Source organism: Shinella sp. M31 (assembly GCF_049199205.1).
Lineage (GTDB): Bacteria > Pseudomonadota > Alphaproteobacteria > Rhizobiales > Rhizobiaceae > Shinella.
In genome coordinates, this window is sequence record NZ_JBLZPH010000008.1 from 1 (window position 1) to 55,239 (window position 55,239).

The following is a 55,239-nucleotide window of genomic DNA, read 5'->3' on the forward strand; positions in this document are numbered from 1 at the left end:
ATTTCACGGGCAAGCTTGGAGAACATTTTCGACCGCACGGAATCCTGTTTTCCCTTGCGGTGCATGATATTCTTGAACTGTGAATGGCCAGCCATGGCACCCCTGTCTCGATTTTGGCGCCCCATTGCGGGTCGCCGTTCACTTCATGGGGCCTGCGAGCGCGGGAACGCACCAGCCTGCTGCCCCGATTTTTGGAATGCCGCCTTATAATTTCATTGTCGCGCGGCGTCCAGCACCTTCAATCGGCGCGAATGCGGGCACGGCTGAGCAGGAAGGAATGGCCGTCGTCGCTCTCGCAGGTCAGCCCCGTGCGTTCCGAATGGCAGGTGAAGGGCCCGGCCGACCACGTCTCGCCATAGTCGACGGTCCGGTCGCCGCCGCAGCAGCCCTGGTCGCCGACATTGGACAGGATCACCGCCTTGCCGCTGCGCCCCAACGTCGCGCGAACATATTTCGGCTCCATGCGATCGCAGGAAAGTTCCGGCCCGCCGTCGGCCGGCTGGTAGACGGCGGTGCCGCCTTCCGGAATATAGATGCAGGCGATGTTGCCCGAGGGCATGACGAAGGTCTGCGCGACGCCGAGCGTGCGCACGGGCGCCTTTTCGACGGGCTGCGTTTCCGCCTGGCTCGGCTTTCCCTTGTCGGCACCGGGCCCGCCGGGCGTCGGCGCGCTGGCCGCGAAGGCGGCAGCGGCGGAAAGCAGGACGGCGCAGGCGGCAACGGAAAAACGCATCGAAATCTCCGGATCAGACATGCCGACAATAGAAACCGGCGACCACTTCGGCAAGGGACGAGGGACCGATGCAGCAGCGGTCACGACCGGTCGGGCGCTTTTGCTGGAACCTTGTTTGCGCCCTCACGTTCCCTGTCCTCAACTCCAACGCTTGAGAGGAATAGCCATGTCCAATCTCACCCGTGCCCGTGAAAATCCCAAGGAACAGCTTTTCGACGAGATCGACCGCATTCATGCCGGCATGCTCGGCATCGAGGGCAGCCACATGCATATGCAGCCGATGGCGCCGCAGCTCGACCGGCAGACCGCGACCATCTGGTTCTTCACCAAGACGGATGCCGATATCGTCGATGCCGTGGTGCCGGGCGCCCGCGCGCATTTCTGCGTCGTCGGAAAGGATCATGACTACCACGCCTGCATCGCCGGCCGCATCATGGTGCGCAAGGATCCCGCGAAGATCGACGAATACTGGAGCTCGGTCGTCGAGGCCTGGTTCGACCACGGCAAGGACGATCCGAAGCTGACCATGCTGGCGCTTGAGATCGAGGACGCCGAAATCTGGGCCTCGACCGGCAGCAAGCTGAAATTCGGTTGGGAGATCGCCAAGGCGAACTTCAACCCTGAAGAGGAACCGGATGTCGGCGTAAAGACGCATATCACCCTGAGCGGCGGCTCCGCCGATCATCTGCGTCATATGGTCTGATCTGGAAGACTAGCGCCAAAATTCCGGCAGGGCCTCCGCCAGACGCGGGCCGAGCCGGAGCGGCGCGACCTTCTCGGCAAGCCCCGTGCGGTCGGAAATCTCAACCGCAAGGCCGCAGATCGTCGCCGGACCGGAGGCCGCTTCGAAGCGGCCTTTCGGCATTTTCGAGATGAAGCGGTTGAGCGGCTCTTCCTTGTCCATGCCGAGCGAGGAATCGTAGTCGCCGCACATGCCGGCATCCGACATATAAGCCGTGCCGCCGTTCAGGATCTGGCAATCGGCGGTCGGAACATGGGTGTGCGTGCCGACGACGACACTGGCGCGGCCGTCGACGAAATGGCCAAAACACTGCTTCTCGCTCGTCGCCTCCGCATGGAAATCGAAGATCACGGCATCGGCCTGCTCGCCCAGTGGGCAGGAGGCGAGGATCGCCTCGCCGGCGGTGAAGGGATCGTCCAGTTCCGGATGCATGAAGACGCGGCCCATGATGTTGGCGACGAGCACGCGCGCTCCGTTCTTCGCGATGAAGAGATTGGCGCCGCGGCCGGGCGTGCCGGCGGGATAGTTGGCAGGACGCAGGAACTGATCATGCCGGCCGGCGAAGCCGACAGCCTCCTTCTGGTCCCAGACATGGTTGCCCGTCGTCACGACGTCCGCGCCGGCATTGACCGTCTGCAGGAAAATATCTTCGGTGATGCCGAAACCGCCGGCCGCGTTCTCCCCGTTGACGACGACGAAATCCAGCTTGAAATCGCTGATCAGCCCCGGCAGGCGCTCCCAGACGGCCGTCCGTCCGGTCTTGCCCACCATGTCGCCCAGAAAAAGAAACCGCATCGAACTGCCTTAGGAAACCGGTTGGAACAAACGGAAGCCGCTCTCGGTGAGGATCGCGTCCAGCGCGACGTCATGCGGTTCCGCGGGTACTGATGCCACTTCCTGGCAGTCGAAGGCAATGCCGATGAGTTTCGGCCTATGGCCTCTGGCCCTCAGGCGGTCGATGGCGCGGTCGTAGTGCCCGGCGCCATAGCCGATGCGATGCCCTGCCCGGTCGAAGGCCGAGAGCGGCACGAGCAGGATATCCGGATCGAGCACGGCGGCCTCCTCTCCCGGTCCCGTCGTGCCGAAACCCGTCTTGACGACCGGCGCGCCGACGACCAGCTCGCGAAAGATGATCGTTTCGCGATCGAGTACCACCGGCAGGCAGAGCCGTGCACCGCGGGTCCGGAAATGCGCCATCAGCGGACGGATGTCGGCCTCCGAACGGATTGGCCAGAAGCCCGAGATGATCGTGCCGGGGTCGAATTCCAGCCGGTCGCCGGCGTGCTCCACCATGGCAAGGCTGCCCTCGATGCGCGCCTGCGGCGTCATCGCGTCGCGCAGCGCCAGCCGCTCGTTGCGGATATCAGCCTTCTCTACCCTCGATGTCACTGTCGTCTCCGGCCTGTTTTGCGTGCCTTACCAGCTAGCAGGCACGGAAAGCAAATCCCCCTTCTTTTGCGACACGGACGGACCTGCTCCGCAATGGCACAAAGAGGCAAAAAGCCGCCAGCTCTCGTTAAGCATTGAAACAGCTTGCACTTTGCGGTGGCGGACCGAGCCCCTAAGCGGGGCGCATGTCCTCGGAAAATGATCTTTCCCGCCTGCCGGAACTGACCGAAATCGAAAGACGCTGTCTTTCCCTTGCCGCCCACGGCAGGACGCCGGCCGAAATCGTGCTTGAAACGGACCTGACGATGCCGCGCGTGGCCGAAGCTATGCGCAACGCCATCGACAAGCTCGACGCCCGCAATGTGACCGGCGCCATCACCCGCGCCATCCGTCTCGACCTGCTCTGATGCGTGTCACGCGGCGGCTGAAGCCTCCGCAAGCCGCAGCATCGCCAATGCGGCCCCCTCGTCGGTAATCAGCGTGTTGCAGCCGATGCGCCGGATGGTGGCGCGGATGGCCGGTGCCCGGTGTGCGCCGCCCGAGACGAGCACGATATGCCGCGCCTTCTTCACCGTATCCAGATCGATCGACATGACGCGATGGCGGATCGGGTGGTCGATCGTGTGGCCTTCGGCATCGAGGAAATTGCACATCGTATCGCAGACGCAGCCCGCCGCGATCAACTCCTCCAGCTCGTGCCGGGCGATGAAATCGCGCGAGAGCGAGCTGGCGCGCGGGCCGATATCGCCGCAGCTGACGACGGCGATATCCATGTTCTCGGCCAGGTCAAACAAGGTCCTGAGGCCGCATTTCTCGATAAGGCTGCGCTTGGTCTCGCGCGAATCGACGAGCAGCGGCGCGAGGAAGAGGTAACATTCCGCCCCGAGCTGGCTTGCCAGCCGCCAGGTATATTCGATTGGGTTGATATGATGCGCCTCGACCACGCCGCCGAGCAGCGAGACGACCTTCACCCGCTCCCGCCGCGCCGGGCGGAAACTGGCGAGCGAGGCCGTGAGCGTGCGGCCCCAGCCGACGCCGACGGTGCAATCGTCGGGAATGGCTTCCGTCAGGAACTGGCCGAGTGCCAGGCCGACGCCTTTGGCCGTCGCCTCCGCGCTCTCGGCGGCCGGCACCACCACGGCCTCGTCCAGGCCATAGGCCTTTTCCAGCCGCACGGCGAGCTCGACGCAATCGCCGACGCCTTCATTGATCCAGATTTGCACCTCGGAGCGCTTCAGCGCCTCGTCGAGCATGCGGATGACGGTGGTGCGGCTGACGCCGATCTTTTCCGCCACGTCCTTCTGGGTGAGGCCCTGGTTGTAATAGAGCCACGCGGCGCGAAGCCGCAAAGCCGCCGATTCCGAATAGGCCGTATGGGTATCGCGCCGGAGTCTGGCCACGTCGCCTCCATCTGTCTGCATGCGTTCTGGCGGCAGCTTAGCACAGTGGATGGGAAATGCGACATATGTTCACGGGATTAAGCAAAAGTGCTTGACTTTTCGCCCCGGAAGCGATGATAGTCCGCATCGGATCAACTGGCGGAATTCTGCCGGAAGATTGGATATGCCAGCACGCACGGCGACTGAAACAGGAAGCACGGTCGCCGGGTGCGCTTTCACAGGGAACATGGAGGAGGGCCTGGCGTTTCCGATGGAAAACGGCCCCGCAACAACCATTCGGGATTTCGGATATGACGTCCAAGCTTGAACAACTTCGCGCGATGACGACCGTCGTGGCTGACACCGGCGATATCGAAGCCGTGCGCCGCCTGAAGCCGGTCGATTGCACCACCAACCCCACGATCGTTCTCAAGGCGCTCGGCACGCCGATGTTTGCCGACACGGTGGCGGAAGCCGTCCGCTGGGGCCAGTCGCAGGGCGGCAACCGCGAGGGCGTCGTTTCGGCCGTTGCCGACCGCCTCGCCATCTCCGTGGGTGCTGCGCTCTCCGAACTCGTGCCCGGCCGCGTATCGACGGAAGTCGATGCCGACCTGTCCTTCGACACGGAAGCCTCCATTGCCAAGGGCCGCGAGATCATCAAGGCCTATGAAGCGCGCGGCATTTCCCGCGACCGCATCCTCATCAAGCTTGCGTCCACCTGGGAAGGCATCCGCGCCGCCGAAGTCCTCCAGAAGGACGGCATCGACTGCAATCTGACGCTGCTCTTCAACAAGGCCCAGGCGATTGCCTGCGCCGATGCCGGCGCCTTCCTGATCTCGCCCTTCGTCGGCCGCATCCTCGACTGGCACGTCAAGGCATCGGGCAAGACCTTCACGGCGGAAGACGATCCGGGCGTATTGTCGGTCCGCGCAATCTACGACTACTACAAGTCCAACGGCATCAACACGATCGTCATGGGCGCCTCCTTCCGCAACACCGGCGAGATCGAAGCGCTGGCCGGCTGCGACCGCCTGACGATCAGCCCTGCCTTGCTGGAAGAACTCGATGCGGCCACCGGCACGCTGGAGCGCAAGCTCTCGCCGGAAAAGGCCGCAAAGGTCTCGCCGATCAAGATCGACGAAAAGACCTTCCGCTGGATGCTCAATGAAGACGCCATGGCCACCGAAAAGCTGTCCGAAGGCATCCGCGCCTTCGCCAAGGATCTCGGCAGCCTTCGCGCCATGATCGACAAGGAACTGAAGGCAGCCGCCTAAGGATTGGCTGACAATACTGGAAATACGAAGGCCGCCTTTGAGGCGGCCTTTTCTTTGCCCATGTCGTGATCGTAAAACCGGCGACAACCATTGGAGCACATCAGTCAGGTACCAACTGGCAATTCGGGCCGACCCACTTGTTCTGCATAGTATCGAGTTCGTTTTCCATCATCCCGGCGCTGCAAACCGGATAACGATCATCCCCCTGGCGCTCCCGGCTCAACTTTCCGTATCGCTCAACAAGCGTCGCGTGATCGGGATGCTCATCGCCTTTGTTTTTCAGGGTGAGTTGCAGCATGCAGTTCGCAAAACCGTCCGTGCCTTCTTGAAAGCCAAAATCGGCGCATTGCGATCTGTTTTTTTCCCGATGATTGGCAAAGGCTTCATTCGGGGTAACGAGCACAGATGCGGCCAAAAGCCCCATAACCACGACAAGACTAGATCGAGAATGCATTGAGGGCTCCGAAAACCAAGGCCGGACACCTCTGATCAGAAACGAATTGCAGAGCGCGCGCAAGTGCCGGCATTTCCATTGCATCATCGGAAAGCGCGGATGGTGTAGCAGGCTGTGTCAAAATACCCGGAAATCGAGGTGCCCACTTCAAAAAAGGACCCGGCTCCTTGCGAAACCGAGTCCCTTCGCTTCCGCCCCCGGATGGCTACCTTCTGCGGCTGTAGTGGGTCCGCGCAGAACATTCCACGATCTTACGGAACCGCTCTGATGTAATCGCGCTAATCGAATACGTGTCGATGAGATAGCGCGCGAATGATGACCGCGCCTCCTCGGTCTGGTCGAACCAGTCTTGCGCGACGATGTCGTCGTACACGGCTTTGACGGCTGTCAGTTCTTCAGGCTGAAAGGAACTGGAGTGCATGAAAGCCTCCTTCGTCACCGGCAAAACACAGCGCTATTTGTGGATGGGATGGAGCGCATAGAATGCTGCCGATCTCTGTATAGTAGGCCGGTATAGAAGCGGACGCTATTAACTAAGACGTACGGCGGCGCCGATACGCTTCGACGCTCACTTGCCCGCATATTCATCGCGCCGCCCGATAGCCGCACGGTATCGTCCAAACGAAGATCGGAAAAGAGCCGGCCAACGTCAACAACAATCGCGGGAAGCCCAAGACTGGGTCAATTTTGACACCGGTGTCAACGGCATCGTTCAGCTGAAATCATTGAAACAGCAGGGCAAAGTGCGATCCACGGCGACCGATGGAGATTTACGATCCTGGGTGCCTACAAACGTAGGTGGGCGCCATATGTCCAAGCCCACGGGCCTGGTCAGGGACAGCTCCCTTTGGATCGAGTATGGCCCCAGGGATTGTGGTTCCTGTCGGGAAGCGCAGACCGCAACCGAGATATAGGACGAAAGCCGGCGTTTCGCCAGTGGCAATCGTCGAAGCTGTCCGGCAAAAGTGTGAAACGGTCTTGCGTCCGGGAATGCGCCGGATCAGTTGGCCGTCGGCTTGCCGTTCAGTTTCGCGGCCATGCCCTGGATCTGGCTGGTGAGTTCGCCGAGCGCCTGGGCGATCGCCTCCTCGCTGCGGGAAACCTCGCCCATTACGCCTTCGCGGCCCTTGCGCAGGTCTTCGGCTTCCTTCTCGAGCTTGCCGAGCCGGCGCTTCACGTCGTTCAGCTCATCCATGACCATGATGCCGGCCATGACCGTCAGGCGTAGGTCGCCGATCTCGCCGAACTGGCTCTTCAGGTGCCCGACATATTGATCGAAGCCGGCGGCAAGCTCTTCGAGATGCGCCTCCTGCCCCTCTTCGCAGGCCATGCGATAGGCCTTGCCATCAATCTGTACGGTTACCTGTGCCATGCGAATTCTTTCTGATGATTAGCGGTCGAGCACGGCCCGGATCGTTTCCATGGCCGTAACGAGACGGCGGGAAACCTCACGGTTGACCTCCTCCAGCCGGTTGGCGCGGAATTCGGATTGGTCGAGCTCCTGGGCAAGCCGCGAGCGGTCGGTGTTGACCCGCCGCACTTCGCCCTCCACGTCGCCGCGATCACGCTCGCGCTCGAAGCGCATGTCGAGCGCATTGTCCAGACTGCTGAGCGCCTTGCGAAGCTCCTCGATTGCCGTCCGAACTGTTTCCCCGTTGGTCATAAAGCCTTCACCGGCACTCTCAAAAAACGCGAATCGCCGCCGCCAGCGCCGGTTCTCTCGCCTTGACAGTATTCAACTGCGGGCATGAGCGTCAACACCGCGACCGGCAACGCCGCAAACCCGCTGTGGATCAGCCGTTCGGCCGGTTGCAAAGAGTGCCTGCGACACCTTTTCGCAAAGGCTGAAAAAGGCGGCGGAAATGGCCCTCAAATGCCGGAAAAACCGCCGAATTCGTTGACTCCGACGATGCACCTGCTATGTGTCTCCCGCTTCCTAACCGCTGCCCCAGAAGGCATCGGGCCCAACACTCCGAAGAAGACGGAACAGTCATGATCTCTCGCGAAAAACACGACCGGATGGCGAACGCAATTCGCTTCCTTTCCATGGATGCCGTGGAAAAGGCGAACTCCGGTCACCCCGGCCTGCCCATGGGCGCAGCAGATATCGCAACGGTTCTTTTCACCCGCTTCCTGTCCTTCGATCCGAAGACCCCGTCCTGGCCGAACCGTGACCGTTTCGTGCTGTCGGCAGGCCACGGCTCGATGCTGCTCTACTCGCTGCTCTATCTGACGGGCTACGAAGACATCACGATCGACGAGATCAAGAATTTCCGCCAGCTCGGCGCCAAGACGGCTGGCCACCCGGAATACGGCCACGCCGCCGGCATCGAGACGACGACCGGTCCGCTCGGCCAGGGCATTGCCAATGCCGTCGGCATGGCGCTCGCCGAACGCAAGCTGCGCGACGAGTTCGGTTCCGACCTCATGGAACACTACACCTATGCGCTTGTCGGCGACGGCTGCCTCATGGAAGGCATCAGCCAGGAAGCCATCTCGCTTGCCGGCCACCTGAAGCTCAACAAGCTGATCGTCTTCTGGGACGACAACAACATCTCGATCGACGGCCCGATCTCGATTGCCGACTCGACCGACCAGCACGCCCGCTTCCGCGCCAGCCAGTGGAACACGATCGCCATCGACGGCCATGATCCGGATGCGATCGCCGCTGCCATCGAGGAAGCCCAGAAATCCGACAAGCCGACCATGATCGCCTGCAAGACGACCATCGGCTTCGGCGCGCCGAACAAGGCCGGCACGCACAAGGTGCACGGTTCGCCGCTCGGCGCCGAAGAAATCGCCGCCACCCGCAAGGCGTTGAATTGGGAATCGGAGGCCTTCGTCGTTCCTTCCGACGTGCTCGACGCCTGGCGCCTGGCCGGCCTTCGCTCCGCCAAGGCCCACAAGGAATGGGAAGCCCGCCTCGAGAAGACGGAGGCCGAAAAGAAGGCCCAGTTCGTCCGCCGCTTCGCCGGCGATCTCGAAAGCGGCCTCGACTCGGCCATCGCGACCTACAAGAAGAAGCTCGCCGAAACCAAGCCGAACCCGGCCACCCGCAAGGCTTCGGAAGACGCGCTTGAAGTCATCAACGGCGTTCTCCAGGAAACGCTCGGCGGCTCGGCCGACCTGACCGGCTCGAACAACACCAAGACGAGCCAGACCAAGTCGATCACGCCGACGGACTTCTCCGGCCGCTACGTCCATTACGGCGTGCGCGAGCACGGCATGGCCGCCGCCATGAACGGTATCGCCCTGCATGGCGGCCTGATCCCCTATTCCGGCGGCTTCCTGATCTTCTCGGACTATTGCCGTCCGTCGATCCGCCTTGCCGCGCTGATGGGCATCCGCGTCATCCACGTCCTGACGCACGATTCCATCGGTCTTGGCGAAGACGGCCCCACACACCAGCCGGTCGAGCACATGGCCGCACTGCGCGCCATCCCGAACCTGCTCGTCTTCCGCCCGGCCGATGCCACGGAAACGGCGGAATGCTGGCAGCTGGCGCTGGAAAGCCACAACCGCCCGTCGGCCATCGCGCTGACCCGCCAGAACCTGATGCCGGTCCGCCTGGAATATGAGGAAGAAAACCTTTGCGCCCGCGGTGCCTATGACCTCGTCTCGGCCAGCGATGCGCAGGTGACGATCTTCGCCTCCGGCTCGGAAATCGAAATCGCCGTAAAGGCCCAGCAGGCGCTGTCGGCCAAGGGCATTTCGACCCGCGTCGTCTCCGTGCCCTGCGTCGAGCTCTTTGCCGAGCAGCCGGAAGCCTACCAGAAGGCGGTCATCGGCAATTCGCCGGTCAAGATCGCCGTCGAAGCCGGCATCCGCCAGGGCTGGGATCACTTCATCGGCTCGGACGGCATCTTCGTCGGCATGTCCTCGTTCGGCGCATCCGGCCCGTACAAGGAACTCTACAAGCATTTCGGCATCACGCCGGAGGCTGTCGTCGCCGCTGCGGAAGCCAAACTCGGCTGATGCCTGATGGCGCGGCTTCGGCCGCGCCTCATACCGCCCAAAATTTATCCATAGGGCCCAGTTTATCCATAGGGAGAGACCCCACATGACTGTGAAAGTTGCCATCAACGGTTTTGGCCGCATCGGCCGCAACGTGCTGCGCGCGATCGTCGAATCCGGCCGCACCGATATCGAAGTCGTCGCCATCAACGACCTCGGCCCGGTCGAGACCAATGCGCACCTGCTTCGCTACGACTCGATCCACGGCCGCTTCCCGGCTGAAGTGAAGGTGGACGGCGATACGATCACCGTCGGCGGCGGCAAGCCGATCAAGGTCACCGCGATCAAGGATCCGGCAACCCTGCCGCATGGCGAGATGGGCGTCGACATCGCGATGGAATGCACGGGCATCTTCACTGCCCGCGACAAGGCCGCCGCCCACCTGACGGCCGGCGCCAAGCGCGTCATCGTCTCGGCTCCGGCCGACGGCGCCGACCTGACCGTCGTCTACGGCGTCAACGATGACCAGCTGACGAAGGATCACCTCGTCATCTCCAACGCCTCGTGCACGACGAACTGCCTCGTGCCCGTCGTGAAGGTCATCGACGACCTCGTCGGCATCGACCATGGCTTCATGACGACCATCCACTCCTACACCAACGACCAGCCGTCGCTCGACCAGATGCACAAGGATCTGTACCGCGCCCGCGCTGCCGCCCTTTCGATGATCCCGACATCTACGGGTGCTGCAAAGGCTGTCGGTCTCGTCCTGCCGCACCTCAAGGGCAAGCTCGACGGCACCTCGATCCGCGTTCCCACGCCGAACGTCTCCGTCGTCGATTTCAAGTTCGTCGCCAAGCGCGACACGACGGCCGCCGAGATCAACGAAGCCATCAAGGCTGCCTCCAACGGCAAGCTGAAGGGCATCCTCGGCTACACGGACGAACCGCTCGTCTCGAAGGACTTCAACCACGACAGCCACTCGTCGATCTTTGCGACCGACCAGACGAAGGTCCTCGAAGGCAAATTCGTGCGTATCCTCACCTGGTACGACAACGAGTGGGGCTTCTCGAACCGCATGTCCGATACGGCCGTTGCCTTCGCAAAGCTGATCTGAAAACCAAATCGAGACACCCGGGCAGCGATGCCCGGGTGTTTTTTCGTGACCTGACGGCAGAATATTCCAGGAGCGGCCTCCATGACCTTCAAGACCCTCGACAATCTCACCGACATCGCCGGCAAGCGCGTGCTCGTCCGCGTCGATCTCAACGTGCCCGTCAAGGACGGCAAGGTCACCGATGCGACCCGCATCGAGCGCGTCGCCCCCACCATTCGGGAACTGTCGGAGAAGGGCGCCAAGGTCATCCTGCTTGCCCATTTCGGCCGCCCGAAGGGTGAAGTCGTCGCCGACATGTCGCTGGAACAGATCCTGCCCGCGGTGAACGACGTTCTCGGCACGAAGGTGCATTTCGCCGCCGACTGCATTGGTGGGACGGCCGCTGCCGCCATCGCCGCCCTCGACAACGGCGGCATCCTGCTTCTCGAAAACACCCGTTTCCACAAGGGTGAAGAGAAGAACAACCCGGACTTCACCGCAGCGCTTGCCGCCAACGGCGACATCTATGTCAACGACGCCTTCTCGGCCGCGCATCGCGCGCATGCCTCGACCGAAGGCCTCGCCCACCTGCTGCCCGCCTATGCCGGCCGCACCATGCAGGCGGAGCTTGAAGCGCTCGAAAAGGGCCTCGGCAATCCGAACCGTCCGGTCGTCGCCATCGTCGGCGGCGCAAAGGTCTCCACCAAGATCGACCTCCTCATGAACCTCGTGAAGAAGGTCGATGCGCTGGTCATCGGCGGCGGCATGGCGAACACCTTCCTCGCCGCGCGCGGCACCAATGTCGGCAAGTCGCTCTGCGAGCATGACCTTGCCGATACCGCCAAGCAGATCATGATCGAGGCCGCGACCGCGACCTGCGCCATCGTTCTGCCGGAAGACGGCGTTGTCGCCCGCGAGTTCAAGGCCAATGCCGAAAACGAAGTGGTCGACGTCAATGCCATTCCGGCCGACGCCATGATGCTCGATGTCGGCCCGAAGACCATCGAGGCCGTCAATGCCTGGATTTCCCGCGCTTCGACGCTCGTCTGGAACGGCCCGCTCGGCGCCTTCGAAATCGCCCCCTTCGACACCGCGACGGTCGCTGCCGCCAAGCATGCAGCGGCTGAGACCAAGGCCCGCAAGCTCGTTTCCGTCGCCGGTGGCGGCGATACGGTCGCCGCCCTCAACCATGCCGGTGTCGCCGACGATTTCACCTATGTCTCGACCGCCGGCGGCGCGTTCCTGGAATGGATGGAAGGCAAGCCGCTGCCGGGCGTCGATATCCTGCGCCAGCAGAAATAACGGAAGCCCCTTGCGCTTGGCGTGGGATCGCCTACATTCTCTGTAACGTCAACAACGGAAAGGAAGGTGATCCAATGTCTAATGAGATTTCGGTCTTGGCTTCGGGCATGGGAATTGTGGTGAACGAAACGAGGCAGCCCTCGTTCTGATCCCGCCTTCCTTCGGGTCGCAAGACCCGGGTCCGCACCGGACCAAACCTCATGGGGGCCACCTTCGGGTGGCCCTTTTGCGTTTCGGGGAACAGGGAGCAGCCCGTCTCCTCTCCAACGGATCCTCGGGCTCAACCCGGGGATCCATAGCCGCAAGCGAAAGCATGCCGTGTGGATGGATGCTCGGGTCAGGCCCGAGCATGACGGAGGAGAGGTTCCTCCCCTACGGCCGGATCAGCACCGTCAGCATCATCAGCGCGATGGCGCCGACCGCGATCTTCCAGAAATCCGCGCGCCGCCGCAGCCCCGGCAGGCCGATGGGGCGGATGAGATGCAGCAGCATGGCGGCAAGCAGAAGGACGGGGAGGATTTTCGACATGGTGGCCTTTCCTGGCCCTTCCTGTCACACCCGGGACATTTTTCCAAGCGATCAGCGCAGGGGTTGAAAGTCCTGCGCCATGTCGCCTTTGCATCTGGCAATCGGCGCGCGGCGCGTTATTCCTATTGCATCGGCGAACCTGCGGAAATCACATGCGTAATAATCTCATATCCGTCTTCGCGCTGCTCATGGGCACGCTGTTCCTGTTCCTCGGGAACGGCCTGCACGGCCTGCTGCTTCCCATGCGCGGCGCCTTCGAAGGCTATGAGACGACGATGCTCGGCCTGCTCGGCACGTCCTGGGCCTCCGGCTTCGTGCTCGGCTGCCTGCTGGCGCCGACCATCGTCAAGCGCATCGGCCATGTGCGCGCCTTTTCCGGCTTCGCCTCGCTCATCGCCATCATCGCGCTTCTGACCGGCATCCTCGTCGATCCGTTCTGGTGGATCGCACTGCGCGCCGTCACGGGCTTCTCGATCGCCGGCACCTCGATGATCATCGAGAGCTGGCTGAACGAGCGCGCCACCAATGAAAGCCGCGGCCTGATCTTCTCGCTCTACATCGCCATCACCCTCATCGGCACCGTCGGCGGCCAGATGACGGTGGCGCTCGGCGACGTGACGACGCCGATCCTCTTCATGTTCGCCGGCATCCTCTACTGCTTCGCCATGCTGCCGACGACGCTGTCGACCGCCGCCTCGCCGCAGCCGCTGAAGCAGGTGCGCCTTGATATCCCCGCACTCTTCCGCACCTCGCCTATCGCCTGCGTCGGCATCGTGCTGATCGGCCTTGCCAATGGCGCCTTCGGCACGCTCGGCGCCGTCTTCGGTGCCCAGGTCGGGCTGCCCTCCGGCATGATCGCCACCATGATGAGCGTGGCCATCTTCGCCGGCGCCGTAATGCAGCTGCCGGCCGGGCGCATGTCCGACCGCATTGACCGACGCATCGTGCTTGCTTCGCTGTCGGCCATCGCCGCCGCCGCCGGCCTTGCCCTTTTCGTCTTCCAGCCGGCCAATGTCACCGTGCTGCTCGTGCTGACCGCCCTTTACGGCGCCATGGCGAATGCGCTCTACCCGATCGCCGTCTCGCACGCCAATGACTTCGCCAGCCCCGAAGACTTCGTGAAGGTTTCCGGCGGGCTGCTGCTACTCTACGGCATCGGCACGATCATCGGCCCGACGCTGGGTGGTCCGGTCATGTCCGCCGTCAACCCCTACGCATTGTTTCTCGTCACCAGCACGGCGCATATCCTGATCACCGCCTATGCGGTTTTCCGCAGCCGCCGCCGCGCCGCAAAGCCGGCCGAGATGCGCGACGCCTATACCACCATCAACCCCGGCACGCTGACGACGCCGGAAAGCCTTCAGCTTTCGCCGCGCGCCCTGCCCCATCCGCAGACCGCCGGCGACGAGCAACAACAGGAGGGTGAGACCGCATGAACCTGTTCGACGACGACCGCCCGCTCAAGAAGACCGCACATGAGATCGGCAGCGACCTTTCGCTGCTCTCGGTAGACGAGCTTTCCGCGCGAATCGAGCTTCTCAAGGCTGAAATCGCCCGCCTCGAATCAGAGAAGACGAAAAAGGCTGCCAGCCGCTCAGCGGCCGAAAGCCTGTTCCGCTAGACACGCGCTTTGCCGAAAAAGCACAGAAACAAGCAAACCGACAATAGAGTTAACCGGCCGTTAAGCCTTACACGTTATTACTGGCACATCCGGTCCTTCCGGGTTCAGACATTTTCTCCCTTCGGGGTATCGGTCTGATTTTTCTCCCTGTTTTACCTTGAGAGCCGCTTTCCGCGGCTCTTTTTTTATTTGCAGGGCCACGCGCCTGTGCACTGTCCCGAAAGAATTGTGGAGATTAACCCTTTCTTAAGAATGCCCTTGCGCGAATTAGGTTATGGGATCATCCTCCAGGCATCAAAAGGCGGCTCGGAACCGAACGAGCCAACCTTCCGTTACCTGCAAGTCGTGCGTTCAACAGGGATGAAACCATGTCCGAAAGAGGATTGAATACCGTCAGCTTCGCTGGCCACGTTGCGTCGTCGGCGCAGTTCAAGTCCCTATACGCCGAAGGCATGGGTCTCGTTGAGGAAACCGCAAGCTATCTCGACGGCGTCGGCCGCCAGGCCTCGAAGGTTCTGCCGCGTATGGCATCGGTGCTCTATGCAGCGGAATCGATGCGTCTTACCACCCGCCTGATGCAGATGGCCTCCTGGCTGCTGCTCCAGCGCGCCGTCAACAATGGCGAGATGAACCGCGACCAGGTGCTTTCGGAAAAGAACAAGGTCCGCCTCGACAGCTTCAACGTCGACAAGACCGCTCCGGGCTGGAACGATTTGCCGGAAGCCTTCCGCGATCTTATCGAACGCTCGCTGCGCCTGCAGAACCGCATCGCTTTGCTCGACCGCGAAATCTACCGCCCGCAGGATGTCCAGGCCTTCGCACCCGACAACCAGAACAGCGTTCAGGCCCAGATCAACCTGCTGCAGACCGCCTTCGGCAACAACTGAGCGGCACGCACGGCATGACGACACAAACCCGGCTACGGCCGGGTTTTTTGTTGCCTCATCGCAAGGGAAATCCAGACAATAAAAAACCCGGCCGAAGCCGGGTTCTTCAAAACTGTCTGCGAAATGCAGATTAGAGGCCGAGGCCTTCGAAGCGCTTCTTGAACTTCGAAACGCGGCCGCCACGGTCCAGCATCTGCTGGTTGCCGCCGGTCCAGGCCGGGTGCGACTTCGGATCGATTTCGAGGTTCATCGTTGCGCCTTCCGAACCCCAAGTCGAACGGGTTTCGTATTCGGTGCCGTCGGTCATGACGACCTTGATGACGTGGTAGTCGGGATGGATATCAGCCTTCATGACACTCTTCCTGCTTGTTCCGGGGGCCATTTGTCGCAACGCATTGCGGCAGCGAGGCCAAAGACGTAAATGAAGCCGCGGCCGGTCGGACCTGCGGCTTCCCAATTCGATGGCGAGCCTATACATGAAGGCCGTCTGGATAACAAGAGCCGAAAGACAATTCGTGCCGCAAGGCGCTGGGAATGGGGGTATGGTGTCCACAGTGACAGAGCACGCTGCGCAGGAAAAGCCCGCACGCAGAAACATTCGCCCGCTCGGAAGGCTCACGCCCTATATAAGCCGCTATCGCGGCCTCGTCTGCGGCGCGCTTATCGCGCTCGTCATGGCCGCCGTCACCACGCTGGTCCTGCCGGTCGCCGTGCGCCGCATGATCGACCACGGCTTTTCCGGTGCGGATGCCGGCTTCATCAACACCTATTTCACGATGCTCTTCGTGCTGGCCGGCCTGCTCGCGCTGGCGAGCGCCATGCGTTATTACTTCGTCATCACGCTCGGAGAGCGCATCGTCGCCGATCTCCGGCGCGAGGTCTTCGCGCATGTGACGCGGCTGTCGCCGGCCTTCTTCGACGTCAACCAGTCCGGCGAAATCGTCTCGCGGCTGACAGCCGATACGACGCAGATCAAGTCCGCTGTCGGCGCCACCGCCTCCGTCGCGCTGCGCAACCTCATCCTGTGTCTCGGGGCCATCGCCATGATGGTCTATACCAGTCCGAAACTCTCCAGCCTCGTCATCGGCGCCATCCCGATCATCGTCTTCCCGCTCGTCGCCTTCGGCCGTTCCGTGCGCCGCCGCTCGCGCGAGGCGCAGGATACGCTCGCGGCGGCCTCCGCCTATGCCGGCGAAGCGATCGGGGCTGCGCGCACCTTGCAGGCCTTCAATGCCGAGGAAGCCGCGCGCGCCCGCTTCTTCGGCGCGGTCGAAAGCGCCTATGAGGCCGCCCGCTCCGCCATCCGCGCCCGCTCGCTGCTGACCGGTTTCGCCATCGCCATGATCTTCGGCTCGGTCGTCGCCGTTCTCTGGTTCGGCGCGCAGGACGTGCTGTCGGGCACGATTTCGGCAGGCACGCTCGGCCAGTTCCTGCTCTATGCCGTCTTTGCCGCCGGCAGCCTCGGTGCGCTGTCCGAGGTCTGGGGCGAGCTCTCGCAGGCCGCCGGTGCCGCCGAGCGCCTCACCGAACTGCTGGCCGAAAAGCCGGCCATCGCGGCCCCAGCCAATCCGGTCGCTTTGCCCGTACCGTCGCGTGGCGAACTCGCCTTCGAGGATGTGCACTTCTCCTATCCCGCGCGCCCCGGCTATCGCAGCATCAACGGCCTGTCCTTTGCCGTGAAGCAGGGCGAGACCGTCGCCGTCGTCGGCCCGTCTGGCGCCGGCAAGAGCACGATCCTGTCGCTGGTCGAGCGCTTCTACGATCCCGATGCCGGCACCGTGCGGCTCGACGGGGTGGACCTGCGCACCGCCGACCCGGAAGAGCTGCGCCGCCGCATCGCGCTGGTGCCGCAGGATGTCACCATCTTCGCCGCGACGATCCGCGACAATATCGCCTTCGGCTTGGCCGATGTCAGCGACGAGGCGATCCGCACCGCCGCCCGCGCCGCCCAGGCAGAAGAGTTCATCGCGCGCCTCGACAAGGGCTACGACACCATGGTCGGCGAGCGCGGCGTGACGCTGTCCGGCGGCCAGCGTCAGCGCATCGCGATTGCCCGCGCCATCCTCAAGGATGCGCCGCTGCTCTTGCTCGACGAAGCGACCTCGGCGCTCGATGCCGAGAGCGAGACGCTGGTGCAGAAGGCGCTGGACGGCCAGATGGGCAAGCGTACGACGATCGTCATCGCCCACCGCCTTGCAACCGTGCTGAAGGCCGACCGCATTCTCGTCATGGACGTGGGCCGGATCGTCGAAGAGGGCACGCATCAATCGCTGATCCGGGAGGGCGGCCTTTATGCCCGCCTCGCGCGACTGCAGTTCGATCATGGCGGCCAGGCTTTCCTCGGCGAGGATCGCGCGGCGAGCTGACCGGCCTGCCCCTACCATGGTCGCCCTTGTCGCAGAGACCAAGTGCCCTATCCTGAGGTATCCGACTTAACGTCACCTTGGGAGGAGACCACCGTGGCATTTTCGACGATCACCCGCCGGACCCTGATGGCGCTCGGCGCCACTGCACTTGCAGCACTGACGCTGGGCACACCCGCCGCGGCCCAGCAATTTCCCGACCGCACCATCACGCTCGTCGTACCCTTCGCGGCCGGCGGCTCGACGGATGTGGTGGCCCGCATCATCGCGCAGAAGATGTCGGAAAATATCGGCCAGCAGATCATCGTCGAGAATGTCGGCGGCGCCGGCGGCAGCCTGGGGGCGGATCGCGTGGCGCGGGCGGAGCCGGACGGCTACACGATCCTGATGGCGACCGTTGCCACCCATGCGCTCAACCCGCTGATCCTGAAGACCAAACCCTATGATGCGGAGAAGGATTTCGCGCCCATTTCGCTGCTGGTGATCGTGCCGAACGTGCTGGTGGTCAATCCCGAACTGCCGGCCAAGAATGTCGAGGAATTGCTCGCCTTGCTGAAGGCCGATCCTGAGGGCTACAGCTACGCCTCTTCCGGCAATGGCACGCCGCTGCATCTCTCCGGCGAACTCTTCAAGTCGATGGCCGGCGTCAGCATGCAGCACGTGCCCTACAAGGGGTCCGGCCCGGCGCTGAACGACGTGATCGGCAACCAGATCCCCATCATGTTTGACAACCTGCCCTCCTCTTCCGGCCACATCAAGGCCGGCACGCTGCGCGCGCTGGCCGTGACCACAAAGGAACGCGCCGCCTCCTTCCCAGATGTTCCGACCATCGCCGAATCCGGCATTCCCGGCTACGAGACCTATACGTGGAACGCGCTCTTCGCGCCGGCCGGAACGCCGGCGGAGGTCGTCGCCAAGCTCAACGAAGCCGCCAACACCGCCTTGAAGGACCCCGCCGTCATCGAGCGCATGAAGGAATTCAGCGCCACCATCGTCGGCTCCACGCCGGAAGAGCTCGGCAAACACGTGACGGCCGAACTCGCCAAATGGAAGCCCGTCGTCGAAGGTGCAAAGATCCAGATGGACTGACCAGCGTCAGGCCGGCGCCTCAGGCGCCGACCGCCCGGCCCGCGACGCGGCCGGAAAACAGGCACCCGCCGAGGAACGTGCCCTCCAGCGCATTGTAGCCATGCAGACCGCCGCCGCCGAAACCGGCGGCCTCACCGGCCGCATAGAGGCCCGGCACCGGTTTGCCTGAAAGCTCCAGCACCCGGCCTGAAAGGTCCGTCTGGAGCCCGCCGAGCGTTTTGCGCGTGAGGATATTGAGGCGCACCGCGATCAGCGGCCCGGCCTTCGGATCGAGCAGGCGGTGCGGCCGCGCTGTGCGTATCAGCTTGTCGCCGAGATAGGCGCGTGCGCCGCGGATGGCCGTGACCTGCGCATCCTTCGAGAACGGATTGTCGATTTCCCGGTCACGCGCCTCCACCTCGGCGCGCACGCGCTCCATGTCGAGCAGCGGCGCATCGGTAAGCCCGTTCATGGCCGCGACGAGGTCGTCGAGCGTATCGCGGACGACGAAATCCGCCCCCTTGTCCATGAAAGCCTGCACCGGGCCGGGCGGATTCCTGCCGAGGCGCTTCAGCAGCAGCGGGATGTCCTTGCCGGTCAAATCCGGGTTCTGCTCTGAGCCGGACAGCGCGAATTCCTTCTTGATGATCGCCCGCGTCAGGATGAACCAGCTGTGGTCGTGGCCGGTTGCGCGGATGGCTTTCAGCGTCGCCAGCGTATCGAAACCCGGCATGGCCGGTGCGGGAAAGCGGCGGCCGTGCGCATCGAGCCAGAGCGTGGACGGCCCGGGCAGGATGCGGATGCCGTGGCCCGGCCAGATCGGATCCCAGTTCCGCAGGCCCTCGGTATAGTGCCACATGCGGTCGCCATTGATAACCGAGCCGCCGGCCTGCTGCGCGATAGCGAGCATGCGGCCGTCGACATGGGCGGGCACGCCGCTCACCATGAAGGCCGGCGGCTCACCAAGGCGGTCGCGCGGCCAGCTTTGGCGCACCAGGTCCTGATTGCCGCCGATGCCGCCGGACGACACCAGAACCGCCCCGGCGTGAAACCGGAAATCGCCCACGATCTCCCGCGACGTCGGCCGACCGCGCGCCGCATGATCCGGCGCCAGCACCGCACCATGGGCACCGACAACCGCACCGTTCTCGACGATCAGCCCATCCACCCGATGGCGGAAGCGGAAGGCAATCGCGCTTTCGGCACGTAGCTGCTCGGCGCGTCGCAGGAAGGGCGCGAGGACACCCGGGCCGGTGCCCCAGGTCACATGGAAGCGCGGCACGGAATTGCCATGCCCGGTCGCCAGCCCGCCGCCCCGCTCCGCCCAGCCGACGACCGGAAACCAGCGCATGCCCATGGCGTGCAGCCAGGCCCGCTTCTCACCGCTGGCAAAATCGAGATAGGCCTCCGCCCAGTAGCGCGGCCAATGATCCTCCGGCCGGTCGAAACCGGCGGAGCCCATCCAGTCCTGCCGCGCCAAGGCGAGGCTGTCACGGACGCGCATGCGGCGCTGTTCGGGACTATCGATGAAGAACAGCCCGCCCAGCGACCAGAAGGCCTGACCGCCCAGGCTCTGCTCCCCCTCCTGGTCGAGCACGATCACCCTGAGCCCGCGCCCGGCCGCCTCCGTCGCCGCGACGAGGCCGGCAAGACCCGCACCGATGACAAGAAGATCGCAATCCATCCCAACGCCTCCCGTCGCAAGTGGCAAAAACTTACGCTGACGTTCACGTCAGATCAAGAGAGTGGAAGAGCGGTGCGGTTGACATGGACCAGCACGATCGCGCCCCTGCCTACCCGCCGGAAATTATCGCTCGGTCAGCTTCAGCTCGATACGGCGGTTGGTCGCCTTTGCCGCGTCGTCATTGCCCTCGGCGATCGGCTGGAATTCACCGAATCCGGCTGCAACGAGCCGGTTGGCCGGCACGCCATTGGCGATGAGAAATTTCACCACCGACGTCGCGCGCGCGGAAGAAAGCTCCCAGTTGTCGCGGTAGCGGCCGGTGCCCGACAGCGGCACGTTGTCGGTATGACCGTCGACGCGCAGCACCCAGTTGATCTCGGCGGGAATTTCCTTGGCAAGATCGAGCAGGGCCGCAGCGAGCTTCTTCATCTCCGCTTGCCCGGCCTCGTTCAACTCATTGCCGCCGGAGGGGAAGAGCACTTCCGATTGGAAGACGAAGCGGTCGCCAACGATGCGGATGTTTTCGCGGTCGGAGAGGATTTCGCGCAGCCGGCCGAAGAAGTCGGATCGGTAGCGGTTCAACTCCTGCACGCGCTGCGCCAGCGCGACATTGAGGCGGCGGCCGAGATCGGCGATCTTCGTCTGCGAGGACTTGTCCTTGGCCTCGGAGGCCTGGAGCGCCTCTTCCACGGCGGCGATCTGGCTGCGCAGCGCGGCGATCTGCTGATTGAGCAGCTCGATCTGGCTTGCGGCCCGCGCGCTCACCTGCTTTTCCGAATCCAGTTCCCCTTCCAGCGTCGTCACGCGGGCATTGGCCGCGTCGGAGGCGCCGGAACCGCTGTCCAGCAGCTGTTGAAGGCGCGTGCGGTCGCTTTCGGACTGGGCGAGCGAGGCCTGGAGATTGGCGAGCGCGTCTTCCAGATCCTGCTTGCCGCTCTTTTCCAGCGCCAGAAGCTGGGTCAGCTCGTTGATCTGGCTGGTCAGCCGGTTCAGCACGTCGTCCTTGCCGGAGATTTCGCGGCTGAGAAAGAACTGCGCCAGCACGAAGACCGTGAGCAGGAACATGATGGCGAGCAGCAGCGTCGAGAGCGCATCGACGAAACCCGGCCAGTAATCGACCGTGCGCTGGCTGCGCCGGTTGCGGGCGAGCGCCATCTCTATTCGCCCCCGGTCCTGTGGGCTTTCTCGGCCGCGCGTTCGGGCAGTTTTTCGACAGAGCGTTCGCCGGAGCGCGCGGCGAGCCGGTCGAGCGTGCGGCGCAGCGCCTTCGCCTCTTCCTGCTGTGCCTCGATCCAGTCACGCAGCATCTGCTGCTCGCTGCGCATGTTCTTCACGAGGCCCTGAATGCCCTCGGCGAGGCTCGCCATGGCCGCCGTCGAGCGATGGCCGCCGCCGCCCTCCTGCTGCGCGAGCTTCAGGATCTGCTCGGCGAGCGCCTGCACATCGGTGGAGGCCGTGGCCGCAAATTCAGCCGACGGCTGAACCTCGGGTCCGACATCCGTCACGGATGACAGCCAGTTTTCCAGCTCCGTGTAGAAGCGGTTCTGCGCGCGGCCGGCCTGCAGGTCGAGGAAGCCGAGGATGAGCGAGGAGGACAGACCGAAAAGCGAGGTCGAGAAGGCCGTGCCCATGCCGTTCAGCGGCGCGGACAGGCCCTCCTTCAAGGCCGTCAGAATGTCGTTTGCCGTACCGCCGCCGGCATCCAGCGACTGTATGACCGTGCTAATCGAACCGATCGTGCCGAGCAGACCCCAGAAGGTGCCGAGCAGACCGAGAAAGACGAGGAGGCCGATCAGATAGCGGGACGTATCGCGTGATTCGTCCAGCCGCGTGGCGATGGAATCGAGGATCGAGCGCAGCGTGGCGGTCGACAGCGTCAGCGAGTGACGCCGGCCGATCAGGGCGCGCATCGGCGCCAGAAGCACGGGATCGCGCCCGACCTTTTCCGCACTGCCGGCCGCGCGGAACGAATTGAACCAGCGCACTTCCGGCCGCAGCGCCAGAACATGGTTGAAAACCAGCAGGATGCCGATCAGGAGCACGCCGAGGATCAGGCCGTTGAGGCCGGGATTGGAGAGGAACGCCGTCTGCGCCTGGCGGAAGAGGATGGCGGCCACGAAGCCGACGATGATGAGGAAGATCACCATCGTCCAGAAGAACGCCATGGGGCTCGAAAGTTTATGCGGGTAGTCGTCCCCGGTCTCGGACGACCCTCCCCAGCCCGACAGCGCCAGCTTAGCCATGTAGTCGCATCTCCGCTTTCTCGTCGGGGCGGAGACTAGAGGAAGATTGTGTGGAATTGAAGGGCTTAGCGGCAACAGCGGCGCTTTGGTACGCCGCCGTCCTCAAGCCCGCCTCAGCGCGTCGGCACCGGACGGTGCAGCACGTCGCGCAGCGCCTTGTGGATATATTCGTTGCCGGCAACCACCTCGCCGGCATTGAACATGTCGTTGCCGCCGTCAAAGTCGGTCGCGTAACCGCCGGCCTCGCGAATCAGCAGCACGCCGGTTGCCATGTCCCATTCCGCCAGATCACGCTCCCAGAAACCGTCGAAACGGCCGGCGGCGACATAGGCGAGATCGAGCGCCGTGGAGCCCAAGCGGCGCATGCCGGCGACTTCGCCCATCACATGGCGCAGCTCTATGAGGAACTTGCCGTGGTTGCCGCGACCGAGATGCGGCACGCTGCAGCCGATGACGGCATCCGACAGGGCCTTGCGGGCCGCCACGCGCAGACGGCGATCGTTGAGGAAAGCGCCGCCGCCGCGCTCGGCGGTGAAGAGTTCGTCCGTTGCCGCATTGAGAACGACGGCCGCGACGATCTCCCCGTTGCGCTCCAGCGCGACCGTGCTGGCAAAGAGCGGGATGCCATGCAGGAAGTTGGTCGTACCGTCGAGCGCGTTGACGATCCAGCGGTGCGCACCATCCGTGCCGATGATCTCCTCGGCATCGTCGGCCAGGAAACCATAGGTCGGGCGGGCCTTCATCAGCTCCTCGCGGATCAGCTTCTCGGCCTTTCGGTGCGCCTGCGCGACATATTCGGCCGGGCCCTTGAGCGAAACCTGCAGGTTCTGCACTTCGCCGAAATCACGCGAGAGCGACTTGCCGGCCTTGAAGGCGGCCTGAACCATAACGTTGAGAAGAGCTGAACGAGCCATGAAATGAATGTCCTTCGGGAATGTCCGGCGCATCGGGACGGCGAAAGCCGCGGCGCGCAAATGCACGGGGACCGGATGTGCGGGCTTCAAGACCACAAATTCCGCGAAGTTTCAAGCCTTCAGCCCCTGCATGGGCTGCAATGCAGGGTATGCGATCGTGCAACAGGGTAAATGCGGCGCGCCTTACGAGCCCGAGCGGTACTTGTTGGCCGCGGTGATCGCCGCCTTCTGCTGCTCGTCCGTCAGGCCGAGATAGAAGTCCTCGAGCGAGGGATCGTTCAGCCCGGCACGCCGCGCCAGCACGAACCACTTGCCTGCCTCGATCGGATCGGGGCGCGTGCCGATGGCGTGGATGTAAAGCTGCGCGAGCTTGCTCTGGGCCACGACATTGCCGCCATCGGCCGCGCGCTTCAGCCATTTGAAACCGGTTTCGTAATCCCGCTCGCCCGCCGTGCCGTTCACCAGCCAGATGCCGAGATCGAGCTGGGCCGTGTCGAAGCCCGCGCGGGCCGCCCGCACCAGCCATTCGCGGGCGCGCTTGGTCTTCTCTTCCGGCAGGTCCTTTAGGTTCACATAGATCTGCGCCACGGCATATTGCGCATCCGCGATGCCCTGCTCGGCCGACTTCTCGTAATAGGGCAGTGCGTCGCGCAGCCCCTTGTCGCCGGGACTGTCGGCCACCAGCACCTGCGCATAGTTGAACTGCGCGGAGGCGTTGCCCAGATCGGCCGATTTCTTCATCAGCGCGTCGGCCTTCTTGCGGTCTTCCTGAGACGCCGAGCGCTCCATGAGAAGGATCGCATATTTGAACATGCCGGTTGGATCGCCGCCATTGGCCGCCTGTTCGTACCAGAACAGCGCCTGCTTGCGATCGCGCTTCACGCCTAGGCCCCGGTCGAGGATTTCGGCGACCAGGGTCTGCGCGGCGGGATCGCCGAGCTGCGCGCGCGGAAGGGCAAGCTCCATCGCCGTCAGATAGCGGCCGCGCTGGAAAGCGCCGTAGGCATCGTCCACCTTGCCGGCAAACGGCTTTTCGGCCGGCAGCGCCGGCAGGTCGGCCCCCATGCGGTCGAGCACCGAAAGGCCTGACGACGGACCGTCAGCCGGCTTCTTCTCGTCCTTCTTGGCCTCGTCGGGCTGGTCATCGAGCGCGTCCGGCTTCACGTCGACGGCCGGCTCCTTTTCTCCCGTCTTCGCCTCGTCGGCGGTGACGGACGGCCCCTTCTTGGCCGTCTCCGCAAGGGACGGCACGGCAACGAAAACGCCCGTGGCGAAAAATGCCACCGGCGCGATACGGCAAGCTTGTGAAAGAAGGGCCCTGATCATGAGCGCCTACTATTGCTCAAACCGTGGCGCTTTTTCGTCAAGAAGAGCGTTGACCGCAGCAATCACCTGCGGCGCCTGCGCGGGGTCGGCAAAGACCGCCTTGTCGAGCGCAACGAACTCCGCGCCGGTCTCGGCAACGGCGAGAGCCGAATCCGGATCTGAGCCGCCGAGCACGATGCAGGGAATTTCCACCATCGAGGCCCACCATTCGGCAAGCGCCAGGTTCTTCGGATGCGCCTCCGGCTTGATGTCGCCGCCAATCTTGCCGAAGAAGATATAGTCCGGCTGGATATCGCCGATCTCCAGCGCCTTGTGGCGATCCGTGGCATTGCCGCCGCCGACGATGAGCTTCGGCGTGAACTTTTCCACCGCCTCGGCAAACTCCTGCAGCCCGCCGGTCACATGGATGCCGTCGGCCTTCGTCCGTCCGGCCACGCGCGTATCGCCGGCGACAAGCGCGGCAGCGCCGGCATCCTGGACGATCTGGACGAGCGCTTCCGCATGTTTCTGGAACACGCCGTCATCAAGCCCGTATTGCGGAATGATCACCGAGGCGACATCGCCGCCCTTCAGCGCGCCCTCGAGCATGACGGTTCGCGCGGACAGGTCCTCGCCTTCGGGAAGGATGAGGACGAGACGGCAGCGGTTATCGGCTTCGGACATGGATGGGCACTTTCCTTGAATTGCGGCACTCTGGTCTCGTCATAACAGATCAAAACGGATAGACGGAAGGACGAACAGGATCAATCGCCTTCCATGTCCATCGACCCCTCGATTTATTATGCCGCCATCCCCGCCGTGCTGCTGGTCGGCCTGACGAAGGGCGGCATGGGCGAGGCGCTGGCTCTGATGGGCGTGCCGCTGCTCGCCATGGCCGTGCCTCCGGTACAGGCCGCCGCCATCCTCCTGCCGATCCTGGTGGTGATGGACTGCGTGTCGCTCTGGATCTGGCGCGAACACAACAACAGCACGCTCCTGAAGATGCTGCTACCCGGTGCGCTCATCGGTATCGCCATCGGCTGGGCGACCTCGGCCTATGTGCCGCGGGATGCGCTTCGCCTCATCATCGGCCTGATCACCGTGCTCTTCGTGTTGCGCTACTTCTACAACGGCTGGCGCGCCCGGCATGGCTATGTCGTCGAACCGAAACCGCATCGTCTCATTCCCGCCGCCTTCTTTGGCACGCTTTCCGGCTATGGCAGCTTCGTGGCCCATGCCGGCGGCGCACCGTTTCAGGTCTACGGCCTGCCGCTGAAGCTGCCGCCGCGCGATTACACCGGAGCGGCCGTCCGCTTCTTCGCCATTCTCAATTTCATCAAGCTCGGCCCCTATTTCGCGCTCGGCCAGCTCGACACGACGAACCTCACCATCTCGGCGACGCTCGTGCCGCTCGCCATCGTCGCGACCGCCTTCGGAGGATTTATGGTCAAGCGCATGAAGCCGGACGTCTTCTATCCCTTCATGTATTCCATGGCGCTGATCGCCGGCCTGAAGCTCGTCTATGACGGCGTATTGGCCTTTCTCTGACGGGTTGCTTCGCACCGCACAAAATACTTGCCGCACATGCTGCTTTGCCATAGCGTTCGGCCATGGCGCACCCGGACCCCTTTGCTGCGATTGCCGATCCCAACCGCAGGTTCCTGCTGGAGGAACTGCGGCGTGCGCCGCGCACCGTCAACGAACTCTCCGAAGGCCTGCCAATCAGCCGCCCGGCGGTATCCCAACACCTGAAGGCGCTGCTCGATTCCAACCTGGTCAGCGTGAAGGCCGAGGGAACGAAGCGCATCTACGCCATCAACGCCAGGGGCTTCGACAGGCTCAATCTCTGGCTCGACCAGTTCTGGTCGTAATCCACCGTCCCATCCGAAACAGAACGCCCCGGCAGATCTTCCGACCTGCCGGGGCGTCACGACGTCCATGATTTCGTTTTCGGAAGCGGTTTCGCGAAATGGGCTCCTACCCCGGTCCTCCCATACGGACCATCTGTCCCGCGACTTGCCTCCCTATAATCCCTTTGGAAAAATCCCTGTCGTTTCAGTGAGCTGAGGAGCGAATGCGCTCGATCTCATCCTTGATGCGCAGCTTGCGACGCTTGATGTCTGCAATCGCATCATCGCCCGAGGAGGGCTGCTTGATTGCAGCGTGCAGCTCTTCTTCAAGAGCGAAATGCTTCTTTTCCAGCGTAGCCAGGTGGGCCTCAATCGTCATGTGACAGTTCCTTCCTTTTGCTTGCACCCGGTCACTTGCGTGCCGGATGATCCAGGTTGCAACAAAGTCAGTGTGCCATGTCATTTTTCATTTGTCGAAGGCGAAAACGTGGCAAGGGATAACTTCCCGTTACCGGGGCTTTCGTGATAGGAGCAGGCTTATACAGACTGGGACAGGCGGGCGAACCGCTGCTTCCGACGACGGGGAATAGAGCATGGCAGATCAGGAACAGGCTGAATTGCGGCTTGCCGCCGCACGGCTTCGCCAAGAGCACGAAGACTACGATGCCGCGATCAACGCCATGATCCAGGTCGGCTGCGAAGCCCTCAAAATCCAGCGCATGAAAAAGAAGAAGCTGATCTTGAAGGACAAGCTTTCCAAGCTGGAAGATCAGATCATTCCCGATATCATCGCCTGAACCGGACGAGACGCCTTGGACACCACCGAAACGCCCCCCGTCGCCATCATCATGGGAAGCCAGTCCGACTGGGAGACGATGAAGAACGCCGCCGATACGCTCGATGCGCTCGGCGTCGACTACGAGGCCCGCATCATTTCGGCGCACCGCACGCCCGACAGGCTCTACAGCTTCGCGCGCGGCGCCAAGGCGGAAGGCTTCAAGATCATCATCGCCGGTGCCGGCGGGGCGGCCCATCTGCCGGGTATGGCCGCGGCCATGACGCCGTTGCCGGTCTTCGGCGTGCCGGTCCAGTCGAAAGCCCTTTCCGGCCAGGACAGCCTTCTCTCCATCGTCCAGATGCCGGCCGGCATCCCCGTCGGCACGCTGGCTATCGGCCGGGCCGGCGCGGTCAATGCCGCGCTGCTCGCCGTCGCCGTGCTGGCGCTCAACGATCCCGAGCTTGCCCATCGCCTCGATGAATGGCGCGACAACCAGTCCAACGCGATTGCCGAATATCCCGTGGACGGCCCGCTATGAGCGCCCGCACGATCGGCATCATCGGCGGCGGCCAGCTCGGCCGCATGCTGGCCATGGCGGCCGCGCGTCTCAACCTGCGCACCGTCATCCTCGAGCCACAGGCCGATTGTCCGGCAGCCCAGGTCGCCAACGCCCAGATCGTCGCCGCCTATGACGACGCCGAGGCGCTCGCCGAGCTTGCCCGCATCTGCGACGTCGTGACCTACGAATTCGAAAACGTGCCCGTCGCGGCCGCAGCCGCGCTGGCAAAGGCCGTGCCGGTCTATCCGCCGCCGCGCGCGCTGGAAGTCTCGCAGGACCGTCTCGTCGAAAAGAGTTTTATTCGCGACTGCGGCATCCTTACCGCCGATTTCGCGGCGGTCGACAGCCAGGCCGATCTCGAAGCGGCGCTCGAACGCTTCGGCGGCGTCGGCGTGCTGAAGACCCGCCGGCTGGGCTATGACGGCAAGGGACAGCGGCTCTTCCGCTCGCCGGCCGAAAGCCGCGAGGGCGCCTTCGAGGCGCTGGGCGGCGTGCCGCTGATCCTCGAAAGCCTCGTGCCCTTCGAGCGCGAAGTCTCGATCATCGCCGCGCGCGACAGCGACGGCACCATTGCCTGCTACGATCCGGCCGAGAACGTCCACCTCAACGGCATCCTGCACACCTCGACGCTGCCGGCCGGCGTCAGTGAGGCGACGGCCGACCAGGCCCGCAAGGCGGCCCGCGCCATCCTCGACAGCCTCGGCTATGTCGGCGTCATCGGCGTGGAATTCTTCGTGCTGCCGGATGGCGGTCTCGTCGCCAACGAGATTGCGCCGCGCGTGCACAATTCCGGCCACTGGACGGAGGCGGCCTGCGTCGTCTCGCAGTTCGAGCAGCATATCCGTGCTGTAGCCGGCCACACGCTCGGCGATCCGCGCCGCCATTCGGACTGCGTGATGCAGAATCTGATCGGCGACGATATCGACGATGTGCCGGCCTGGCTTGCCAAGCCTGGCGTGCTCGTCCACCTCTACGGCAAGACGGAAGCCCGCCCGGGCCGCAAAATGGGGCATATTACCCAGCTTTTCGACCGAGACGGGCTGGAAAACCGGCCTTGAGGGCGGAAAACCCGTCGACCGTGGTTGACAGCGCAAATGTCACGGGTTACATGCCTGCCCAACGTGAAAGCGCGCCCGAAACGGCGCGTTTTTGATTGAAGAAATCCGGCGAACTCGTGTCGCCCTGCAATACGCGGATCGAAAACATGAAGATCAAGAATTCGCTCAAGTCGCTCAAGGCTCGCCACCGCGAAAACCGCCTCGTTCGCCGCAAGGGCCGCATCTACATCATCAACAAGCAGAACCCGCGCTTCAAGGCTCGTCAGGGCTGATACGGCGTCGCGGTTGCCTGTCCCGTCAGGGACAGTGTTGATCGAGAAATACAATTGAAGTTGGGCGCATGGCGGTTTACCATAACCGCCATGCGCTTTTTCATGCTTTCCGCTCTTTGCCTTCCCCTTGCTCTCGCCGTGGCCGCGCCCTCCGCTGCCTTCGCTCAGGCCGCAGACAAGGCTTCGCTCGACAAGACGTCCGGTGCCTTCACCACGCAAGCGCAGCGGCTGGACAAGCTGTTCGTTGACTTGAAGCGCGAGGCCGACCCGGATGCGGCGACCGGCATCGCCAACCAGATTCGCCGCGAATGGCAGGATTCCGGCAGCGCCACCATCAACCTCCTGATCCAGTGGGCCGACAAGGCCATGACCGACGACAAGAATGCGGCGGCACTCGATTTCCTCGATGAGGCTATCCGCCTGCGACCCGACTATGTCGAAGGTTGGAACCGCCGCGCGACGCTGCATTTCAAGATGGGCAACTATCGCAAATCGATGTCCGACATCAACCAGGTGCTGAAGATCGAACCCCGCCACTTCGGCGCGCTCGCCGGCATGGCCTCGATTCTCTCCCAGAGCGGCCGGGACGAGCTGGCCATGAAGGCCTGGGAACGCTTCCTCGATATCTACCCGACCGAACGGCAGGCGCAGAAGGAAATGGGCGACCTCGCGGAAAAGCTGACCGGCCAGCGCACCTGATTCTCGTTCGGGTGAACCGGCATGGCGTCACTTGCGTAGATCAGCTATCTCCATCACCGACCGGACCCTTCTTGCCCTCCCCGCTCCGCCCCATGCTGATAGCCCTTCTCGCCGTCCCCTTTGCCATCGCGCTCGCCGGCTACGCCTTCACGGCCTGGAAGGCCAGCGCGATCGAGCAGCAGTATCCCAATGTCGGCGAGCTGATCGACGTCGGCGGCTTTCGCATGAACAGCGTGCTGGTGCCGGCGGGCGACAAGGCGGACCTGCCGCCGCTCGTCTTCATCCACGGCGCAAGCGGCAACCTGCGTGACCAGATGCACGCCTTCCGCACGCGGCTCGAAGGCCGCGCGACCCTGCTCTTTGTCGACAGGCCGGGCCACGGCTATTCCGAACGCGGCGGGCCGGAAAACGCCTGGCCGGACGGACAGGCCAACGCCATTGCCCGCCTGATGGAAAAGCGCGGTATCGACAAGGCGATCATCGTCGCCCATTCCTTCGGCGGCGCGATTGCCGCAAGCTTTGCGCTGGAGCACCCGGAGAAGACCGCCGGCCTGCTGTTCCTCGCTCCCGCCACCCATCCGTGGCCGGGAGGCGTTGACTGGTACTACGATCTCGCCAGGGCACCGTATATCGGCTGGCTGTTCGCGCGCATCGTCGCCCTGCCGGTCGGCCTGTCGCGCATCGACAGCGGCACGCGCTTCGTCTTTGCCCCAAACCCGCGCCCGGACGACTATATCGAAGCGACCGTGCCCGTCCTGGTGCTGCGCCCCGCCGCCTTCCGCAACAATGCCACCGACGTCGCCAATCTCCTGGACTATGTTCGCCGCGTGCAACCGCGCTACCACGAGATCCACACGCCGACGGTGATCGTCACCGGCGATACGGACGGCGTGGTCTATGAGGAAATCCATTCCCGCGGACTGGCGCGCGACATCGCGGGATCGGAACTGGTCTGGATTCACAATCTCGGCCACAAGCCGGATTACGTGGTGACGGACCTTGCCGTCGAGGCGATCGAGAAGATCGCGGGCGCGAAACGCGACCTCCAGGAATCAGCAAGGCGGGCCGAAGCCCGCCTTGCGAAGGATCACGAAAAGTAGCGCGGTTTCAGACGCCGCTGACGCCGTCTGCGCCGATATAGGCGATGCGCAGCATGTTGGTGCCGCCGGGCGTGCGCAACGGCACGCCGGCCGAGATGATGATGCGGTCGCCCGGCTTGCCGAATTCTTCCGTCACGACGATGCGGCAGGCGCGGTTCACCATATCGTCGAGGTCTTCCGCATCGCCGGTGACGACGCAGTGCAGGCCCCAGACGACCGAGAGGCGGCGCGCCGTCTCGATGACCGGCGAGAGCGCCAGGATCGGCACTTCCGGCCGCTCGCGGGCGGCGCGCAGGCCCGTCGTGCCCGACGAGGTGTAACAGACGATGGCCGCGAGCTTCAGCGTCTCGGCGATCTGGTGGGCGGCAAGCGAGATGGCGTCGGCGCCGGTTGCTTCCGGCGGCGTGCGCTGGGCGTAGATGATGCCCGGATAGTGCGGGTCGCGCTCGACCTTGCTCGCGATGGACGCCATGGTGGAGACGGATTCGACCGGATAGGCACCCGAGGCGGATTCGGCCGACAGCATGACGGCGTCGGCGCCCTCGAAGACGGCGGTCGCGACGTCGGAGACTTCGGCGCGGGTCGGGACGGGCGCAGAAATCATCGATTCGAGCATCTGGGTCGCGACGACAACCGGCTTGCCGGCGCGGCGGCAGGCGCGGATGAGCTGCTTCTGCAGGCCCGGAACGGCTTCCAGCGGCATTTCCACGCCGAGGTCGCCACGGGCGACCATCAGGGCGTCCGAGAGGTCGATGATCTCGTCGATACGCTCGATGGCCTGCGGCTTTTCGATCTTCGACATCAGGCCGACGCGGCCGCGCGAAATCTTGCGCACTTCGGCCAGGTCTTCCGGGCGCTGGATGAAGGACAGCGCCACCCAGTCGACGCTACCGGTCGCCAGCACCGCATCGAGGTCGACGCGGTCCTTTTCGGTCAGCGCGCCGACGGGAAGCAGCGTGTCGGGCAGGCTTACACCCTTGCGGTCGGAAATCTTGGTGCCGGAAACGACCGTACAGACGATCGACTTGCCGTCGGACTTCTCGGCGCGCAGGTGCAGCTTGCCGTCGTCGATCAGTAGGCGGTCGCCCGCCTTCACCGCTTCGAGAATTTCCGGATGGGGCAGGAAGACGCGACTGTTGTCGCCGGGCTCGTCCTTGCTGTCGAGCGTGAAGGTCTGGCCGGGCTTCAGCTCTTCCGAACCGTTGGCGAACTTGCCGACGCGCAGCTTCGGCCCCTGAAGGTCGGCGAGGATGCCGATGGGACGGCCGCAGCGGGCCTCGACGGCCCGGATGCGGCTGATCAGCGTGCGCATCACGTCATGGCTGGCATGGCTCATATTGATGCGGAACAGGTCTGCTCCCGCCTCATGCAGCTTCTGGATCATCTGCTCGTCGGAGGATGCGGGCCCGAGCGTGGCGAGGATTTTGGCTCTTCTGTTCCGTCTCATCAGTTCTGGCTTTCCTGGGTGCCTGGCGTATCGGAAAGCTGCACCATCCAGCTCCCCTGTCGGCCCGTGTCATATTCCTTGAAGCCCATGCGCTGGAAACCGCGGGCAAAGCAGTCCTGCACGCCGGTGATCTTGAACTCGTTCTCGGCGACGCACATGTTGACGTCGCCGGTCCAGCGGCCGCCGCGGGCGGCATCTTCGGCATAGAGATAGTAGTAGCGCGACTGCAACTCGCCCTCGATCAGCGTGGCGCAGGTCGTGGCCGGCACCTGCCACCAGCCCTCGGTCATCCAGCCTTCCTTGGCGCGATAACCGATGGCGACGCCGACGAGGTTCTGCGTGCCGTTACAGACACGGAACTCGGCTTTCGCCTCATTGGGCAGGGAAAGGGCGAGGAAGCCCGCAAAAGTGAAAAGGCCGGCCTGGAGAAGGCGCGTGGCTTTCGGGACGAAGGGGCTGTGGCTCTTGGCTCGCACGGTTTCCAATGGAACTCCGTTGATTTGAATATGCGCTTTCTTGCGACGGCGGGGCATGAATGTCAACGCAACACTAATCGATTACAATTTCACGAAAGGAGAAGGAATCTTTCCTGCAAGCGCAGGCCCCGCGGCTTGCGGGCCGGATCGCCCCATGCGATCAGTCGGCATCAACGGTACAATTTCGGCTAACGGCATGCAGGATCATCCTTCCTTCGAGATCATTGACGGCGACCTCGGCCTCGGGCTCGTCATCCTGGCGGACCATGCCACCAATCTCCTGCCCGAACGTTATGGCCGCCTCGGCCTGCCGGAGAGCGCTTTCGAACGGCACATCGCCTACGACATCGGCGTCGAAGGCGTGGTGCGTGGCCTGAACGCCCGGCTGAACGCGCCGGTCGTGATGAGCCGTTTCTCCCGCCTCCTGATCGACCCCAACCGCGGCGAAGACGACCCGACGCTCGTCATGCGCATTTCCGACGGCGCGATCATTCCAGGCAACCACCCGATCACGCCGGAAGAATGGCAATATCGGCTGGAAACCTATCACCGCCCCTATCACGATGCCGTGTCCCGCACCATCGATGCGGTGGCCCGGCGCACGGGCAGGGCGCCGCTCGTCATGTCCATGCATTCCTTCACCCCGGCCTGGAAGGGCACGCCCCGCCCCTGGCAGGTGACCGTGCTCTGGGACAGCGACCGCCGCGCCGTCGGCCCGCTGCTCGCCGAACTCGAAAACCTCGGCGATGTCGTGGTGGGCGACAACGAACCCTATGACGGGGCGCTGCGCGGCGACACGATGTTCCGCCATTGCATGAAACCGGGCATCGCACATGCGCTCATCGAAATCCGCCAGGACGAGATCGGCGATGCGGCCGGCATTGCCCGCTGGGTCGATCGTCTTGCACCGATCTTTTCGCGGTTGAATGCCGAACCGGCGCTGCACACATACGAGATACATCCCTCCCGCACCGGACCCTATTGATGACAGACCTCAGCAAAGAGCAGCAGACCGAATTCGAAGCCGCCGCCTTCCGGCGCCTCGTCAAGCACCTACGCGAGCGCACGGATGTGCAGAACATCGACATGATGAATCTGGCGGGCTTCTGCCGCAACTGCCTGTCCAACTGGTATCGCGATGCGGCCAACGAGGCGGGCATTCCCCTCGACAAGGAGGCCTCCCGCGAGATCGTCTACGGCATGCCCTATGAGGAATGGCGCGCGCGCTACCAGCGCGAGGCGAATGACGCGCAGAAGACCGCCTTCAAGGTCAACCGCCCGAAAGAATGAGCCGCAACGGCGTGAAAAACCGAAACGCCGTGCGATAGGTCTTGATCTTGCCGGAAGTTCGCGGCAAGTCACGGCCTTCGAATTTTAGCCCATACCAGGACCACCCAAGGAGAAGACCATGTCGGATGCCCACGGCGTCGCACGCGACCAGCTTCGCGCATTCATCGAGCGCATCGAGCGCCTCGAAGAGGAAAAGAAAACCATCGCCGACGATATCAAGGACGTCTACGGCGAAGCCAAGGGCACCGGCTTCGACACGAAGATCCTGCGCAAGGTCATTCAGATCCGCAAGCAGGACAAGGACGAGCGCATGGAACAGGAAGCCATCCTCGACACCTACCTGCAGGCCCTCGGCATGATCGACCTGCCGCCGGACGCCGAATAAGACGGGACGACCGTTGGACGTGAGACGAAGGGGCGCGACGCGCCCCTTTTCTTTGCCTGCATCTGAACCTCGCAGCGATACGCAGCGGCTTCGGAGTTTCGCCGGATTGCCGACATGCTATGACTGTCGTCGGCGCGCAGAGAACATCCCTGCCCCTTGACGGCATGGAGCATGGACACCTTGAGCATTGAAGCCGAAGTCCCGAAACCGGTGGCCAATCGAGCCACACGCCTGACGATTCTGTGCCGTGCGGCCACCCAGGCCAACCAGCAGTCCCGGTTTTCTTCCGCCGATGCCCCGCTGCCCAAGGAGCAGGCGCGATTGAAGGCGCTTGCCAGCGACCTGCGCCCTTTGGACATGGTCCTTCATGCGCCCGAACGCGCCGCCTTCGAAACGGCCGCCGCCTTATCCGCCAGGGTGACCCTGTGTTCGCCCCTCAGGGATGTCGCCTATGGAGCATGGGAGAACCGGACGGTTGCCGATATCGCACACCATTGGCCTGAGGACCTCGAGCGATGGTCGGCGGATCCTGAATCGGCCCCGCACGGCGGAGAATCCTTTGCGGCGGCGCAGGCTCGGGCGGCGGACTGGCTGGAAAGCTATCACGCCGTGGGCGGCAACACGCTGGCCGTAAGCCATGCGATCATCGTCAAGCTGCTGTTCCTCCATGTGGTCGGCGCGCCGCTGACGTCGATCTGGCGCATCGACGTCGCCCCCCTCGGCATGCTGGCCCTGAGCAGTGATGGCAGACGCTGGGCCCTTCGCGGGTTTGGAGCGGGTGCGCCTGACAGTTTTTGAGAGAACGCGAGCCGCAGCCGAGTCAGAACGATATGCGCCACGCTTTAACGAGTATGTCGCAATGCAAAATTTCTTTGCGAATGAACGGTCGGCCTGCGCCGTCCCTCCTCCATCAGCCCCTCATTGAAATCATTTTCAGGCAGACGATGACGTTTCCCACAATCAAGCTTCCCGCCCGCCCCCTCGCCATCAAGGGCGGGGTCATTTCCATTCCCTTCGCCTACTACTTCTCCACGCCTATCCTGTTGGCCATCGCGGTCTTCATGGTGATGACGGAAGGGCCAGGCATTCTGCGCGACTATACGATCAGCCAGAACCCGCTTGTCATCGACGGCACCATTGGCGGCAATTGCACGACGCGCAAAGCCGTCTTCACGACCTGCGAAGTGGATCTTTCCTACGAGCATGACGGCCAGCGTTACGAGAAGGAGGTCGAGGTCATGTTCGTCGATTTCCACACCGGCGACTATGAGACGGGCCTCGTCGTCTCAGCCGATCATCCTGAACTCGCGACGATCAGCCTCGGGCTGGACATGCTATGGAACCGGATCATCACGCTGGCGGCCTTCACGCTTCTGCTTGGCGGCGGGGGTATCGCGATGATCTTCCTCGCATTGCGCATCCTGCGTGTCCGCGGCCGGCTGCGTCACCCCGCGCCGCTCACCGTCATCCCCGTCGAAATCACCGGGATGGACAAGAAGCGCGGCCGCCTTTCGGTCACCTATGCCGACCGGCTGAGCGAGCGGAAGACCAAACGCGTCGCCTTCACCCGCTTCGAAAGCGGGGAAGAGCCGATCATCGTCGGGGATGCCGGCAGCAATGCGGTTGCCCTTGCCGTCTGGCACGGCACGACCGCGCTGCCCGTGCTGCTCGACGACCGGTTGGAGCGCATCGACCTGACCGCGCAGGAACGGGCGGAAGCGCTCGCCCCGCTACACGCCGCCGCCGCATCAACCGGCCATCAGAGCGCCATCGCGCTTGCTCCGGCAAAGAAGGGCATGTCGCTCGCGCGCCGGCTCGGTCTCTTCCTGCTTCTGATTGTCCTCATCGTCGGCGGCATTGTCGGCTATTGGCTGTGGTACGTGACGAGCGCGCCCTCGCAATACAACTCGCCGGGAATGGACATCAACAACATGATGCCCGAAGCGCTCAACCGCTGGGGCTGCAGCCAGCTGCAAAGCCGCTTCGGCGATGGCCCCGCCCCTTTCGGCTGCACGGCTGCGGATTATCAGAGCTGGAAATGACAAAAGTGTCCCGGCAGAGCGGCGACCATCGTTCCTGATGCAGTTGAGCTGAAACCGTCGTCGACGCGTTCTCCGCTAACACACACAAAAGCCCGCCGGATCGCTCCGGCGGGCTTTTTTTGATCTCGGTCTTCAGAGGCTCAGTCGAACTTGCGGACTTCCATGAAGTTGACCGCATTGCCGCTGAAACGGGCGCTGTCGATCGATTTGCCCTCCGGCTGGAAGCCGGCCATGTAGACGGTGGTCGGCGCGGCGCGCAGCGTGCGGCTTACGAAGCGCGGTGCTTTGACCGGCTTGGAGAGCGTCACCATGTTGCCTTGCTCGAGCGCCCATTTGGAAATGATCTTCTGCGTCAGCTTCGGCTCGGTGCGGATCGCACCGCGGCTTGCGGCATCGGCATCCTTCTTCTTCGGACGACCGCCCTTCGACGGCGTTTCCTCGACAGCCTTGCCGTCGAAGGCATCGACGCCCGCCATCGACCGCGTGGCGGCATTGTCGGAAGTCAGCGCGGCCAGCTCGACCGGATTGCCCTGATCGTCCCCCGCCGTCGGATCGGCGAGGGCGGCAAGCCCCGCGCGGTCGGCGGTGGATGGAAGCGCGACCTTGGCCTCGGCCGCCGCCATCAGCGCGGTCTGCGACTGGTCATCAAGCTCGACCTGCGGGCGAAGGCCCGGCACCGGCACCATGGCCAGCTCCTCACCGTCTTCCGCAGCAGCGGCTGCCACGGCCGCCGTCATGGCTTCACCGGACTGGGCCTCACCAAGCTGAGCATCGCCAGCCTGGGTGCGAGCACCCAGCATGACGGGCAGAGGCACCTTGTAGGCCGCCAGGTCTTCGAATTCAGGCTTCTGCTCTTCGGTCGTCGTCGCCGCTTCGAGGGCCGCGACGGCACCGCTCGTCGTCGGTGCGACAAGGGCGAGTTCGCTGGTCGTCTCGGCCGCCTTGAAGGCGGGACGGCTACCGGGAACCGGCGCGTTGAAGGCAAGCTCGGTCTCGGCCTCGGTCGCAACCGGCTTCTGGTCGGCAACGGCCTTCGCAGGCGCGCCGCCCGTCTCGCCGCCTTCATCGAAGGAATCGGCGATCGTGACATTGCTGCTCGCGATCATTTCGGGTTCTTCATCCTCGTCGCCACCGCCGCCGAAGAGTGCGGCAAGGAAGCCGCCCTTGCGCTTGGACGCACTCGGCGTGGAACCGCCGCCGGCAACCTGGATGGCGTCGGAACCGACGCGACGCTTGTAATCGGCAACGGCCTGCTGGTAGCCCGGCAGCGGCTTGCCGTCGGTCGGCACATGCATGGTCTTGCCGTCGGGGAAGAGGCGCACCAGCTCCTGGCGGCTCATGCGCGGCCAGGCGCGCACGCTGCCGACGTCGAGATGCACGAAGGGCGAACCGGAGGTCGGGTAGAAACCGACGCCGCCGACCTGGAATTTCATGGCGGTGGCGCGCAGCGTCGCGAGCTTCACGCCCGGAATATAGAAGTCCATCGCCTTGCCGAGCATGTGCTGGCTCTTCTTGGCGACGCCCTTGGAGCGCGAGCGCAGCATGCCGTTCGTGGCCGGCGAGCGATAGGCGGAAACGACGTTGATGTAACCCGATGCGCCGACCTTCTGGTAGACTTCCCAGACGAGGTCGAACAGGCGCGGATCCATGCGCGTCGGCTCGTTGCGGCGCCAGTCGCGCAGGAACGTGTTGAGCTGCTTCAGGCCGCGCTGGTCATACCGGCCATTGCGCTTGAAGGTGATCTCCGCCTTTTCCTTGGTGTGGATGAAAAAGAGCTTGAGCGTGCGGTTGCCGCTCTCGGCCTGGACCGTCGCGGGAATGGCCGTCGGCAGAATGAGGGCAGCAGAGAGCACAGCCGTGGACAAAGCCTTGGGCAGCTTTTGCAACACTGTTTTGCAGAGGCTGCCAAGGGTGCTCCCCCGGCGCTTCATCGATGCGAACAAATTTGCCAACTCTTTCCCCGTCCGAAGGACAACGAACGTCCGTTATCCCAGATGACTGCCAATTGCGGTGAGAGCATGGCAAATCCGCCACACTCGTCATCGCGCACCCGTTATAGTGAACAATCCACTAACAGGGAATAAACGGCAATCGCGAAATCTCAAACGGCCGGGATTCCAACGGTTTTTACGCAGCTTCCTTCAGCGGATTGTCCGGATCGATACCGTAATCCTTGAGTTTGCGGTAGAGCGTCGAGCGGCCGATGCCCAATTTGCGGGCAACCTGGCTCATCTGGCCATGATAGAATTTCAAGGCAAAGCGAATGAGTTCCTCTTCCACATCGGCCAGTTTGCGCACATGACCGCCCTTGTCGACACTCGGAATGGCGTTGTCGGGCGTGCCGTGGACGTCGGAGGAGACCGATTCGTTCGGCCGGAAATCCGGGTAGACGCTCGGCAGGCGAGCATCGCCTGAAAGCTCGGGCATATGCGCCGTTGCGGCGTCCCAGGTGACCGCGCCGTCCTCAGCCAGACCGTAACCCGGAACCTGCGCGGCGATCTGCGGGAAGTCCGTGGCATGGAGCTCCGCCCCTTCCGACAGCACGACGGCGCGGAAGATGGCGTTTTCCAGCTGGCGGATGTTGCCCGGCCAGTCATAGGCCGTCAGAAGCGCCATGGCGCCGGCGGAGACGGAAAGCGGGCGGGCAAGCTTCTGCTCGCCGGCAAAGCGCTGTACGAAGGCACGCACCAGAACCGGGATGTCCTCCTTGCGGCGACGCAGCGCCGGAATGGTGATGGGGAAGACGTTGAGGCGGTAATAGAGGTCCTCGCGGAAGCGGCCTTCGCGCACTTCGTTGATGAGGTCGCGGTTGGTCGCCGAGATGAGGCGCACATTGACCTTCTGCGGGAAGCGGGCGCCGATCGTCTCGATCTCGCCCTGTTGCACGGCGCGCAACAGCTTCACCTGCACGTCAAGCGGCAGGTCGCCGATCTCGTCGAGGAACAGCGTGCCGCCGTCGGCCTCCATGAATTTTCCGGTATGGCGCTCCGTCGCACCCGTGAAAGCGCCCTTCTCGTGGCCGAAGAGAATGCTCTCGACGAGATTATGCGGAATGGCGCCGCAATTGACGGTGACGAAGGGCTTGTGGGCACGGTCGCTGCCGGCCTGGATGGCACGGGCCACCATTTCCTTGCCGACGCCTGATTCGCCTTCCAGCACGACCGGGATGTTGGACTGCGCGGCGCGGCGGCCAAGCTCGATGACGCGCAGCATTTCGGAACTGGCCGAAACGATATCGTCGAACTGCACGGTCTCGTTGCGATTGCGGCGTCCGCCGCGGCCGCGGCCTTCCCGCTGGTCGACCTTCAGCGCGTTGCCGAGAGCGACGCCGAGGCGTTCGGGCGAAACCGGCTTTACCACGAAATCGAAGGCGCCGGCGCGCATGGCCATGACGACGGTCTCGATGCCGCCCTGTCCGGTCTGCACGATCACGGGGATCGTGTTTTCGCGTTCGGCGAGCGCGTCGAGAAAGGCCGTGCCGTTCATTTCCGGCATCATCAGGTCGAGCAGGATCACATTGATCAGACCGCCCTTGCGATCGAGCATGTCGAGACCCGCACGACCATTTTCCGCCATATGGGCGACATGGCCGGAACGCTCGATCATGTTCTTCAACAGCCTGCGCTGGACAGGATCATCGTCGATGACAAGAATATGGGCCGTCACTGGAACCTCCTTGCCCAGGCGTGCGTCATGCACGCCGAAGGGAACTGAACACCAGCGGACCATGACAGGAAGGGTTGAACATGCCGTTTTGAGAAAGGCTTGCATTTTAACCAATGCCGACGCAAGCAAGGGGCCGATCCGCCCACCAGGAAGAGAGATAGAGATGACGCGTAATTTCCCCGCACCCCGCATCGCCTTCGCCCCGGCGGACGCCGCCGCAAGCGCCGAGCTGGGCAATCTTCCCGGCTGGAACCTCGGCGATCTCTATCCCTCGCAGACCTCCCCGGAATTCATCGGCGACATGAAGAAGGCCGAGGCGGACACGCTCGCCTTCGAAGCCAAGTGGAAGGGCAAGCTCGACGCCGCCACGGAAAAAAACGGCGAAGAAGGCATTGGCGCGGCCGTGCGTGAATTCGAGGCGCTGGAAGACGTGATGGGCCGACTCATCTCCTTTGCCGGCCTCACCTATTTCACCAACACGACCGAACCCGCCAACGGCAAATTCTATGGCGACGCGCAGGCGAAGCTGACCGATCTCGGCGCGCATCTCCTGTTTTTCTCGCTTGAACTCAACAGGATAGCGGACGAGCGCATCGAAGCGGCGCTGACGAACGACGCGCTCGCCGCGCATTACCGCCCGTGGATCGAGGACCTGCGCAAGGACAAACCCTACCAGCTCGACGACAAAACCGAACAGCTCTTCCTCGAAAAATCGATGACCGGTGCCGCCGCCTGGAACCGCCTGTTCGACGAGACCATGGCGTCGTTGCGCTACACGATCGACGGCGAGGAGCTGCCGCTTGAAATCGCCCTTAACCAGCTCCAGTCGCCCGACCGGGAAGCCCGCCGCAAGGCCGCGCAGGCGCTGGCAAAGACCTTCCAGGACAATATCCGCACCTTCGCGCTGATCACCAACACGCTCGCCAAGGATAAGGAAATCTCCGACCGCTGGCGCGGCTTCGAGGACATTGCCGACAGCCGGCATCTGGCCAACCGCGTCGAGCCGGAAGTGGTCGCCGCACTCGCGCAAGCCGTGCGCGAAGCGTATCCGCGCCTCTCGCACCGCTACTATGCGATGAAGGCGAAGTGGCTCGGAATGGAGCAGATGGAGTTCTGGGATCGCAACGCGCCCCTTCCCGAGACACCCGATGCGACGATCCCCTGGACCGAGGCGCGCGACACCGTGCTCTCCGCCTATGGGGCCTTCGCGCCCGAAATGGCCGACATCGCCAAAAAGTTCTTCGACAAGGGCTGGATCGACGCGCCGGTCCGCCCCGGCAAGGCGCCGGGCGCCTTCGCCCATCCGACCGTGCCCTCCGCGCATCCCTATGTTCTCGTGAATTACATGGGCAAGCCGCGCGACGTGATGACGCTCGCCCACGAGCTTGGCCATGGCGTGCATCAGGTTCTAGCCGGCGGCCAGGGCGCGCTGATGGCCTCCACACCGCTGACGCTGGCCGAAACGGCGTCGGTCTTCGGCGAGATGCTGACCTTCCGCAGCCTGCTCGACAAGACGAAAGACAATCGCGAGCGCAAGGCCATGCTCGCCCAGAAGGTCGAGGACATGATCAACACGGTCGTGCGCCAGATCGCCTTCTATGAATTCGAGCGCAAGGTGCACACCGCCCGCAAGGAGGGCGAGCTGACCGCCGAGCAGATCGGCGAATTGTGGCTCTCCGTGCAGGGCGAAAGCCTTGGCCCGGCGATCCGCATTTCCGAGGGTTACGAGACCTATTGGGCCTATATCCCCCACTTCATCCACTCGCCCTTCTACGTCTATGCCTATGCCTTCGGCGATTGCCTGGTGAATTCGCTCTATGCCGTCTACCAGCAGGCGGAAGCCGGCTTCCAGGCGAAGTATTTCGACCTGCTCAAGGCCGGCGGCACGAAGCATCACTCGGAACTCCTGAAGCCCTTCGGCCTCGATGCCAGCGATCCGTCGTTCTGGAGCAAGGGACTGTCGATGATCGAGGGGCTGATCGACGAACTGGAAGCGCTTGATAAGGCCTCCTCTTAAAAGAAGCCGGACAGCAGCATGACCGATCGCGAACGCTTTGTGCTCCTCAGGGACGACCGCGAGGACCGGACGGTGGTTTTCGCCGATCCGCTCGCCGTCGTCACCGTGCGCGATCGCGCCGGCTTCGAGGCCGCCTTCACGGCGCTCCAGAAGGCGCATGAGGAAGGCCACTGGATCGCCGGCTTCATGAGCTATGAGGCCGGCCATCTCTTCGAGGAGAAGCTGGCCGGCTTTGCCGAAGAAAACCGCCCGACACCGCTGATGAGCTTCGGCATTTTCGAAAAGCCGGCCGACGACCATCCGCTGGCAAGGCCGCGCCAGCGCACGGAAAACGAACCGTTCCTTACCGAGCCGAAAGCGCACTGGGATTTCGAGACCTATCGCAGCCGCTTCGAGCGCCTGCACCGGCACCTGCGCGAGGGCGACTGCTACCAGGCGAACCTCACCATGCCGATCCGCGCCCGCTGGAGCGGCGATCCGCTCGCCGCCTTCTGGTCGCTGATCGAGCGCCAGCCGGTGCGCTACGGCGCCTTCGTCTCGCTCGACGGGCCGCTGCTGCTCTCCCGTTCGCCAGAACTCTTCTTCGATATCGACGGGGACGGCTGGATCGAGACGCATCCGATGAAGGGCACCGCGCCGCGCGGGGCGAATGCCGCCGAGGATGCGGACATTATCGCCGCAATGCAGGCCGATCCGAAGTCGCAGGCGGAAAACCGCATGATCGTCGATCTGCTGCGCAACGATATCTCGCGCATCTCGGAGGTCGGCACGCTGCATGTGCCCAAACTCTTCGCCGTCGAGACCTATCCGACGGTGCACCAGATGGTGAGCCATGTGCGGGCAAAGCTGCTGCCCGACATCTCCATCCGCGATATCTTCGCCGCCCTCTTCCCCTGCGGCTCGATTACCGGCGCGCCGAAGATGAGCGCCATGAAGATATTGCACGATCTGGAGGACGGCCCGCGCGACGCCTATTGCGGCGCCATCGGCATGATCGCGCCCGACGGCACCATGCGCTTCAACGTCGCCATCCGCACCATCTCGATCTTCGAGGACGGCAACGCCGTCTTCAATGTCGGCGGCGGCATCGTCTTCGATTCCACCGCCGAGGCGGAATATGAGGAGTGCCTGCTGAAGGCGCGCTTTGCCGTGGGGGACCAATGGATCTCTCGCTGATCGAGACCCTGCGCTGGCAACCCGGCACCGGCTTCGTGCGGCTCGAGCGGCACCTGGCGCGGCTTGCCCGCTCGGCAGACGCCCTCGGAATGGCTGGAGCCGAGAAGGCAAAGGATGCCTTGTTCGCGGCGCTACCGCCCTCTGCCCTGCACGCACACCCTCTCCGCATCCGTCTCGAACTGTTCGCCGACGGCCGGATCGAAATCCAGACCGCCGCCTTCACCCCTCTCACGCCCGATACCGCATGGCGTCTGAAAATCGCCGAAACACGCCTTGCCTCGACCGACCCGCTGCTGCGTCATAAGACCTCCCGCCGCGCACTTTATGCCAAGGCGCGTGCGGAATTCCCGGCAAGCGAAGCCGACGAGGTGATTCTGCTCAACGAACGCGGCGAACTCTGCGAAGGCACGATCACCACGCTCTTCCTTGATGACGGTTCCGGCATCCTGAAAACCCCGCCGCTCGCCGCCGGTCTGCTGGCCGGCGTGCTGCGTGCGGAACTGCTGGAACGCGGGAAAGCCGTCGAGGCCGTGCTGCGGCCGGATGACCTGTCGAAGGGCCAAATCTTCGTCGGCAATTCGCTGCGCGGGCTCATCAGAGCCACGCTTTCCAAAGTCGAAATGCCGGGCATTAACGCCGGTTAACAATATCACGGCAGAAAACCGCACATTCCCTTTATTGTGACAGAAATCTGTGCTCTAGCGCTGCCATTATGCTATGGGGCGCGTCAAAGCCCCGATTTTTAGCGCAAAGCGGCCGTCCGCAGGAGACCCAAATGGCAGACAGCACCTATCCGGTACATGGCGAAATCACCGGCCCGATCGTGATGATCGGCTTCGGTTCGATCGGACGCGGCACCCTGCCGCTCATCGAGCGCCACTTCAAGTATGACCGGAACCGGCTGATCGTCATCGAGCCGCGCGAAGACGCCGCCGACGCCGAAATCTATGCCCGCCATGGCGTGCGCCACATCAAGGCCCATGTCACCAAGGACAACTACAAGGAGCTGCTGAAGCCGCTCCTCACCGAAGGCGAAGGCCAGGGCTTCTGCGTCAACCTGTCGGTCGATACCGGCTCCGTCGACCTGATGAAGCTGTGCCGCAAGCTCGACGTTCTCTATATCGATACGGTCGTCGAGCCCTGGCTCGGCTTCTATTTCGACAAGGACATGAAGAACGCCGACCGCACGAACTATGCGCTGCGCGAAACGCTGCGCAAGGAGAAGGAAAAGAACCCGGGCGGCACGACGGCGGTTTCGACCTGCGGCGCCAATCCCGGCATGGTTTCCTGGTTCGTCAAGCAGGCGCTCCTGAACCTTGCCAACGATCTCGACATCAAATTCGAAGAGCCCGCGCAGGACGACCGCGAAGGCTGGGCGAAGCTGATGAAGAAGGTCGGCGTCAAGGGCATCCATATCGCCGAGCGCGACACGCAGCGCACCAAGAACCCGAAGCCGTTCAACACCTTCTGGAACACCTGGTCGGTCGAGGGCTTCATCTCGGAAGGCCTGCAGCCGGCCGAACTCGGCTGGGGCACCCATGAAGAATGGATGCCGAAGAACGCCAAGAAGCACAAGAAGGGCTGCAAAGCGGCGATCTATCTCGAGCAGCCCGGCGCCAACACGCGCGTGCGCTCCTGGTGCCCGACGCCCGGCCCGCAATACGGCTTCCTTGTCACCCACAACGAGTCGATCTCGATTGCCGACTTCTTCACGGTGCGCGACAAGGACGGCCACGTCACTTTCCGTCCGACCTGCCACTATGCCTATCACCCGGCCAACGACGCGGTGATCTCGCTGCACGAGATGTTCGGCAATGGCGGCAACCAGCAGCCGGTCCTGCACGTTCTCGACGAGAACGAACTGGTCGATGGCGTCGACGAACTCGGCGTGCTGCTCTACGGCCACGACAAGAACGCCTACTGGTACGGCTCGCGCCTGTCGCTGGAAGAAACCCGCCGCATCGCCCCCTACCAGAACGCGACCGGCCTGCAGGTGACGTCGGCCGTGCTCGCCGGCATGGTCTGGGCGCTGGAAAACCCGAAGGCCGGTATCGTCGAGGCCGACGAGGTCGATTACAAGCGCTGCCTGGAAGTGCAGACGCCCTATCTCGGCCCGGTCGAAGGCCACTACACCGACTGGACCCCGCTCGACGGCCGTCCGGGCCTCTTCCCGGAAGACCTCGACACGAAGGATCCGTGGCAATTCAAGAACATCCTCGTTCGCTGAACCGGCCCACAAAACCAAATGCCAGACGCCCGCGGCCAAACCGCGGACGTCTTCGCTTTCAATGGGATAATGCCCGTTCGCTACCATGCGTATCTTGCTTTCGCAGGCTCTTCACGGCATGGTTTGCCGAATTGGACGGGCGGTTCGCCGCCGTGACCCTGGAGAACCCTATGAAGCCGATCACAGTCCTCAGCCTGCTGACCGCCGCCGTTGCCCTTTCCGCCTGCCAGAGCGAACGCGCACCGCGCGAGCTGCCGCCGATCCAGCAGCCGCAGCAGACCGGCGTCGAGGGCGCCTGGGTCGATCCGAACGGCATCGTCTCCACGTTCCAGGCCGGCACCTTCTCGACGCGCACGACCGATACAAACCAGCTCCTGGCATCCGGCACCTATGTGAAATCGTCCCCCACGCTGGTCGAGATCAACATGACCTCGCTGGTGCGCAACACGCAGTCCAAGGTCAATTGCGCGCTTATCAGCCAGCGCCAGCTGAACTGCACGACCGCGGAAGGCGCGCAGTTCTCGCTCGCCCGCCGCACGTAACGTCAGGCAGAGATCGAACGAAAGGGCCGCGAGGCCCTTTTTTCGTTTCGGCTGATAAGCTCGCCCGATTTCGCTTCGCCCTCTTTTCTCTTGAAGTTGCCGCCGAGCGGTGAAAACATCCTCTCGGCCGGCCGTGCCGTTTCCGCTCCAAGGCGAAACGGACGGCCCCTGCCGCGCTCTCCAGCGCCGGCACAAACCAGGAGATGAGGACCATGACGATTTTCCGATCCGGCTTTCTCGCCGCCTCCATCATCGCGCTCTCCAGCGGCTCGGCGCTCGCCGATTACGAGCTGAACATCCTGCACATCAACGACCTGCATTCGCGCATCGAGGCGATCAACAAGTTCGATTCGACCTGCTCGGCCGAGGAGGAAGGCAAGGGCGAATGCTTCGGCGGCGTGGCGCGCCTGAAGGCTGCGATCGACGCCCAGCGCCAGGCGCTGTCGGGCAAGAACGTGCTGCTCCTCAATGCCGGCGACAATTTCCAGGGCTCGCTCTTCTACACGACCTACAAGGGTGCGGCCGAAGCGGAATTCCTCAATCTCATGAAGTTCGATGCCATGACCGTCGGCAACCATGAATTCGACGACAGCGAGGACGGCCTTGCCGCCTTCCTCGACAAGGTGCAGTTCCCCGTCGTTACCGCCAATGTCGCCGCCGGCGCAGGTTCGAAGCTCGGTGACCGTATCAAACCCTTCATCGTGCTCGATCAGGGCGGCCAGAAGATCGGCATCGTCGGCGCGGTCGCCAATGATACGGCGGAACTCTCCTCGCCCGGCCCGAACGTGCTGATCGGCGACGACGTCGCCGATATCACCGCCGCCATCGGCGAGCTGAAAAAGCAGGGCGTCAACAAGATCATCGCGCTCACCCATGTCGGCTATCCCCGCGATCTCGCGGCGATCGCCAAGATCCCCGACGTCGACGTGGTGGTCGGCGGCCATACCAACACGTTCCTGTCCAACACCTCGGACAAGGCGGAAGGCCCCTATCCGACGCTGGTCGACAATCCCGGCGGCTACAAGGTACCGGTCGTGCAGGCCGGCGCCTATACGAAATATCTCGGCGACCTGAAGGTCGTCTTCGACGACGCCGGCGTGGTGAAGGAAGCCTCCGGCGAGCCGATCCTGATCGATTCCAAGATCAAGCCGGACGAAGCCGTGCTCGCCCGCATCAAGGAACTCTCCGGCCCGATCGAGGAGCTGAAGAACAAGATCGTCGCCGAAAGTTCAGCCCCGATCGACGGTTCGCGCGAAACCTGCCGCGCCGCCGAATGCGCCATGGGCAACCTCGTGACGGACGCCATCCTCGACCGCACCAAGGATCAGGGCATCACCATCGCCATCACTAATGGCGGCGGCCTGCGCGCCTCCATCGACGGCGGCCCGGTTTCGATGGGCGAGGTGATTTCCGTCCTGCCCTTCCAGAACACCGTCGCGACCTTCCAGCTCAAGGGCTCCGACCTCGTCGCCGCGCTTGAAAACGGCCTCAGCCAGATCGAGGAAGGCGCCGGCCGCTTTCCGCAGGTCTCCGGCCTGAAATACGCCTTCGACAAATCGAAGCCGGCCGGCAGCCGCGTCGTCTCCGTCGAGGTGAAGGAGGGCGATGCCTTCGTGCCGCTCGATCCGGCCAAGACCTACGGCGTCGTCTCGAACAACTATATGCGCTCGGGCGGCGACGGTTACTCGGTCTTCGCGAAATCCGGGCAGAACGCCTATGATTTCGGCCCGAACCTCGAACTGGTCGTCGCCGATTATCTGGCCGCGCACCAGCCCTACAAGCCCTATACGGATGGTCGTATCACCGAGGTTGCCGCATCGGCACCCGCGACGGCCGACGCCGCGACCGGCACCGAGGCAAAGCCCGCGGCTTCCACGGACACCGCCGCAAAGTCGGCCGAGGGCACGGCGACCTCGGGTGAGGCCACGTCCACCACGACGACGGCAACCGAGACGAAGCCGGCCACCACGACCGACACTGCCGTGACGTCGACGGAAGGCGCCGCGACGACTACGACCAACACGTCCGCCTCCAGCGCCGCCATGGCCGGCGGCAAGCATGTTATCGCCCGGGGCGATACGCTGTGGGATCTCGCCAAGGCCGCCTATGGCGATGGCACGCTGTGGCGCAAGATCGCGGAGGCCAACGGCAATCCGCGTCCGCGCGCGCTGCATGTCGGCAAAGAACTGTCCATCCCGCCGAAATAGGCCCGAGCGAAATAAGGACGATTTGTCTCCACTCTTTCTGCCGGTCCGGGCTTTCCCGGACCGGCATTTCTTTTTAGAACCATTCCGAACCGGACGGCCCTCCGCCGCGTAGAAGAACACTGACCGAAACCCCGCACGCACAGGACCGAAACATGCAGGACATCACCGCCAAGCCCGCCAGCCATCCGCCCGTCAAACACGGCAAGGTCGGCGTCCTGCTCGTCAATCTCGGCACGCCCGACGGCACCGACACCACCTCCATGCGCCGCTACCTGAAGGAATTCCTGACGGACAAGCGCGTCATCGAATGGCCGAGGATCGCCTGGTATCCGATCCTGTTCGGCATCGTGCTCAACACCCGGCCCGGCAAGGTGGGCAAGGCCTATGAGACGATCTGGAACAAGGACAGGAACGAAAGTTACCTGCGCACCTATACCCGCAGCCAGGCGGAACTGATGGCGGCATCGCTTGCCGAACACAGCCACATCGTCGTCGACTGGGCCATGCGCTACGGACAGCCGTCGATCGCCTCGCGCATGGAGTATCTCCAGAAGCAGGGCTGCGAACGCATCCTCGTCTTCCCGCTCTATCCGCAATATGCGGCAGCGACGACCGCAACCGTCAATGACAAAGCCTTCGAATTCCTGCTCAAGCAGCGTTGGCAGCCGGCGCTGCGCACCGTGCCGCCGTATCACGACGACCCGACCTATATCGACGCGCTCGCCGTCTCGATCGAAAAGCACTTGGCGACGCTCGACTGGGAGCCGGAGCGCGTGCTGACCTCCTTCCACGGCATTCCCAAAAGCTATTTCGACAAGGGCGACCCCTATTACTGCCAGTGCCAGAAGACCGCGCGCCTCTTGCGCGAACGGCTCGGCTGGTCTGAGGAGAAGCTGATGGTCACCTTCCAGTCCCGCTTCGGGCCGGAAGAATGGCTGCAGCCCTATACGGACAAGACCGTCGAAAAGCTTGCGCAGGACGGCATCAAGCGCATCGCGGTGCTCAATCCCGGCTTCGTCTCCGATTGCCTGGAAACGCTGGAAGAGATCGCCGAGCAGGCGGCCGAAAGCTTCCTGCACCATGGCGGCGAGAAATTCGCCCACATCCCCTGTCTGAACGATTCTGCTGAAGGCATGGCTGTTCTGGAGAAAGTCGTGCGGCGCGAGCTTTCCGGCTGGATCTGATCCAGGATAAATCCGCCTCTCCTCCAAATAGACTGGCGTCGCGAGCCGTATTCCTTAAAAGTGGCTTGCACCGCATCGCTATCTGTTGGGAAGAAGGAATATGGAATTGGCCGGACTGGATATCGTTGTCATCGCGCTCGTGCTCTTCGTCATCGTGACGTTGTTTGCCGGCATCAAGACGGTCCCGCAGGGCTATCAATATACGGTCGAGCGGTTCGGCCGCTATACGCGCACGCTGGAGCCCGGCCTCAACTTCATCACGCCCTATGTCAATCGCATCGGCGCCAAGTTGAACGTGATGGAGCAGGTGCTCGATATCCCGCAGCAGGAAGTCATCACCCGCGACAATGCCAGCGTCGCCTCCGACGCCGTCGCCTTCTACCAGATCCTCAATGCCGCCCAGGCCGCCTACCAGGTCGCCAATCTGCAGCACGCCATCATCAACCTCACCATGACCAATATCCGCTCGGTCATGGGCTCGATGGATCTCGACGAGCTCCTGTCCAACCGCGACAAGATCAACGACCAGCTGCTGCGCGTCGTCGATGAAGCCGCCCATCCGTGGGGGGTGAAGATCACCCGCGTCGAGATCAAGGACATCGCGCCGCCGAAGGATCTCGTCGATTCGATGGCCCGCCAGATGAAGGCCGAGCGCGAGAAGCGCGCGCAGGTGCTGGAAGCCGAAGGTTCGCGCAACGCGCAGATCCTCCGCGCCGAAGGTGCCAAGCAGTCCGCCATCCTCGAGGCCGAAGGCACGCGTGAGGCCGCCTTCCGCGACGCCGAGGCGCGCGAACGTCTCGCCGAGGCCGAAGCCAAGGCGACGAAGATGGTTTCGGAAGCCATCGCCGCCGGCAATGTGCAGGCCATCAATTACTTCGTCGCGCAGAAATACACGGAGGCGATGGCCGCTATCGGCAAGGCGAACAATTCCAAGATCGTGCTGATGCCGATGGAAGCCTCCTCGCTGATCGGCTCGCTCGGCGGCATCGGCGCCATCGCGCGCGAAGTCTTCGGCAGTGACGGCTCTGCCGCCCAGCCGGTCAACACGCCGCGCGCCCGCCAGACGACGCCGGCGACGACCACGACCGCCTCGACGCCCGCCTTCCGCAATCCGTTCGACACGACGCCGCAGGGAACGTGACATGATCCAGCGCATCGTCACGGAACTCGGCCCCTGGGCCTGGTGGGTTCTGGGGATCGTCCTTCTCATCCTCGAAGTGCTGATGCCCGGTGTCTTCCTGGTCTGGATCGGCATCGCGGCGATCGTCACCGGCGCGCTTTCGCTGCTGCTTTGGGAAGCCGGTTTCTGGACGTGGCACGTTCAGTGGCTGGTTTTTGCCGCGCTGTCTCTGGCGTCCCTGTTCATCGGCCGCCGGATCGTCAGCACCCGCCTGGCCTCCGACCAGCCGCACCTGAACCAGCGCGGCCAGAGCCTCGTCGGCCGCACGGCGACGCTGGAGCAGCCGATCGCCGAAGGGCGCGGCCGCATCCGTCTGGATGATACGATGTGGAGCGTCGAGGGACCGGACCTGCCAGTCGGCGCGCGCGTGCGCGTCACGGCCAGCAATGGCCGCGATCTCACCGTCGAACAAGTCTGACGGCGATCAGGCGACGCCGATCCTGAGCAGGTCGTGGAAATGCACGACGCCGACCGGGCGGAAGGTCTCGTCGGTAACGATCAGCGCCGAAATGTTGTGCTGGTTGAGCAGGCCGAGCGCCGCCGTCGCCAGCGTGGCCGGCTTCACGGTCTTCGGATTGCGCGTCATGATGGCGTCGACGTCGAGTTCGGCGAGGTTGCGCGTCAGATTACGGGCGATGTCGCCGTCCGTGACGATGCCGACGAGGATGCCTTCGTCGTTGATGACGCCGACGCAGCCATAGCGCTTCTGTGCCAGCGTCATGATGGCGTCGGGCATCGACGTGCCGAGCGCCACGAGCGGCATGTTCTCGCCGCTGTGCATGATATCGCCGACATGCGAGAGGCTCGCGCCCAGCTTGCCGCCGGGATGGAAGGTCTTGAAATCGGTCGCGGTGAAACCGCGCGCCTCGAGCAGCGCGACGGCAAGCGCATCGCCGAGCGCCAGCTGCATCAGCGTCGAGGTGGTCGGCGCCAGACCGTGCGGGCAGGCTTCCTGCTCCTTCGGCAAGAGCAGCAGCGTATCGGCTTCGCGCGCCAGAGCGGAGCGTTCGCCCGAGGTGATGGCGATCAGCGGGATCTGGAAGCGGCGCGAATAGTTGATGATGCCCTGTAGCTCGGCGCTTTCGCCACTCCAGGACAGAGCGAGAATGACATCGTCGCGCGCGATCATGCCGAGATCGCCGTGATTGGCTTCAACGGGATGCACGAAGAAGGAGGGCGTACCCGTCGAGGCGAAGGTCGCCGCGATCTTCGCGCCGATATGGCCCGACTTGCCAATGCCGGTGACGACAACGCGTCCGCTGATATCGCCGATCAGGCGCACAGCCTCCGAAAATGCGTCGTAGAGCCCGCCCCGCAGCGCAGCCGAAAGAGCAACGAGCCCGGCCTTTTCCGTCTCGACGGTCCGAATTGCGGAGGCGATAGCGCCGTCGCCGTCAACTTTTGCCTGTCTTTTGATCATGCGGCCTCGTTAGACCCTTTGCCCGACCTTGTCCATGCACGAATGAAGGCAAGCCGTTACGGCTGGTGAATCCGCTCCTATCAACCAAGCGTTAACCACGACGGTTTACGTTCGCTTAGGAAATTCGGAAAGATCGCAGGCCGCAATCATGGCAGAGGCAAACAGAATGGATCGCGGGGCACGCCTGTCCCGCCCGTCACGGCGTCTGGCCGGGCTTCTGCTCGCCGGGACGATGCTTGCGACGCCCGCCCTTGCCCAGGATACGACCGGCAGCGACACCACAGCCTTTGGTCAACCTCTGCGAACGCAGACAGACGCCACCAGCCAAACCGCGGCGACGACCGGGACGGACACGGCGACCGGCACGACCACGCCCGCTCTTTCCGCCGATCAGCAGACTGCTGTCGCCGACGAGGACGTGACCGGTGCGATCCGCCGCACGGCTCCGGACTCCGAACGATTGAACTTGGCGGAGGGATCGATCGACGATCTGCGCAGACGCGCGGCCGACGACCCGTATGAGCCGACCGGTATCCGGCTCGGCACCTTCGTGCTGAAACCGTCCCTAACGCAGGGCCTCGGCTATGAGCGCAACCGCTCCGGCAACACATCGACGAGCCGTACCTTCTCGCAGACCGGCATCCGGGGCTCGCTGACCTCGGACTGGTCCCGCCACCAGCTGACCATCGATGCCGAGGGCATTTACCAGCGCAATCTCAGCGGCACAGGGGAAACCGAACCGCAGGTTCGCATCGATGGCGACCTCCGGCTCGATCTCAGTGACGACACGATCGCCAACATTACCGGCGGCTATGCGTTCGAGCGCGAAAGCTCGAACGATCCCAATGCCGTCGACGGTGCGAGTGTTCAGTCCGGCCTGCAGACGCTGACCGGCGGTGTGCGCGTCACGCGCGATTTCGGCCTGATTCGCGGCACGCTCGGCACCGAGATCCAACGCCGCACCTATGGTTCAGCGACGCTCAGCGACGGCAGCAAGCTCGATCTCTCCGATCGCAACTATACCGAAGCCACGGTGACGGGCCGTATCGGCTACGAAATTTCGCCTGCTCTCATTCCCTATCTCGAAGCGTCCGTCGGACGCTCGTTCTATGACGACAAGGCCGATTCGCTCGGCTACCGACGCTCCGCCACGACGCTTGGCGGCCGGGCCGGGGTGGAAGTCGATCTTGGGGAAAAACTGCGTGGCGATCTCGGCATCGGTTACGAACAGGCCTCGTTCGACGACGATCGCCTGGATGCGATCCGGGCGCTGACGGTCGACGGTTCTGTCTTCTGGTCTCCGCAGCGCGGCACGGATCTCAGGCTTGGCCTGCAGACACAGATCGAACCGTCCACGGCTGGCGGCCAGAGCGGCTATGTCAGCTATGCTGCCAATGCCGAACTGACGCACGAACTGCGCGACAACCTCGTGGCCCGCCTGAGCGCCGCTTATACGTGGCGCAACCTCCCGGAAGCGCTCGGTCCCGACCAGAACATCTATCTGGTCGGCACGGGTCTGACCTGGAACATCAACCGCTGGCTGGCGATGACCGGCGATGTCTCTTACGAGCTGACGCGCCAGGCGCGCGCGTCCGACACCGGCGTCACGCGCGCCGGCATCGGGCTGACACTTCGCCGCTGATTATTTCAGGCCGGCGACGAGCTCTCGCAGCGGGCCTTCCACCGACGGGCGGATATCGGCGCGCGCCAGTGCGAAGGCGATGTTGGCGAGGATGAAGCCATCCTTGGCGCCACAGTCGTAGGTCTCGCCGCGGAAATGGTAGGCGGCGAATTGCTGGTCGTTGGCAAGCTTCACCATGGCGTCCGTCAGCTGGATCTCGTTGCCTGCACCGCGCTCCTGATTGGCGAGGATCGGGAAGATTTCCGGCTGGAGAATGTAGCGGCCGTTGATGAAGAAGTTGGAGGGCGCTGTGCCCGGAGCCGGCTTCTCGACCATCTTGGTGATGGCGAAACCGTCGCCCACCTTCTCGCCGACGCCGACGATGCCGTATTTGTGCGCCTGGTCGGGCGCGCATTCCTCGACCGCGATGACATTGGCATTGCTGTGCTCAAAGAGCTCGACCATGCCCTTGAGGCAGCCTTTTTCACCCTTCATGATCATATCGGGCAGGAGCAATGCGAACGGCTCGTTGCCGACCAGCTCGCGGGCGCACCAGACGGCGTGGCCAAGCCCGAGCGGCTCCTGTTGGCGGGTGAAGCTCGTCGAGCCGGCAACCGGCAGAATGCTTTCGAGCAGCGTCAGCTCGGCGGTCTTGTTGCGCTGGCGCAGCGTCTGCTCCAGCTCGACCTGGATGTCGAAATAGTCCTCGATAACGGCCTTGGAGCGGCCGGTGACGAAGATGAGGTGTTCGATGCCGGCGTCCAGCGCCTCGTCGACGACGTACTGGATGACCGGCTTGTCCACGACGGTCAGCATCTCCTTCGGCACGGCCTTGGTGGCGGGAAGGAAGCGCGTGCCGAGACCGGCCACTGGAAACACTGCTTTGCGTACCTTACGTGTCTGCGACATTCATCACCTCATTACGCCCATGGCCCTCATGACCGGGTCTGTTTGTGCCGAATAGAATCGAATTACTATTTTTTTGCGAAGAGAGACGAGACAAAAGTTTGATGGTAAAGAATTTGTTGACTTCGTTTTTATAAGTTTTGCGTTCAGCCGATGGTTCCGCGCCATCGTACCGAAATTTGAGAAACGGACACGACAGCC

Annotated in this window: 57 protein-coding genes, 1 other RNA gene and 1 pseudogene; 34 read left to right on the forward strand and 25 right to left on the reverse strand. The window is 63.5% G+C overall.

What is annotated here, in order from left to right; genetic code table 11:
- A pseudogene (locus ACOZKU_RS01490) lies at positions 1-95 on the reverse strand (YebC/PmpR family DNA-binding transcriptional regulator); the annotation flags it as partial.
- A 143-nt stretch (positions 96-238) separates the two neighbouring features.
- Positions 239-733: a hypothetical protein gene (locus ACOZKU_RS01495; protein ID WP_421577371.1), complete on the reverse strand. Its 495-nt coding sequence runs from the start codon at positions 731-733 to the stop codon at positions 239-241.
- A 166-nt stretch (positions 734-899) separates the two neighbouring features.
- Between ACOZKU_RS01495 and ACOZKU_RS01500 the strand changes: the two genes are divergently transcribed.
- Positions 900-1,436 carry a pyridoxamine 5'-phosphate oxidase family protein gene (locus ACOZKU_RS01500; RefSeq protein ID WP_421577372.1) on the forward strand — a complete coding sequence of 179 codons (537 nt, stop codon included), beginning with the start codon at positions 900-902 and terminating at the stop codon, positions 1,434-1,436.
- A gap of 9 nt (positions 1,437-1,445) precedes the next feature.
- Here ACOZKU_RS01500 and ACOZKU_RS01505 read toward each other — a convergent pair whose 3' ends face one another.
- Positions 1,446-2,270 carry a YmdB family metallophosphoesterase gene (locus ACOZKU_RS01505; protein ID WP_314086256.1) on the reverse strand — a complete coding sequence of 275 codons (825 nt, stop codon included), beginning with the start codon at positions 2,268-2,270 and terminating at the stop codon, positions 1,446-1,448.
- Positions 2,271-2,279: 9 nt separating this feature from the next.
- On the reverse strand, positions 2,280-2,864 hold the full coding sequence (locus ACOZKU_RS01510; protein ID WP_421577373.1) for a 5-formyltetrahydrofolate cyclo-ligase: 585 nt from the start codon (positions 2,862-2,864) through the stop codon (positions 2,280-2,282).
- A 185-nt stretch (positions 2,865-3,049) separates the two neighbouring features.
- Between ACOZKU_RS01510 and ACOZKU_RS01515 the strand changes: the two genes are divergently transcribed.
- A complete protein-coding gene (locus ACOZKU_RS01515; RefSeq protein WP_421577374.1) occupies positions 3,050-3,271 on the forward strand; it encodes a hypothetical protein in 222 nt (73 codons plus the stop codon).
- A 6-nt stretch (positions 3,272-3,277) separates the two neighbouring features.
- Here ACOZKU_RS01515 and ACOZKU_RS01520 read toward each other — a convergent pair whose 3' ends face one another.
- Complete coding sequence (locus ACOZKU_RS01520; RefSeq protein ID WP_313522016.1) at positions 3,278-4,264, reverse strand: sugar-binding transcriptional regulator; 987 nt, start codon at positions 4,262-4,264, stop codon at positions 3,278-3,280.
- A 290-nt stretch (positions 4,265-4,554) separates the two neighbouring features.
- Between ACOZKU_RS01520 and tal the strand changes: the two genes are divergently transcribed.
- A complete protein-coding gene (gene tal / locus ACOZKU_RS01525) occupies positions 4,555-5,517 on the forward strand; it encodes a transaldolase (protein WP_298094974.1) in 963 nt (320 codons plus the stop codon).
- 100 nt (positions 5,518-5,617) lie between these two features.
- Here the strand turns inward: tal and ACOZKU_RS01530 are convergent, their stop codons facing one another.
- From ACOZKU_RS01530 to ACOZKU_RS01550, 5 genes are all read right to left on the reverse strand, one after another.
- Positions 5,618-5,971 (reverse strand): hypothetical protein, encoded by a 354-nt coding sequence (locus ACOZKU_RS01530; RefSeq protein ID WP_421577375.1) that lies wholly within the window; start codon positions 5,969-5,971, stop codon positions 5,618-5,620.
- Positions 5,972-6,176: 205 nt separating this feature from the next.
- Positions 6,177-6,392, reverse strand: coding sequence for a hypothetical protein (locus ACOZKU_RS01535; protein WP_314086269.1), 216 nt, complete (start codon positions 6,390-6,392; stop codon positions 6,177-6,179).
- Positions 6,393-6,714: 322 nt separating this feature from the next.
- Positions 6,715-6,873: non-coding RNA, 6S RNA (ssrS, locus tag ACOZKU_RS01540), on the reverse strand.
- Between the two features lie 98 nt (positions 6,874-6,971).
- Complete coding sequence (locus tag ACOZKU_RS01545) at positions 6,972-7,343, reverse strand: cell division protein ZapA (protein ID WP_421577376.1); 372 nt, start codon at positions 7,341-7,343, stop codon at positions 6,972-6,974.
- 18 nt (positions 7,344-7,361) lie between these two features.
- Positions 7,362-7,634, reverse strand: a complete 273-nt coding sequence (locus ACOZKU_RS01550) for a DUF4164 domain-containing protein (RefSeq protein ID WP_314086276.1) — start codon at positions 7,632-7,634, stop codon at positions 7,362-7,364.
- A gap of 329 nt (positions 7,635-7,963) precedes the next feature.
- On the opposite strand from ACOZKU_RS01550, the gene tkt reads away from it, so the two are divergent.
- The 3 genes from tkt (at position 7,964) to ACOZKU_RS01565 (ending at position 12,323) form a co-directional block, all read left to right on the forward strand.
- Positions 7,964-9,946: a transketolase gene (tkt, locus tag ACOZKU_RS01555; RefSeq protein ID WP_421577377.1), complete on the forward strand. Its 1,983-nt coding sequence runs from the start codon at positions 7,964-7,966 to the stop codon at positions 9,944-9,946.
- Between the two features lie 85 nt (positions 9,947-10,031).
- Positions 10,032-11,042, forward strand: a complete 1,011-nt coding sequence (gene gap, locus ACOZKU_RS01560) for a type I glyceraldehyde-3-phosphate dehydrogenase (RefSeq protein ID WP_314086281.1) — start codon at positions 10,032-10,034, stop codon at positions 11,040-11,042.
- A gap of 81 nt (positions 11,043-11,123) precedes the next feature.
- On the forward strand, positions 11,124-12,323 hold the full coding sequence (locus ACOZKU_RS01565) for a phosphoglycerate kinase (protein WP_421577378.1): 1,200 nt from the start codon (positions 11,124-11,126) through the stop codon (positions 12,321-12,323).
- Positions 12,324-12,695: 372 nt separating this feature from the next.
- Here ACOZKU_RS01565 and ACOZKU_RS01570 read toward each other — a convergent pair whose 3' ends face one another.
- Positions 12,696-12,851: a hypothetical protein gene (locus ACOZKU_RS01570; protein WP_314086287.1), complete on the reverse strand. Its 156-nt coding sequence runs from the start codon at positions 12,849-12,851 to the stop codon at positions 12,696-12,698.
- 152 nt (positions 12,852-13,003) lie between these two features.
- On the opposite strand from ACOZKU_RS01570, the gene ACOZKU_RS01575 reads away from it, so the two are divergent.
- The 3 genes from ACOZKU_RS01575 to ACOZKU_RS01585 all read left to right on the forward strand — a co-directional run bounded on the left by ACOZKU_RS01575 (position 13,004) and on the right by ACOZKU_RS01585 (position 15,359).
- A complete protein-coding gene (locus tag ACOZKU_RS01575; protein WP_421577379.1) occupies positions 13,004-14,287 on the forward strand; it encodes an MFS transporter in 1,284 nt (427 codons plus the stop codon).
- Complete coding sequence (locus ACOZKU_RS01580) at positions 14,284-14,472, forward strand: DUF1192 domain-containing protein (RefSeq protein ID WP_421577380.1); 189 nt, start codon at positions 14,284-14,286, stop codon at positions 14,470-14,472. Before ACOZKU_RS01575 ends, ACOZKU_RS01580 begins: the two co-directional genes overlap by 4 nt.
- Positions 14,473-14,840: 368 nt before the next feature.
- Positions 14,841-15,359: a DUF1465 family protein gene (locus ACOZKU_RS01585; protein ID WP_117370524.1), complete on the forward strand. Its 519-nt coding sequence runs from the start codon at positions 14,841-14,843 to the stop codon at positions 15,357-15,359.
- Positions 15,360-15,489: 130 nt separating this feature from the next.
- Here ACOZKU_RS01585 and rpmE read toward each other — a convergent pair whose 3' ends face one another.
- Positions 15,490-15,711, reverse strand: coding sequence for a 50S ribosomal protein L31 (gene rpmE / locus ACOZKU_RS01590; RefSeq protein WP_117370525.1), 222 nt, complete (start codon positions 15,709-15,711; stop codon positions 15,490-15,492).
- A gap of 202 nt (positions 15,712-15,913) precedes the next feature.
- Here rpmE and ACOZKU_RS01595 point away from each other — a divergent pair, with 202 nt between their 5' ends.
- Both ACOZKU_RS01595 and ACOZKU_RS01600 read left to right on the forward strand, forming a co-directional pair.
- Complete coding sequence (locus ACOZKU_RS01595; RefSeq protein WP_421577381.1) at positions 15,914-17,725, forward strand: ABC transporter transmembrane domain-containing protein; 1,812 nt, start codon at positions 15,914-15,916, stop codon at positions 17,723-17,725.
- A 126-nt stretch (positions 17,726-17,851) separates the two neighbouring features.
- Complete coding sequence (locus ACOZKU_RS01600) at positions 17,852-18,811, forward strand: Bug family tripartite tricarboxylate transporter substrate binding protein (protein WP_421577408.1); 960 nt, start codon at positions 17,852-17,854, stop codon at positions 18,809-18,811.
- Between the two features lie 19 nt (positions 18,812-18,830).
- On the opposite strand, the gene ACOZKU_RS01605 is transcribed toward ACOZKU_RS01600, so the two are convergent.
- The 6 genes from ACOZKU_RS01605 to ACOZKU_RS01630 form a co-directional block, all read right to left on the reverse strand.
- Positions 18,831-20,474 carry an FAD-binding dehydrogenase gene (locus ACOZKU_RS01605; protein WP_421577382.1) on the reverse strand — a complete coding sequence of 548 codons (1,644 nt, stop codon included), beginning with the start codon at positions 20,472-20,474 and terminating at the stop codon, positions 18,831-18,833.
- Between the two features lie 123 nt (positions 20,475-20,597).
- Complete coding sequence (locus ACOZKU_RS01610; RefSeq protein WP_117370529.1) at positions 20,598-21,629, reverse strand: peptidoglycan -binding protein; 1,032 nt, start codon at positions 21,627-21,629, stop codon at positions 20,598-20,600.
- Between the two features lie 2 nt (positions 21,630-21,631).
- Positions 21,632-22,717, reverse strand: a complete 1,086-nt coding sequence (locus ACOZKU_RS01615; protein ID WP_314086311.1) for a MotA/TolQ/ExbB proton channel family protein — start codon at positions 22,715-22,717, stop codon at positions 21,632-21,634.
- Positions 22,718-22,830: 113 nt separating this feature from the next.
- Complete coding sequence (locus ACOZKU_RS01620; protein WP_421577383.1) at positions 22,831-23,631, reverse strand: inositol monophosphatase family protein; 801 nt, start codon at positions 23,629-23,631, stop codon at positions 22,831-22,833.
- 183 nt (positions 23,632-23,814) lie between these two features.
- Positions 23,815-24,957 carry a tetratricopeptide repeat protein gene (locus tag ACOZKU_RS01625; protein WP_421577384.1) on the reverse strand — a complete coding sequence of 381 codons (1,143 nt, stop codon included), beginning with the start codon at positions 24,955-24,957 and terminating at the stop codon, positions 23,815-23,817.
- A gap of 9 nt (positions 24,958-24,966) precedes the next feature.
- A complete protein-coding gene (locus ACOZKU_RS01630) occupies positions 24,967-25,620 on the reverse strand; it encodes a thiamine phosphate synthase (RefSeq protein WP_421577385.1) in 654 nt (217 codons plus the stop codon).
- 93 nt (positions 25,621-25,713) lie between these two features.
- On the opposite strand from ACOZKU_RS01630, the gene ACOZKU_RS01635 reads away from it, so the two are divergent.
- Entirely contained in the window at positions 25,714-26,484 is a 771-nt protein-coding gene (locus tag ACOZKU_RS01635; RefSeq protein ID WP_421577386.1) for a sulfite exporter TauE/SafE family protein, read from the forward strand.
- 62 nt (positions 26,485-26,546) lie between these two features.
- Positions 26,547-26,807, forward strand: coding sequence for a metalloregulator ArsR/SmtB family transcription factor (locus ACOZKU_RS01640; protein WP_314086321.1), 261 nt, complete (start codon positions 26,547-26,549; stop codon positions 26,805-26,807).
- Positions 26,808-26,991: 184 nt separating this feature from the next.
- Here the strand turns inward: ACOZKU_RS01640 and ACOZKU_RS01645 are convergent, their stop codons facing one another.
- Positions 26,992-27,165 (reverse strand): YdcH family protein, encoded by a 174-nt coding sequence (locus ACOZKU_RS01645; RefSeq protein ID WP_117370535.1) that lies wholly within the window; start codon positions 27,163-27,165, stop codon positions 26,992-26,994.
- A 214-nt stretch (positions 27,166-27,379) separates the two neighbouring features.
- Here ACOZKU_RS01645 and ACOZKU_RS01650 point away from each other — a divergent pair, with 214 nt between their 5' ends.
- From ACOZKU_RS01650 to ACOZKU_RS01675, 6 genes are all read left to right on the forward strand, one after another.
- Complete coding sequence (locus tag ACOZKU_RS01650) at positions 27,380-27,583, forward strand: YdcH family protein (RefSeq protein WP_117370536.1); 204 nt, start codon at positions 27,380-27,382, stop codon at positions 27,581-27,583.
- Between the two features lie 51 nt (positions 27,584-27,634).
- On the forward strand, positions 27,635-28,102 hold the full coding sequence (gene purE / locus ACOZKU_RS01655; RefSeq protein WP_314087094.1) for a 5-(carboxyamino)imidazole ribonucleotide mutase: 468 nt from the start codon (positions 27,635-27,637) through the stop codon (positions 28,100-28,102).
- Positions 28,099-29,181 (forward strand): 5-(carboxyamino)imidazole ribonucleotide synthase, encoded by a 1,083-nt coding sequence (locus tag ACOZKU_RS01660; protein WP_421577387.1) that lies wholly within the window; start codon positions 28,099-28,101, stop codon positions 29,179-29,181. Before purE ends, ACOZKU_RS01660 begins: the two co-directional genes overlap by 4 nt.
- A 146-nt stretch (positions 29,182-29,327) precedes the next feature.
- Positions 29,328-29,453 (forward strand): type B 50S ribosomal protein L36, encoded by a 126-nt coding sequence (gene ykgO, locus ACOZKU_RS01665; RefSeq protein WP_024271182.1) that lies wholly within the window; start codon positions 29,328-29,330, stop codon positions 29,451-29,453.
- Between the two features lie 81 nt (positions 29,454-29,534).
- On the forward strand, positions 29,535-30,152 hold the full coding sequence (locus ACOZKU_RS01670; RefSeq protein ID WP_421577409.1) for a tetratricopeptide repeat protein: 618 nt from the start codon (positions 29,535-29,537) through the stop codon (positions 30,150-30,152).
- A gap of 92 nt (positions 30,153-30,244) precedes the next feature.
- A complete protein-coding gene (locus ACOZKU_RS01675) occupies positions 30,245-31,252 on the forward strand; it encodes an alpha/beta fold hydrolase (protein WP_421577410.1) in 1,008 nt (335 codons plus the stop codon).
- Between the two features lie 7 nt (positions 31,253-31,259).
- Here ACOZKU_RS01675 and pyk read toward each other — a convergent pair whose 3' ends face one another.
- Together pyk and ACOZKU_RS01685 are read right to left on the reverse strand one after the other, a co-directional pair.
- Positions 31,260-32,699, reverse strand: a complete 1,440-nt coding sequence (gene pyk, locus ACOZKU_RS01680) for a pyruvate kinase (RefSeq protein WP_314086335.1) — start codon at positions 32,697-32,699, stop codon at positions 31,260-31,262.
- Positions 32,699-33,082: a DUF1036 domain-containing protein gene (locus ACOZKU_RS01685; RefSeq protein WP_421577411.1), complete on the reverse strand. Its 384-nt coding sequence runs from the start codon at positions 33,080-33,082 to the stop codon at positions 32,699-32,701. Before ACOZKU_RS01685 ends, pyk begins: the two co-directional genes overlap by 1 nt.
- Before the next feature lie 289 nt (positions 33,083-33,371).
- Between ACOZKU_RS01685 and ACOZKU_RS01690 the strand changes: the two genes are divergently transcribed.
- The 5 genes from ACOZKU_RS01690 (at position 33,372) to ACOZKU_RS01710 (ending at position 36,892) form a co-directional block, all read left to right on the forward strand.
- Positions 33,372-34,160, forward strand: a complete 789-nt coding sequence (locus ACOZKU_RS01690) for an N-formylglutamate amidohydrolase (protein WP_421577388.1) — start codon at positions 33,372-33,374, stop codon at positions 34,158-34,160.
- Positions 34,160-34,465, forward strand: coding sequence for a DUF1244 domain-containing protein (locus ACOZKU_RS01695; protein ID WP_421577389.1), 306 nt, complete (start codon positions 34,160-34,162; stop codon positions 34,463-34,465). The genes ACOZKU_RS01690 and ACOZKU_RS01695 overlap by 1 nt, the downstream gene beginning before the upstream one ends.
- A gap of 118 nt (positions 34,466-34,583) precedes the next feature.
- Positions 34,584-34,850, forward strand: a complete 267-nt coding sequence (locus ACOZKU_RS01700) for a DUF2312 domain-containing protein (RefSeq protein ID WP_117370542.1) — start codon at positions 34,584-34,586, stop codon at positions 34,848-34,850.
- Positions 34,851-35,021: 171 nt separating this feature from the next.
- A complete protein-coding gene (locus tag ACOZKU_RS01705) occupies positions 35,022-35,648 on the forward strand; it encodes a histidine phosphatase family protein (protein WP_421577390.1) in 627 nt (208 codons plus the stop codon).
- Positions 35,649-35,794: 146 nt separating this feature from the next.
- Positions 35,795-36,892, forward strand: coding sequence for a hypothetical protein (locus ACOZKU_RS01710; protein WP_421577391.1), 1,098 nt, complete (start codon positions 35,795-35,797; stop codon positions 36,890-36,892).
- Between the two features lie 140 nt (positions 36,893-37,032).
- Here the strand turns inward: ACOZKU_RS01710 and ACOZKU_RS01715 are convergent, their stop codons facing one another.
- Together ACOZKU_RS01715 and ACOZKU_RS01720 are read right to left on the reverse strand one after the other, a co-directional pair.
- The gene (locus ACOZKU_RS01715; protein WP_421577392.1) at positions 37,033-38,844 is read right to left on the reverse strand and encodes a DUF882 domain-containing protein; all 1,812 of its coding nucleotides are present in this window, start codon (positions 38,842-38,844) and stop codon (positions 37,033-37,035) included.
- Between the two features lie 175 nt (positions 38,845-39,019).
- Positions 39,020-40,558 carry a sigma-54-dependent transcriptional regulator gene (locus tag ACOZKU_RS01720; RefSeq protein ID WP_421577393.1) on the reverse strand — a complete coding sequence of 513 codons (1,539 nt, stop codon included), beginning with the start codon at positions 40,556-40,558 and terminating at the stop codon, positions 39,020-39,022.
- Positions 40,559-40,721: 163 nt separating this feature from the next.
- Between ACOZKU_RS01720 and ACOZKU_RS01725 the strand changes: the two genes are divergently transcribed.
- The 9 genes from ACOZKU_RS01725 to ACOZKU_RS01765 all read left to right on the forward strand — a co-directional run bounded on the left by ACOZKU_RS01725 (position 40,722) and on the right by ACOZKU_RS01765 (position 51,509).
- The gene (locus ACOZKU_RS01725; RefSeq protein WP_421577394.1) at positions 40,722-42,575 is read left to right on the forward strand and encodes a M3 family oligoendopeptidase; all 1,854 of its coding nucleotides are present in this window, start codon (positions 40,722-40,724) and stop codon (positions 42,573-42,575) included.
- 18 nt (positions 42,576-42,593) lie between these two features.
- Positions 42,594-43,751 (forward strand): aminodeoxychorismate synthase component I, encoded by a 1,158-nt coding sequence (locus tag ACOZKU_RS01730; RefSeq protein WP_421577395.1) that lies wholly within the window; start codon positions 42,594-42,596, stop codon positions 43,749-43,751.
- Complete coding sequence (locus ACOZKU_RS01735) at positions 43,736-44,395, forward strand: aminotransferase class IV family protein (RefSeq protein WP_421577396.1); 660 nt, start codon at positions 43,736-43,738, stop codon at positions 44,393-44,395. Before ACOZKU_RS01730 ends, ACOZKU_RS01735 begins: the two co-directional genes overlap by 16 nt.
- A 131-nt stretch (positions 44,396-44,526) precedes the next feature.
- Positions 44,527-45,978: a homospermidine synthase gene (locus tag ACOZKU_RS01740; RefSeq protein ID WP_244762428.1), complete on the forward strand. Its 1,452-nt coding sequence runs from the start codon at positions 44,527-44,529 to the stop codon at positions 45,976-45,978.
- A gap of 170 nt (positions 45,979-46,148) precedes the next feature.
- Positions 46,149-46,520: an outer membrane lipoprotein Omp10 gene (gene omp10 / locus ACOZKU_RS01745; RefSeq protein WP_117370549.1), complete on the forward strand. Its 372-nt coding sequence runs from the start codon at positions 46,149-46,151 to the stop codon at positions 46,518-46,520.
- Between the two features lie 212 nt (positions 46,521-46,732).
- Complete coding sequence (locus ACOZKU_RS01750) at positions 46,733-48,727, forward strand: 5'-nucleotidase C-terminal domain-containing protein (RefSeq protein WP_421577397.1); 1,995 nt, start codon at positions 46,733-46,735, stop codon at positions 48,725-48,727.
- A 152-nt stretch (positions 48,728-48,879) separates the two neighbouring features.
- A complete protein-coding gene (hemH, locus tag ACOZKU_RS01755) occupies positions 48,880-49,911 on the forward strand; it encodes a ferrochelatase (protein ID WP_421577398.1) in 1,032 nt (343 codons plus the stop codon).
- 100 nt (positions 49,912-50,011) lie between these two features.
- A complete protein-coding gene (locus ACOZKU_RS01760; protein WP_421577399.1) occupies positions 50,012-51,052 on the forward strand; it encodes an SPFH domain-containing protein in 1,041 nt (346 codons plus the stop codon).
- 1 nt (position 51,053) lies between these two features.
- Positions 51,054-51,509, forward strand: coding sequence for an NfeD family protein (locus tag ACOZKU_RS01765; protein WP_421577400.1), 456 nt, complete (start codon positions 51,054-51,056; stop codon positions 51,507-51,509).
- 6 nt (positions 51,510-51,515) lie between these two features.
- Here the strand turns inward: ACOZKU_RS01765 and ACOZKU_RS01770 are convergent, their stop codons facing one another.
- Positions 51,516-52,511 (reverse strand): KpsF/GutQ family sugar-phosphate isomerase, encoded by a 996-nt coding sequence (locus ACOZKU_RS01770; protein ID WP_421577401.1) that lies wholly within the window; start codon positions 52,509-52,511, stop codon positions 51,516-51,518.
- Between the two features lie 166 nt (positions 52,512-52,677).
- Between ACOZKU_RS01770 and ACOZKU_RS01775 the strand changes: the two genes are divergently transcribed.
- On the forward strand, positions 52,678-54,153 hold the full coding sequence (locus tag ACOZKU_RS01775; protein ID WP_421577402.1) for an outer membrane beta-barrel protein: 1,476 nt from the start codon (positions 52,678-52,680) through the stop codon (positions 54,151-54,153).
- Here ACOZKU_RS01775 and galU read toward each other — a convergent pair whose 3' ends face one another.
- Complete coding sequence (gene galU / locus ACOZKU_RS01780) at positions 54,154-55,041, reverse strand: UTP--glucose-1-phosphate uridylyltransferase GalU (RefSeq protein ID WP_314086378.1); 888 nt, start codon at positions 55,039-55,041, stop codon at positions 54,154-54,156.
- Between the last annotated feature and the right edge of the window lie 198 nt (positions 55,042-55,239).

Excerpts from the sequence above, each read along its gene's own strand:
- ACOZKU_RS01495 (WP_421577371.1), bottom strand. The coding sequence starts at position 733 with ATGCGTTTTTCCGTTGCCGCCTGCGCCGTCCTGCTTTCCGCCGCTGCC.
- ACOZKU_RS01500 (WP_421577372.1), top strand. The coding sequence starts at position 900 with ATGTCCAATCTCACCCGTGCCCGTGAAAATCCCAAGGAACAGCTTTTC.
- ACOZKU_RS01505 (WP_314086256.1), bottom strand. The coding sequence starts at position 2,270 with ATGCGGTTTCTTTTTCTGGGCGACATGGTGGGCAAGACCGGACGGACG.
- ACOZKU_RS01515 (WP_421577374.1), top strand. The coding sequence starts at position 3,050 with ATGTCCTCGGAAAATGATCTTTCCCGCCTGCCGGAACTGACCGAAATC.
- tal (WP_298094974.1), top strand. The coding sequence starts at position 4,555 with ATGACGTCCAAGCTTGAACAACTTCGCGCGATGACGACCGTCGTGGCT.
- ACOZKU_RS01530 (WP_421577375.1), bottom strand. The coding sequence starts at position 5,971 with ATGCATTCTCGATCTAGTCTTGTCGTGGTTATGGGGCTTTTGGCCGCA.
- ACOZKU_RS01535 (WP_314086269.1), bottom strand. The coding sequence starts at position 6,392 with ATGCACTCCAGTTCCTTTCAGCCTGAAGAACTGACAGCCGTCAAAGCC.
- ACOZKU_RS01545 (WP_421577376.1), bottom strand. The coding sequence starts at position 7,343 with ATGGCACAGGTAACCGTACAGATTGATGGCAAGGCCTATCGCATGGCC.
- ACOZKU_RS01550 (WP_314086276.1), bottom strand. The coding sequence starts at position 7,634 with ATGACCAACGGGGAAACAGTTCGGACGGCAATCGAGGAGCTTCGCAAG.
- tkt (WP_421577377.1), top strand. The coding sequence starts at position 7,964 with ATGATCTCTCGCGAAAAACACGACCGGATGGCGAACGCAATTCGCTTC.
- gap (WP_314086281.1), top strand. The coding sequence starts at position 10,032 with ATGACTGTGAAAGTTGCCATCAACGGTTTTGGCCGCATCGGCCGCAAC.
- ACOZKU_RS01565 (WP_421577378.1), top strand. The coding sequence starts at position 11,124 with ATGACCTTCAAGACCCTCGACAATCTCACCGACATCGCCGGCAAGCGC.
- ACOZKU_RS01570 (WP_314086287.1), bottom strand. The coding sequence starts at position 12,851 with ATGTCGAAAATCCTCCCCGTCCTTCTGCTTGCCGCCATGCTGCTGCAT.
- ACOZKU_RS01575 (WP_421577379.1), top strand. The coding sequence starts at position 13,004 with ATGCGTAATAATCTCATATCCGTCTTCGCGCTGCTCATGGGCACGCTG.
- ACOZKU_RS01580 (WP_421577380.1), top strand. The coding sequence starts at position 14,284 with ATGAACCTGTTCGACGACGACCGCCCGCTCAAGAAGACCGCACATGAG.
- ACOZKU_RS01585 (WP_117370524.1), top strand. The coding sequence starts at position 14,841 with ATGTCCGAAAGAGGATTGAATACCGTCAGCTTCGCTGGCCACGTTGCG.
- rpmE (WP_117370525.1), bottom strand. The coding sequence starts at position 15,711 with ATGAAGGCTGATATCCATCCCGACTACCACGTCATCAAGGTCGTCATG.
- ACOZKU_RS01600 (WP_421577408.1), top strand. The coding sequence starts at position 17,852 with ATGGCGCTCGGCGCCACTGCACTTGCAGCACTGACGCTGGGCACACCC.
- ACOZKU_RS01605 (WP_421577382.1), bottom strand. The coding sequence starts at position 20,474 with ATGGATTGCGATCTTCTTGTCATCGGTGCGGGTCTTGCCGGCCTCGTC.
- ACOZKU_RS01610 (WP_117370529.1), bottom strand. The coding sequence starts at position 21,629 with ATGGCGCTCGCCCGCAACCGGCGCAGCCAGCGCACGGTCGATTACTGG.
- ACOZKU_RS01615 (WP_314086311.1), bottom strand. The coding sequence starts at position 22,717 with ATGGCTAAGCTGGCGCTGTCGGGCTGGGGAGGGTCGTCCGAGACCGGG.
- ACOZKU_RS01620 (WP_421577383.1), bottom strand. The coding sequence starts at position 23,631 with ATGGCTCGTTCAGCTCTTCTCAACGTTATGGTTCAGGCCGCCTTCAAG.
- ACOZKU_RS01625 (WP_421577384.1), bottom strand. The coding sequence starts at position 24,957 with ATGATCAGGGCCCTTCTTTCACAAGCTTGCCGTATCGCGCCGGTGGCA.
- ACOZKU_RS01630 (WP_421577385.1), bottom strand. The coding sequence starts at position 25,620 with ATGTCCGAAGCCGATAACCGCTGCCGTCTCGTCCTCATCCTTCCCGAA.
- ACOZKU_RS01635 (WP_421577386.1), top strand. The coding sequence starts at position 25,714 with ATGTCCATCGACCCCTCGATTTATTATGCCGCCATCCCCGCCGTGCTG.
- ACOZKU_RS01640 (WP_314086321.1), top strand. The coding sequence starts at position 26,547 with ATGGCGCACCCGGACCCCTTTGCTGCGATTGCCGATCCCAACCGCAGG.
- ACOZKU_RS01645 (WP_117370535.1), bottom strand. The coding sequence starts at position 27,165 with ATGACGATTGAGGCCCACCTGGCTACGCTGGAAAAGAAGCATTTCGCT.
- ACOZKU_RS01650 (WP_117370536.1), top strand. The coding sequence starts at position 27,380 with ATGGCAGATCAGGAACAGGCTGAATTGCGGCTTGCCGCCGCACGGCTT.
- purE (WP_314087094.1), top strand. The coding sequence starts at position 27,635 with ATGGGAAGCCAGTCCGACTGGGAGACGATGAAGAACGCCGCCGATACG.
- ACOZKU_RS01660 (WP_421577387.1), top strand. The coding sequence starts at position 28,099 with ATGAGCGCCCGCACGATCGGCATCATCGGCGGCGGCCAGCTCGGCCGC.
- ykgO (WP_024271182.1), top strand. The coding sequence starts at position 29,328 with ATGAAGATCAAGAATTCGCTCAAGTCGCTCAAGGCTCGCCACCGCGAA.
- ACOZKU_RS01675 (WP_421577410.1), top strand. The coding sequence starts at position 30,245 with ATGCTGATAGCCCTTCTCGCCGTCCCCTTTGCCATCGCGCTCGCCGGC.
- pyk (WP_314086335.1), bottom strand. The coding sequence starts at position 32,699 with ATGAGACGGAACAGAAGAGCCAAAATCCTCGCCACGCTCGGGCCCGCA.
- ACOZKU_RS01690 (WP_421577388.1), top strand. The coding sequence starts at position 33,372 with ATGCAGGATCATCCTTCCTTCGAGATCATTGACGGCGACCTCGGCCTC.
- ACOZKU_RS01695 (WP_421577389.1), top strand. The coding sequence starts at position 34,160 with ATGACAGACCTCAGCAAAGAGCAGCAGACCGAATTCGAAGCCGCCGCC.
- ACOZKU_RS01700 (WP_117370542.1), top strand. The coding sequence starts at position 34,584 with ATGTCGGATGCCCACGGCGTCGCACGCGACCAGCTTCGCGCATTCATC.
- ACOZKU_RS01705 (WP_421577390.1), top strand. The coding sequence starts at position 35,022 with ATGGACACCTTGAGCATTGAAGCCGAAGTCCCGAAACCGGTGGCCAAT.
- ACOZKU_RS01710 (WP_421577391.1), top strand. The coding sequence starts at position 35,795 with ATGACGTTTCCCACAATCAAGCTTCCCGCCCGCCCCCTCGCCATCAAG.
- ACOZKU_RS01725 (WP_421577394.1), top strand. The coding sequence starts at position 40,722 with ATGACGCGTAATTTCCCCGCACCCCGCATCGCCTTCGCCCCGGCGGAC.
- ACOZKU_RS01730 (WP_421577395.1), top strand. The coding sequence starts at position 42,594 with ATGACCGATCGCGAACGCTTTGTGCTCCTCAGGGACGACCGCGAGGAC.
- ACOZKU_RS01735 (WP_421577396.1), top strand. The coding sequence starts at position 43,736 with ATGGATCTCTCGCTGATCGAGACCCTGCGCTGGCAACCCGGCACCGGC.
- ACOZKU_RS01740 (WP_244762428.1), top strand. The coding sequence starts at position 44,527 with ATGGCAGACAGCACCTATCCGGTACATGGCGAAATCACCGGCCCGATC.
- omp10 (WP_117370549.1), top strand. The coding sequence starts at position 46,149 with ATGAAGCCGATCACAGTCCTCAGCCTGCTGACCGCCGCCGTTGCCCTT.
- ACOZKU_RS01750 (WP_421577397.1), top strand. The coding sequence starts at position 46,733 with ATGACGATTTTCCGATCCGGCTTTCTCGCCGCCTCCATCATCGCGCTC.
- hemH (WP_421577398.1), top strand. The coding sequence starts at position 48,880 with ATGCAGGACATCACCGCCAAGCCCGCCAGCCATCCGCCCGTCAAACAC.
- ACOZKU_RS01760 (WP_421577399.1), top strand. The coding sequence starts at position 50,012 with ATGGAATTGGCCGGACTGGATATCGTTGTCATCGCGCTCGTGCTCTTC.
- ACOZKU_RS01765 (WP_421577400.1), top strand. The coding sequence starts at position 51,054 with ATGATCCAGCGCATCGTCACGGAACTCGGCCCCTGGGCCTGGTGGGTT.
- ACOZKU_RS01770 (WP_421577401.1), bottom strand. The coding sequence starts at position 52,511 with ATGATCAAAAGACAGGCAAAAGTTGACGGCGACGGCGCTATCGCCTCC.
- ACOZKU_RS01775 (WP_421577402.1), top strand. The coding sequence starts at position 52,678 with ATGGATCGCGGGGCACGCCTGTCCCGCCCGTCACGGCGTCTGGCCGGG.
- galU (WP_314086378.1), bottom strand. The coding sequence starts at position 55,041 with ATGTCGCAGACACGTAAGGTACGCAAAGCAGTGTTTCCAGTGGCCGGT.